The organism is Modestobacter altitudinis, from assembly GCF_005930475.1.
GTDB classification, from domain to species: domain Bacteria; phylum Actinomycetota; class Actinomycetes; order Mycobacteriales; family Geodermatophilaceae; genus Modestobacter; species Modestobacter altitudinis.
Genome location: NZ_SJEW01000044.1, coordinates 1 through 41,874, shown reverse-complemented (window position 1 = coordinate 41,874; position 41,874 = coordinate 1). Strand labels below are relative to the sequence as shown.

Annotated in this window: 40 protein-coding genes; 16 read left to right on the top strand and 24 right to left on the bottom strand. The window is 76.1% G+C overall.

Annotation, left to right across the window (positions count from 1 at the left end; all coding sequences use genetic code 11):
* The coding region (locus FHL79_RS16130) for an ABC transporter permease (RefSeq protein WP_218938490.1) at positions 1-796 on the top strand (796 nt) is incomplete at its 5' end.
* Here the strand turns inward: FHL79_RS16130 and FHL79_RS16125 are convergent.
* From FHL79_RS16125 to FHL79_RS16105, 5 genes are read right to left on the bottom strand one after another with little or no spacing between them, the layout of a single operon-like run.
* Positions 778-4,014, bottom strand: a complete 3,237-nt coding sequence (locus FHL79_RS16125; protein WP_171058190.1) for an AfsR/SARP family transcriptional regulator — start codon at positions 4,012-4,014, stop codon at positions 778-780. The two genes, FHL79_RS16130 and FHL79_RS16125, sit on opposite strands and share 19 nt — an antisense overlap.
* 25 nt (positions 4,015-4,039) lie before the next feature.
* Entirely contained in the window at positions 4,040-4,663 is a 624-nt protein-coding gene (locus tag FHL79_RS16120) for a class I SAM-dependent methyltransferase (RefSeq protein ID WP_138759603.1), read from the bottom strand.
* 32 nt (positions 4,664-4,695) lie between these two features.
* Positions 4,696-6,060 carry a YibE/F family protein gene (locus tag FHL79_RS16115; protein WP_138759602.1) on the bottom strand — a complete coding sequence of 455 codons (1,365 nt, stop codon included), beginning with the start codon at positions 6,058-6,060 and terminating at the stop codon, positions 4,696-4,698.
* A 60-nt stretch (positions 6,061-6,120) separates the two neighbouring features.
* On the bottom strand, positions 6,121-7,371 hold the full coding sequence (locus FHL79_RS16110; protein ID WP_138759601.1) for a M20 metallopeptidase family protein: 1,251 nt from the start codon (positions 7,369-7,371) through the stop codon (positions 6,121-6,123).
* Positions 7,372-7,408: 37 nt separating this feature from the next.
* Entirely contained in the window at positions 7,409-8,536 is a 1,128-nt protein-coding gene (locus FHL79_RS16105; RefSeq protein WP_138759600.1) for an amidohydrolase, read from the bottom strand.
* Positions 8,537-8,588: 52 nt separating this feature from the next.
* Between FHL79_RS16105 and FHL79_RS16100 the strand changes: the two genes are divergently transcribed.
* Complete coding sequence (locus FHL79_RS16100) at positions 8,589-9,476, top strand: oxidoreductase (protein ID WP_138759599.1); 888 nt, start codon at positions 8,589-8,591, stop codon at positions 9,474-9,476.
* 15 nt (positions 9,477-9,491) lie between these two features.
* Here the strand turns inward: FHL79_RS16100 and FHL79_RS16095 are convergent, their stop codons facing one another.
* Positions 9,492-10,637: an MFS transporter gene (locus tag FHL79_RS16095; RefSeq protein WP_246080863.1), complete on the bottom strand. Its 1,146-nt coding sequence runs from the start codon at positions 10,635-10,637 to the stop codon at positions 9,492-9,494.
* Positions 10,638-10,706: 69 nt separating this feature from the next.
* On the opposite strand from FHL79_RS16095, the gene FHL79_RS16090 reads away from it, so the two are divergent.
* Positions 10,707-11,300 (top strand): TetR/AcrR family transcriptional regulator, encoded by a 594-nt coding sequence (locus tag FHL79_RS16090; RefSeq protein WP_138759597.1) that lies wholly within the window; start codon positions 10,707-10,709, stop codon positions 11,298-11,300.
* A 73-nt stretch (positions 11,301-11,373) separates the two neighbouring features.
* Complete coding sequence (locus tag FHL79_RS16085; RefSeq protein WP_138759596.1) at positions 11,374-12,414, top strand: YihY/virulence factor BrkB family protein; 1,041 nt, start codon at positions 11,374-11,376, stop codon at positions 12,412-12,414.
* Here the strand turns inward: FHL79_RS16085 and FHL79_RS16080 are convergent.
* Positions 12,359-13,906: an APC family permease gene (locus FHL79_RS16080; protein ID WP_138759595.1), complete on the bottom strand. Its 1,548-nt coding sequence runs from the start codon at positions 13,904-13,906 to the stop codon at positions 12,359-12,361. The two genes, FHL79_RS16085 and FHL79_RS16080, sit on opposite strands and share 56 nt — an antisense overlap.
* 205 nt (positions 13,907-14,111) lie before the next feature.
* Here FHL79_RS16080 and FHL79_RS16075 point away from each other — a divergent pair, with 205 nt between their 5' ends.
* From FHL79_RS16075 to FHL79_RS16060, 4 genes are all read left to right on the top strand, one after another.
* Complete coding sequence (locus FHL79_RS16075; RefSeq protein ID WP_138759594.1) at positions 14,112-15,506, top strand: type I glutamate--ammonia ligase; 1,395 nt, start codon at positions 14,112-14,114, stop codon at positions 15,504-15,506.
* 150 nt (positions 15,507-15,656) lie between these two features.
* On the top strand, positions 15,657-16,139 hold the full coding sequence (locus FHL79_RS16070; RefSeq protein ID WP_138759593.1) for an Hsp20/alpha crystallin family protein: 483 nt from the start codon (positions 15,657-15,659) through the stop codon (positions 16,137-16,139).
* A gap of 64 nt (positions 16,140-16,203) precedes the next feature.
* Positions 16,204-16,548 (top strand): helix-turn-helix domain-containing protein, encoded by a 345-nt coding sequence (locus FHL79_RS16065; RefSeq protein ID WP_138759592.1) that lies wholly within the window; start codon positions 16,204-16,206, stop codon positions 16,546-16,548.
* Positions 16,549-16,636: 88 nt separating this feature from the next.
* On the top strand, positions 16,637-17,149 hold the full coding sequence (locus FHL79_RS16060) for a hypothetical protein (RefSeq protein WP_138759591.1): 513 nt from the start codon (positions 16,637-16,639) through the stop codon (positions 17,147-17,149).
* A gap of 115 nt (positions 17,150-17,264) precedes the next feature.
* On the opposite strand, the gene FHL79_RS16055 is transcribed toward FHL79_RS16060, so the two are convergent.
* Together FHL79_RS16055 and FHL79_RS16050 are read right to left on the bottom strand one after the other, a co-directional pair.
* Positions 17,265-18,197 (bottom strand): M56 family metallopeptidase, encoded by a 933-nt coding sequence (locus tag FHL79_RS16055; RefSeq protein WP_138759590.1) that lies wholly within the window; start codon positions 18,195-18,197, stop codon positions 17,265-17,267.
* A 22-nt stretch (positions 18,198-18,219) separates the two neighbouring features.
* Entirely contained in the window at positions 18,220-18,585 is a 366-nt protein-coding gene (locus tag FHL79_RS16050) for a BlaI/MecI/CopY family transcriptional regulator (RefSeq protein ID WP_138759589.1), read from the bottom strand.
* 113 nt (positions 18,586-18,698) lie between these two features.
* Here FHL79_RS16050 and FHL79_RS16045 point away from each other — a divergent pair, with 113 nt between their 5' ends.
* Genes FHL79_RS16045 through FHL79_RS16025 form a run of 5 tightly spaced genes read left to right on the top strand, consistent with a single transcriptional unit; the run spans position 18,699 to position 25,895 of the window.
* A complete protein-coding gene (locus FHL79_RS16045; protein WP_138759588.1) occupies positions 18,699-20,249 on the top strand; it encodes a cytochrome ubiquinol oxidase subunit I in 1,551 nt (516 codons plus the stop codon).
* 10 nt (positions 20,250-20,259) lie between these two features.
* Positions 20,260-21,273, top strand: coding sequence for a cytochrome d ubiquinol oxidase subunit II (gene cydB, locus FHL79_RS16040; protein ID WP_138759587.1), 1,014 nt, complete (start codon positions 20,260-20,262; stop codon positions 21,271-21,273).
* The gene (gene cydC, locus FHL79_RS16035; RefSeq protein ID WP_138759586.1) at positions 21,270-24,704 is read left to right on the top strand and encodes a thiol reductant ABC exporter subunit CydC; all 3,435 of its coding nucleotides are present in this window, start codon (positions 21,270-21,272) and stop codon (positions 24,702-24,704) included. Before cydB ends, cydC begins: the two co-directional genes overlap by 4 nt.
* Positions 24,705-24,754: 50 nt before the next feature.
* Complete coding sequence (locus tag FHL79_RS16030) at positions 24,755-25,489, top strand: GAF domain-containing protein (protein ID WP_138759585.1); 735 nt, start codon at positions 24,755-24,757, stop codon at positions 25,487-25,489.
* A 31-nt stretch (positions 25,490-25,520) separates the two neighbouring features.
* Entirely contained in the window at positions 25,521-25,895 is a 375-nt protein-coding gene (locus FHL79_RS16025; RefSeq protein ID WP_138759584.1) for a DUF1801 domain-containing protein, read from the top strand.
* A 7-nt stretch (positions 25,896-25,902) separates the two neighbouring features.
* On the opposite strand, the gene FHL79_RS16020 is transcribed toward FHL79_RS16025, so the two are convergent.
* Positions 25,903-26,574 carry a hypothetical protein gene (locus FHL79_RS16020; protein WP_246080861.1) on the bottom strand — a complete coding sequence of 224 codons (672 nt, stop codon included), beginning with the start codon at positions 26,572-26,574 and terminating at the stop codon, positions 25,903-25,905.
* 19 nt (positions 26,575-26,593) lie between these two features.
* Between FHL79_RS16020 and FHL79_RS16015 the strand changes: the two genes are divergently transcribed.
* Both FHL79_RS16015 and FHL79_RS16010 read left to right on the top strand, forming a co-directional pair.
* Complete coding sequence (locus FHL79_RS16015) at positions 26,594-26,863, top strand: hypothetical protein (RefSeq protein ID WP_014741969.1); 270 nt, start codon at positions 26,594-26,596, stop codon at positions 26,861-26,863.
* Between the two features lie 107 nt (positions 26,864-26,970).
* Positions 26,971-27,363: a nuclear transport factor 2 family protein gene (locus FHL79_RS16010; RefSeq protein ID WP_138759583.1), complete on the top strand. Its 393-nt coding sequence runs from the start codon at positions 26,971-26,973 to the stop codon at positions 27,361-27,363.
* Between the two features lie 3 nt (positions 27,364-27,366).
* Here FHL79_RS16010 and eutC read toward each other — a convergent pair whose 3' ends face one another.
* The 5 genes from eutC to FHL79_RS15985 form a co-directional block, all read right to left on the bottom strand.
* Positions 27,367-28,143 carry an ethanolamine ammonia-lyase subunit EutC gene (gene eutC / locus FHL79_RS16005; RefSeq protein WP_138759582.1) on the bottom strand — a complete coding sequence of 259 codons (777 nt, stop codon included), beginning with the start codon at positions 28,141-28,143 and terminating at the stop codon, positions 27,367-27,369.
* Positions 28,140-29,552 carry an ethanolamine ammonia-lyase subunit EutB gene (locus FHL79_RS16000; protein WP_138759581.1) on the bottom strand — a complete coding sequence of 471 codons (1,413 nt, stop codon included), beginning with the start codon at positions 29,550-29,552 and terminating at the stop codon, positions 28,140-28,142. Before FHL79_RS16000 ends, eutC begins: the two co-directional genes overlap by 4 nt.
* Positions 29,549-31,012, bottom strand: a complete 1,464-nt coding sequence (eat, locus tag FHL79_RS15995) for an ethanolamine permease (protein WP_171058189.1) — start codon at positions 31,010-31,012, stop codon at positions 29,549-29,551. The genes FHL79_RS16000 and eat overlap by 4 nt, the downstream gene beginning before the upstream one ends.
* Before the next feature lie 100 nt (positions 31,013-31,112).
* Entirely contained in the window at positions 31,113-32,063 is a 951-nt protein-coding gene (locus FHL79_RS15990; protein ID WP_138759580.1) for a pyridoxal-phosphate dependent enzyme, read from the bottom strand.
* Between the two features lie 37 nt (positions 32,064-32,100).
* Positions 32,101-33,456, bottom strand: a complete 1,356-nt coding sequence (locus tag FHL79_RS15985) for an MFS transporter (RefSeq protein WP_138759579.1) — start codon at positions 33,454-33,456, stop codon at positions 32,101-32,103.
* A gap of 217 nt (positions 33,457-33,673) precedes the next feature.
* Here FHL79_RS15985 and FHL79_RS15980 point away from each other — a divergent pair, with 217 nt between their 5' ends.
* Positions 33,674-34,633, top strand: a complete 960-nt coding sequence (locus FHL79_RS15980; RefSeq protein WP_138759578.1) for a hypothetical protein — start codon at positions 33,674-33,676, stop codon at positions 34,631-34,633.
* 6 nt (positions 34,634-34,639) lie between these two features.
* Here FHL79_RS15980 and FHL79_RS15975 read toward each other — a convergent pair whose 3' ends face one another.
* The 9 genes from FHL79_RS15975 to FHL79_RS15935 all read right to left on the bottom strand — a co-directional run.
* Positions 34,640-35,242 (bottom strand): TIGR03086 family metal-binding protein, encoded by a 603-nt coding sequence (locus FHL79_RS15975; RefSeq protein WP_138759577.1) that lies wholly within the window; start codon positions 35,240-35,242, stop codon positions 34,640-34,642.
* A gap of 76 nt (positions 35,243-35,318) precedes the next feature.
* Entirely contained in the window at positions 35,319-35,966 is a 648-nt protein-coding gene (locus tag FHL79_RS15970) for a response regulator (RefSeq protein ID WP_138759576.1), read from the bottom strand.
* A complete protein-coding gene (locus FHL79_RS15965; protein WP_171058188.1) occupies positions 35,963-37,195 on the bottom strand; it encodes a sensor histidine kinase in 1,233 nt (410 codons plus the stop codon). Before FHL79_RS15965 ends, FHL79_RS15970 begins: the two co-directional genes overlap by 4 nt.
* 55 nt (positions 37,196-37,250) lie before the next feature.
* Positions 37,251-38,453: a hypothetical protein gene (locus FHL79_RS15960; RefSeq protein WP_138759574.1), complete on the bottom strand. Its 1,203-nt coding sequence runs from the start codon at positions 38,451-38,453 to the stop codon at positions 37,251-37,253.
* A gap of 114 nt (positions 38,454-38,567) precedes the next feature.
* Complete coding sequence (locus FHL79_RS15955) at positions 38,568-38,963, bottom strand: hypothetical protein (RefSeq protein WP_138759573.1); 396 nt, start codon at positions 38,961-38,963, stop codon at positions 38,568-38,570.
* The gene (locus FHL79_RS15950) at positions 38,960-39,115 is read right to left on the bottom strand and encodes a hypothetical protein (protein ID WP_171058186.1); all 156 of its coding nucleotides are present in this window, start codon (positions 39,113-39,115) and stop codon (positions 38,960-38,962) included. The genes FHL79_RS15955 and FHL79_RS15950 overlap by 4 nt, the downstream gene beginning before the upstream one ends.
* 29 nt (positions 39,116-39,144) lie before the next feature.
* Positions 39,145-40,092 (bottom strand): siderophore-interacting protein, encoded by a 948-nt coding sequence (locus tag FHL79_RS15945; protein WP_138759572.1) that lies wholly within the window; start codon positions 40,090-40,092, stop codon positions 39,145-39,147.
* A 63-nt stretch (positions 40,093-40,155) separates the two neighbouring features.
* Positions 40,156-40,641: a very short patch repair endonuclease gene (locus FHL79_RS15940; protein ID WP_218938489.1), complete on the bottom strand. Its 486-nt coding sequence runs from the start codon at positions 40,639-40,641 to the stop codon at positions 40,156-40,158.
* Positions 40,638-41,874 (bottom strand): DEAD/DEAH box helicase (locus tag FHL79_RS15935; protein ID WP_171058187.1); only part of this gene is annotated, 1,237 nt, incomplete at its 5' end. The genes FHL79_RS15940 and FHL79_RS15935, both read right to left, overlap by 4 nt.

The window sequence follows — 41,874 nt, the reverse complement described above, 5'->3', positions numbered from 1 at the left end:
CCCCACCACCACCCCGCGCCCGGCCGGCCGGGCCGCCGGCGCCTCGGCGCTGCAGCAGTCGCTCACGCTGGCCTGGCGCAACGTGGTGAAGATCCGCCACCAGCCCGAGGCGCTGATGGACGTCAGCCTGCAGCCGATCATCTTCACGGTGCTGTTCGTGTTCGTCTTCGGCGGCGCGATCGCCGGCGACTGGCACGACTACCTCACCTACCTGGTGCCGGGCATCCTGGTGCAGACGCTGATGTTCGCCACCGGCGGCATCGGTGTGGCGCTGAACAACGACATCACCAAGGGCGTCTTCGACCGGTTCCGCAGCCTGCCGATCGCCCGGTCGGCGCCGCTGGTGGGCGCGGTGCTCGCCGACGTCGTCCGGTACGTCACCTCGATCGGCGTGCTGCTGGCCTTCGCCGCCGCGCTCGGCTTCCGGACCACGCAGGGGCTGCCGGCGGCCGCCCTGGCCGTGCTGGTGGGCATCGGCTTCGCCATGTGCCTGTCCTGGGTGTTCGTCTGGATCGGGCTCACCGTGCGCTCCGCCGGAGCCGTGCAGGGCGTCGGGTTCCTGGCGACCTTCCCGCTGACCTTCGGCAGCTCCGCGCTCGTGCCGGTCGACACGCTCCCCGGCTGGCTGCAGGCCTTCACCCGGAACAACCCGGTCACCCACCTCATCGACACCATCCGCGGGTTGCTGCTCGGCGGTCCGGTGGCCGAGCCGCTGGCCTGGACGGCGGGCTGGGCGGCGCTGCTGCTGGTGGTCTTCGTGCCGCTGGCGATGCGGGCCTACCGGCGCCGGGTCTGATCCGCGGCGGGCATCGCGGTGGCGGGCCAGCTCCCGGTGACGTCGACCCCCAGACGGCTGAGCACCTCGTCGCGGGGGACGGCCTCACCTGCGTCCCGCAGCCGCTCGAACTCCGCGTCGCCCAGCTCGGCGCGCAGCGCCCGCTCGGTCGCGGTGGCCCCCAGGTCACCGCGGTCACGCCGGCCCCGGACCGCGGCCGACCTGCCCAGCAGGTCGGCCGCCCGTCGCGGGTCGCCCTCCACCCGGGCGAGCGCGGCCATCCCCTGGACGACGGTGGCCGTGACGGGCATGTCACCGGCCAGCTCCCCCGCCTGGTGCAGCGCCTCGTCCAGCAGCCGGCGGGCCTCGCCGAGCAGTCCGGGCGCGGCCTCGGCCTCGGCTCGGGCGGCCAGCACGACCGCCGCCCCGGTCTGCACCATCGCCCCGATCTGCGGCGGTCCCCCGCCGGCGGCCCGGACGCGGTCCAGCGCGCGGCGGTGCCACCGGTCGGCGTCCTCCAGCCGCCCGGCCAGCAGGGCGAACCCGCCGGCCGCCGTCTCGGCCATGGCCACGTGCAGGCCGCCGCCCTCCGGACCCAGCTCGGCGAGCACCGCGGCGACCTCCGCCTCCGCGCGGGGGAGGTCACCGGCCAGCGCGTGGGCCAGCGCCAGGCGGGTCCGCAGCATCGGGGTGTCGTCGGTGGTGCCCAGCTGCTCGGAGAGCTCGATCGCCTCGGTCAGCCACGCGACCGCGCCCGCGGCGTCGCCGTCGGCGGAGCTCAGCTGGCCCAGCGCGGCGGCGGTGAAGGACCGGCCCCAGCGGTCGCCGAGCCGCTCGAACTCCTCGTGCGCCTGCAGCAGACCGGTCCCCAGCCGGTCGAGCTCACCGAGGTTCTCCGCCACCTGCGCCCGGATGCCGTGCGCGGCGGCCACCACCCACGGGTCGGGGTGGTCCTCGAGCAGTGCCAGCCCGGCCACCGACCGGAACCCGCCGATGAAGACCATGGCGATCGCCCAGGCCAGCGCCCCCAGCGGCTCCTCGGACCGGTAGGTGTGCTCGGGCGGGAGGTCCCCGATCCCCCGGAGAGCCGGCAGCGAGGCCTGCCAGTCGCTGACCTCGGCACGGCCCATGGCGCCGAACGCCGAGCACATCGCCCGCATCGCCGGTGAGCCTCCCGGCACGGCGACCGCCTCCCGCAGCCAGCGACCGGCGGCCACCTGCCGCCCGGTGAGCAGCCAGAACCAGGCGAGCCGGGCGCCGAGGTGGACGGCCACGTCGCCGTCCCCCGCTGCGACCGCGCGCTGCAGGACGGCGAGCAGCCCGTCGTGCTCGGCGCTCATCCGCTGCAGCGCCGCCAGCTGGCCCGCGCGGCGGAGCTGGGGGTCCAGCTCGTCGACGAAGGCCAGGCACCAGGCTGCCTGCCGCGCCTCGACCTCGGCCCGCTCCCCCGCGGCGGTGAGCTGCTCGGCGCCGTAGGCCCGGATCGTCTCCAGCATCAGGTACCGCACGCCCTCGGCGTCCTCGACCGCGAGCAGCATCGACTTCTCGACCAGCCCGGTGACCGCGTCCAGCACCTCACCGGCGCTCCAGCCGGGGTCGGCGCAGACCTGCTCGACCGTGTCCAGGGTGGCACCGCCGGCGAACACCGACAGCCGCCGGGCGACCGCCTGCTCGCGGTCGTCGAGGGCCTCCCAGCTCCACTCGACCACCGCGCGCAGCGTCTGGTGGCGGGGCAGGGCCACCCGGCTGCCACCGGTGAGCAGCGAGAACCGGTCGTCGAGCCGGGCGGCGATCTGGCCGATGCCCAGCGAGCGCAGCCGGGCGGCGGCGAGCTCCAGTGCCAGCGGCATGCCGTCCAGCCGGCGGCACACCTCCAGGACGGCGGGGAGCGTGGCGGCGGTGACCGCGAAGTCCGGCCGGACCGCGGCGGCCCGGTCGGCGAACAACCGGACCACCGGCGCGGTGGCTGCGGCCTCGTCGCCGTCCGCGGGCACCGCGAGCGCCCCGACCGGGACCACCGCCTCACCCGGCACGCCCAGCGGCTCCCGGCTGGTGGCGAGCACCTGCAACCCGGGGCAGTGCCCGAGCAGGTCGTCGGTGAGCTCGGCGACCGCCCCGACCAGGTGCTCGCAGTTGTCCAGCACGAGCAGCGCCCGCCGGCCGGTGAAGGTCTCCTGCAGCCGGGCGCTCGCCTCGACCAGGGTGGGGACCCGCTCCAGCGAGGTGCCCTCCCGCTGGCCGACCGCGGCGAGCACCGCCGCGGGCAGCAGCGCGGCGTCGGCGACCGGCGCGAGCTCGACCCACCAGACGCCGTCGGCGACGGCGTCCCGGCGGCGGTGCGCCGCCTCCAGGGCCAGCCGCGTCTTACCGGCCCCGCCGGGGCCCAGCAGGGTGACCAGCCGGCCGCCGTCGAGCAGCCCGGCCACCGCGGTCAGCTCGTCCTCCCGGCCGCGGAAGCTGGTCAGCGGAGTGCGCAACGGGGTCCCGTCGCGAGGCACCGACGGGGCGGAGCTCTCGCCCCGGAGCACCGCCAGGTGCTCGGCCTGCAACGCCGGCGTCGGGTCCAGGCCGAGGGAGTCGGCGAGCTGCTGCCGGCAGCGCTCGTAGGCGGCCAGCGCCTCCGCCGTCCGGCCGAGCCGGGCCATCGCCCGCACCAGCAGCAGGCAGAACGGCTCCCGCAGCGGGTGCTCGGCGACCAGGTCCTCCAGCTCGGCCAGCGCGGCCCCGGCCCGGCCGAGGTCCAGCTCGGCGGCCAGCCGGAGCTCGGCCGCGGTGAGCCGCAGATCGCTCCAGCGGGTGGCCGACGGCGCGGTGAACGCGAGCGTGCGCAGGTCGGCCAGCGCCGGGCCGCGCCAGAGCGCCTCGGCCTCCCGGAGCAGCGCGACCACCCGGCCGGGCTCGCGCTCACCCCGGGCCCGGGCGACCAGCGTCTCGAACCGGTGGACGTCGACGGCGTCGGCCGGGACGTCGAGCAGGTAGCCGTGGGCCTGGGCGCGCAGCGGCGCCTCCGGCAGCGTCCGCCGCAGCCGGGACACCAGCGCCTGCACGGCGTTGCCCGGGGCGGCGGGCGGATCGGCGTCCCAGACCGCCTCGATCAGGGTGTCCAGGCCGACGACCCGGCCCGGCTCGACGGCCAGCCGGGCCAGCAGCGCCCGGGACCGCGGCCCGCCGACGTCGACCTGCCGCCCGTCGCCGTCGACCACGGCGACCGGGCCGAGCAAGCAGATGCGGACGGGCACGGCGACATCGTCCCCCACGCCGGGATCAGGGCGTGGCGCGGCGCAGCAGTCGCAGCGACCCGGTGCCGGGCAGCTCGGTGAACTCCCCCGACGCCAGCACCCGGGAGTACACGCCGAAGGGCGCCTGGCCGCCGTCGGCTGGGTCGGGGAACACGTCGTGGATGGCCAGGGTGCCGCCGACGGCGAGCTTGGCGACCCAGGCGTCCTGGTCGCGGCGGGCGGAGGACTCGGTGTGGCTGCCGTCCAGGAACAGCAGCGCCAGCGGCGTCGACCACAGCGGCGCGAGCACCTCCGACCGGGCGACGACGGCCAGCACCACGTCCTCGGCGCCGGCCGCGGCGATCGTCCGCCGGAACGCCGGCAGGGTGTCAATCCGGTCGACGAGCGGGTCGACCAGCGACGGGTCGTGGTACTCCCAGCCGGGCTGGTGCTCCTCGGAGCCCCGGTGGTGGTCGACGGTCACCACCTGACGACCGGTCTCGCGGGCCGCGGCCGCGAGGTAGAGCGCCGACTTGCCCATCCAGCTGCCGATCTCCAGCAGCGGCCCGGGGACGGCCACGTCGCGTGCCGCCTCGTACAGCGCGCGGCCCTCGTCCGGCGGCATGAAGCCCGGCGCGGCGGCCGCGGCGGCGAGCAGGTCGGTGGTCACCTGAGCAGCATCCCGGTCGGTTCCCGGCGCGGTCACCGCGGGTCCCGCCGCTGCGGCGGCTCGGCGCCGGGACCCGACGCCGCCGCCTGCTGGCGCAGCGCGCGCAGCCGTTCCCGGCGCCGCTGTGCCTCCCGCTCCTCCTCGGTCGGCTCGGGCTCCGGGAGCCCGCCGCGCACCGTCGCAGCGGTGGCGACCAGCGCGCCGATCAGCGTGGTCACCGGCACGGCCAGCACCAGCGCGATCCCGCCCACCAGCGTGCGGACGACCTCCTCCCCCACCTCGGTCCCGGTGAGCACCGTCCAGAACGGCCGCTGGTACAGCTCGAACAGCAGCAGCAGGGGCAGCGCCGCCCCGGCGTAGGCGAAGACGATGGTGTAGATGGTCGAGGCGATGTGGTCCCGGCCGATGGCCATCCCGCGGCGGTACAGCTCGCGCCAGCCGGCCGCCGGCGCGGCCTCGTGCAGCTGCCAGACCGCCGAGGCCTGGGTGATGGTGACGTCGTTGAGGATGCCCAGCCCGGCGACGACCGTGGCGGCGAGCACCAGCCCGGAGAAGTCCAGGGTCGGGTCGAACTGCAGCAGCTGGATGGTGTTCTCGTTGTTGAACCCGGTGAGGTGAGCGGCGGCGACCGCCACCGCACCCAGCAGGGCGCTCAGCCCCAGGCCGAACAGCGTGCCCAGCAGCGCGGTCGTCGTCCGGGCGGAGAAGCCGTGCGCGAGGTACAGGACGACGAACATGATCGCCGAGGAGCCGACCAGGCTGACCCAGACCGGCGACCCGCCGGCCAGCAGCGCGGGCAGCACGAACTCCATCAGGACCACGAACGCGAAGCCGAGGCCGAGCAGCGCGAGCAGGCCGCGCAGCCGGGCCACCGCGCCGACGACCAGGGTGAAGAACAGCGCCAGCACCACGATCGGGGTGCCCCGCGGGAAGTCCTGGAACGAGTACACCGCGTCCCCGCCGTCGGCGCCGGGGTCACGGTTGAGCACCAGCTCGTCGCCCACCTCGACGCCCTCCGCGACGACGTCGGCGGACAGATCGACCTGCACGTAGTCCCCGGCGCCGGCACCGTCCCCGATGACCATCACCGCGGTGGCGCAGGTCTGCGCCGGCGCGCTGCCGGTGGCCTCGGCGCACTGGTAGGGCTCCAGCGAGGCGATCGTCGCCTCCGGGAAGGTGGTCCCCGGCGGCAGGAAGGACTCCGCCGCCTGCTGCGCGGCCGTCTTCCCCCCGCCGGGCCAGAGCACCACCAGCCCGACGAGGGTGGCGAGCCCGATCGGCACCAGCACGTAGAGCATCAGCCGGACGGCGCGACGGCGACGGGCCACGACCGCCGGGTCCGGCGGCTGCGCCTCGATCCCGGTGTCGGGTCCATGAGCGTGGGAGTGGGCCGGCACCCGGTCAGGCTAGGTGCCGGTCCGGCCGGCCCCGGACCGTCGGGCGTGGTGTCGCCCACCTCAGGCCGGGAGCGCCACCGGGCCGAGCAGCTCGGCACCGGCCAGGTAGCCGGCGAGCAGGGCGGCGGCGACCTGGCCGACCACGTCGTCGCCGGGCAGGAAGCGCGGCGAGTGCAGGCCGGGACGCCGCCCGTCGGCGCCCGGCGGGCCACCGTCGACGCCGAGGAAGAGCATCAGCCCGCGGTGACCGGTGCAGAAGTGCGCGAAGTCGTCGGCGCCGAAGGACCGCCAGGCGTCGTCCACGGTCACCTCGCTGCGGGTCAGCCACGGGACGGTCGCGCGGGCCAGCTCCGGGTCGTTGGCGAGCACCGGCTCGTTGTTCTCGCTGTGCACCGTCGCGGTGCAGCCGTAGGCGGTGGCGGTGTGCTCGGCGACGTCGGTGAGCGCCTGCAGCAGCAGCTCGCGGTCCTCCTCGCGCATCACCCGCAGCCCGCCGCGGGCGCAGGCGGTGTCCGGGACGACGTTGAACGACGACCCGGCATCGAGCTGGGTGACCGCCAGCACCGCGCCGACGGTGGGGTCGACCCGGCGGCTGACCAGCTGCTGCAGGTTGACCACGATCGCGGCCAGGGCGAGCACCGGGTCCAGCGTGGTGTGCGGGTACCCGCCGTGGCCGCCGTGGCCGGTGACGGTGATGGTGAACTCGTCGGTGGCCGCGTTGACCGGCCCGGGGGTGGCGTTGACGACGCCGGCGGCCAGCTGCGGCTGCACGTGCGCGGCGACCACCGAGTCGACCCGCTCCTCGACGAGGACGCCGGCGGCCACCACGTCGGCGGCACCGGAGGGCGCCCGCTCCTCGCGCGGCTGCAGCAGCAGGACCAGCGGCGCCGGCCCGCCGACCCGGGCGACGGCGCGGGCGACCGCGACCAGCCCGGCGAGGTGGGCGTCGTGACCGCAGGCGTGCATGACCTCGGTCGTGGAGGTCCACGGGACGCCGGTCCGCTCCTCGACGCCGAGCCCGTCCAGCTCCGCGCGCAGCGCGACCGCCCGGCCGGGGCCGTCCAGGGCCCGCACCAGCCGCCCGGTGTCGGCGACCCGGCGGCCCTCCCCCAGCCCGAGCGCGGTCACCACGGCGTCCGCGGTGTCCTGCTCGTCCCCGGAGATCCGGGGGTCGGCGTGCAGCTGGTGGCGCAGCTCGACCGCGGCCGGCAGCTCCTCGGCCACCGCCGCCGACAGCTGGTCGTACCAGGCCACCAGGGCGGGGTCGGGCTCGCCGACCGGTACGGGGGACGAGACGTCGCTGGCGGTCACACCGCCGATCCTCCCGGAGCCACGTTGCGGGCCGATGTCAGGTGCCCAGCTGGTAGGCCCGCTCGGCGTTCCCGGCACCGATCATCGCGGCGACCCGGGCGGCGTCGGCCGCCGCCCAGGCGTCCTCGGCGACCCCGTCGGCCAGGTACCGGCCCAGGCCGCGGCGGAACAGCACGGTGCCCAGCAGGTACAGCTCGGCCAGGCCGAAGGCGTCGGAGGAGAACAGCACCTTGCCGAACGGTGCCAGCTCGAGCAGCTCGCGGAGCAGCGCAGCGGAGCGGTGGCCGAGGTTGTGGGTGGCCAGGCCGACGTCGACGAACACGTGCCCGAACACCTGGGCCAGGAAGCCGGCGTTGCGGTGGAACGGGTAGTTGTGCAGCAGCATCACCGGCACCCCGGCCGGCTCGGTGGCCCGCAGCAGGTCGGTGAGCAGCAGCGGGTCGCCGCGGTGCAGGTCGACGTCGGCGTCGCCGTAGCCGACGTGGAACTGCACGGGCAGCTGCCGGTCGATGCCGCTCCAGACCAGGAACCGGTGCAGCACCGGGTCGGCGACCCGCGGCGCCCCGCCCTGGCGCAGCAGCCGGTCGGCGGCCGCGGTCACCTCGGCGTCGGTGGGGCGGGCGCCGTCCAGGGCCAGGCCGACCCGGTACGCGGCGACGGACTTCACCCCGACGGCGTCCACGGTCCGGGCGGCCAGCCGGCTGCGGAAGGCCTCCGCGAAGTCCCCGGCCGCGACGCCGCCGGCGAACACCTCCTCGGCGAGGGCCTCGAGCCGGACGACCTCCCGGGCGCGGCCGCCGGTGAGCGCGGCGAGCTCGGAGGGTGAGGTGATCGGCTCGGGCAGGTAGCCGGTGTCGACGAGGAACGTCTGCGTGCCGGCCGCCGCCAGCAGCCGGCGGTTGACCTCGTCCGCGCCGAGCTCGGCGCGGCGGGCCAGGTAGTCCTCGGCCGGGGCGTGCGCGGGCAGGTCCAGCACCGGCGGGCACCAGCGGCGGACGGCGAGGCCGATCTGGGAGTCGAACAGCGAGCCGCCCAGGGTGCTGGGCCCGGCCGACTCGGTCAGCATCGCCTCGAACTCCGCGCGGTCGAGGTCGCGGCGCACCAGGCCGTGGCAGTGGTGGTCGACCAGCGGGAGGTCGGCGAGGGTGGGGTCCAGTTCGCTCACCCGGTCATCCTGCCCCGGCGGGAGCACCGGCGGCCGATCTACATTCGGCTGCATGACCTCGTGGACGACGGCCGACATCCCCGCGCAGACCGGCCGCACCGTGGTGGTGACCGGCGGCAACAGCGGGCTGGGGCTGGAGACCGCCCGAGCGCTCGCCGCGGCCGGGGCGCGCGTCGTCCTGGCGGTGCGGGACACCGCCCGCGGCGAGCAGGCGGCGGCCGGGCTGCCGGGTCAGGTGGAGGTGCGCCGGCTGGACCTCGCCGACCTCACCTCGGTGCGCGCGTTCGCGCAGGCCTGGACCGGCGCGCTGGACGTGCTGGTGGCCAACGCCGGGATCATGGCGGTGCCCGAGGCCCGCACCGCCGACGGCTTCGAGCTGCAGTTCGGCACCAACCACCTCGGGCACTTCGCGCTGACCAACCTGCTGCTGCCGCACGTCACCGACCGGGTGGTCACGATCTCCTCCGGACTGCACGCCTCAGGGCGGATCGTGCTCGACGACCTGAACTGGGAGCGCCGGGCGTACTCGGCGACCGCGGCCTACGCCCAGTCGAAGCTGGCGAACCTGCTGTTCACCCTGGAGCTGCAGCGCCGGCTGACCGCGGCCGGTTCGCCGGTCCGGGCCACGGCGGCCCACCCCGGCTGGGCGGCGACCAACCTGCAGAGCGGGTCGGGCAGCCGGCTCAAGGACGCCGCGATGGCCGTCGGCAACCGGGTGGTCGCGGTCAGCAGCGCGCAGGGTGCGCTGCCGACCCTGTTCGCCGCGGTCGCCGACGTCCCGGGCGGCAGCTACGCCGGACCCTCCGGGACCCTGATGCGCGGCACCCCGACGCTGGCCGGGCGCAGCGCCGAGGCCTCCGACGCCACCCTGGCCCGGGAGCTGTGGACGGCGTCGGCCGCGCTCACCGGCGTGGACTTCCCGGCCTCACTGCCGGCCTGACGGACCCCGTCCCCCTCACCCCTCGCAGGCTCGGGCGAGCCTCTGGACGGGGCGATGGTGTGCCGCCCGCCGGGGCTCGGCCGCGGTGGCAGCGGCGGCGAGCAGGCCGGCCGCCACGACGAAGGACGCGGGCGTGCCGGTGGCGTCGGCCACCGCGCCCAGAACGAGGGCCCCGGCCGCCTGACCGACGGTGAGCCCGATGAAGAGGACGGCGGCGGCCTGGGGCGCCGCGGCCGGGAGCCGGTGCGCGCCCCAGGCGAGCAGCACCCCGCTGAGCACGACGAAGGAGCAGCCGAAGCCGGCCAGTGCGAGGCCCGCGGGGACCGGGCTGCCGGGGGCGGCGGCGAGCACCAGCACGGCGGCCGCGGCGACGGTGGCGGCACCGGCCCACGCCCGACGCAGCCCGACCCGCGCGACGACGTCGCCGCTGAGCCCGCCCGCGAGCCCGGCTGCCCCGAGCACGCACCACAGCAGGCCGGTGGCGCCGTCGGACAGCGCGCCGTCGTCGGTGAGCAGGTCCCGGCCGAACGTCCACACCCCGGCGCAGCCCGCCCCGCCGAGGACCGCGGCGACCAGCGGCCGGGTCAGGGCGCGCAGCGGCGCCCGGGCGGCGTCCCGGCGCCGGGCGGCGGACGGCCAGGCGGTGCGCCGGTCGGCTGCCCGGGTGGCGGCCAGCGCCAGGACGGCGAACCCGGCCCAGGCCCACCGCCACTGCCCGGGCACCGAGAGCACGAGCAGGCCGCCGGCGACCACCCCGGCTCCGGTGCCGCTGTTGACCACCGCCTGGGCACGGGACTCGGCGGCGGGCCGCACCGTCGCGGACACCGCCGCGACCAGCGCCGGGGTCGCGGCGCCCGCGCCGCTGCCGGCGACCAGCACCCCGACCGTGAGGACGGCGGTCGACGGGGCGGACGCGACCGCCGCGGAGCCGGCGGCAGCGGTGCTCCCGGCCAGCCACAGAGCCGCGCGGGCCCGGTCCCGGCCGACCCAGCGCTGGGCCAGCAGCGCGGTCAGGCAGAAGGCGAGGTAGCTGCCGGCGGCGATGCCCCCCGCGGTGCCGGGCGTGATGCCGAACTCGCTGCGCAGCTGCGGCAGGAAGAGGCCGAAGCCATACCGGGCCAGGCCGTACGTGACGGCGATGACCGCCAGCCCGGCGGGCACCAACCCATTTGGGCGCTCGGAAGCGGTCCATAACGATCGTTTCACCATAACGATCGTTACGATAGGCGCATGACTCCCTTCTCCGCGACCCGACCGGCGCGCGAGCGGCTGCTCGCCGCCGCCGGCGAGCTGTTCTACGAGTCCGGCATCGCCGCGACGGGCGTCGACGCGGTGCTCGCCCGGGCCGGCGTCTCCCCCGCCACGATGTACGCCCACTTCGCCGGCAAGGACGGGCTGGTCGCCGCCTACCTGGAGGACCGCCACACCACCTGGCGGCAGACCTGGGACGCCGTGCTGGCCGAGTGCACCGACCCGGTCGACCGGCTGCTGTCGCTGTTCGACGCGGTCGCCCGCTACCGGCAGCACCAGGGCAACCACCGCGGCTGCGCCTTCCTCGCCGCGGCGACCGAGCTGCCGTCGGGGCACCCGGGCCAGCGCTGGCTGGCGGCCGACACGAGGCTGTTGACCGACCGGCTGCGCGAACTGGCGGCCGCCGCCGGTCTGCCCGGTCCCGAGGACGTCGCCGCCACGCTGCTGCTCTGCTACGACGGCGCGCTGAGCGGGTACGCCCGCGCCGCGACGACCCCCGTCCTGCCCGGCGGCGACCCGATCGACCGCGCACGCCGGCTGGCCGCCGACTGGATCGCCGCCCGCACGGCCTGAACCTGGGGCGGCCCGGTCACGATCCGGCGGCACTCCCGTGGTGCGCGACCGATCAGCGTGGTGCAGTGGGTCCGTGCCCGTCGCCGACCGTCTCGACCGCCTCCAGCGCCGGCACAAGGCGGCCGGGTTCCCGATCGCCGTGGTCTACAAGTACGTCGACGACTCGGGGCCGTACCTGGCCGCGCTGATCACCTACTACGCCTTCGTCTCGCTCTTCCCGCTGCTGCTGCTGTTCTCCACGATCCTGGGCCACCTGCTGGCCGGCGACCCAGCACTGCAGGAACGGCTGATCGACTCCGCGCTCAGCCAGTTCCCGGTCGTCGGCGACCAGCTGGGCACCCCCCGCGAGCTGAGCGGTGGCGTCGTGGGCATCGTCATCGGTGTGCTCGGCTCGCTGTACGGCGGGCTCGGCGTGGCCCAGGCCGTGCAACACGCGATGAACACCGCCTGGTCGGTGCCGCGCAACAGCCGGCCCAACCCCTTCCTCGCCCGCGGCCGCAGCCTGCTGCTGCTGGGCACGGCAGGGCTGGCCGTCATCGGGACGACGGCGCTGTCCACCCTCGGCTCGGGCAACGCCGGCTCGATGGGCATGGCCTTGCGGATGGTCGCCCTGGTCGCCTCGGTGGCCGTCAACGCGACCGTCTTCGTCCTCGCCTTCCGGCTGGCCACCGCGCGGCACCTGACCATCCGGCAGGTGGCCCCCGGCGCGCTGCTCGCCGCCGTCCTCTGGCAGTTGCTGCAGACCTTCGGCGTCACCTACGTCAGCCACGTGGTGAGCACGGCCAGCGCCACCAACGGCGTCTTCGCCCTGGTCCTCGGCCTGCTCGCCTTCCTGTACCTGGCCTCCGTGGTGGGCGTGCTCTGCGTGGAGATCAACGTCGTGCGGGTGGACAAGCTGCACCCCCGCGCGCTGCTCACGCCCTTCACCGACGACGTCGACCTCACCGCCGGCGACCGGCGCAGCTACACCGGACTGGCCAAGGCGCAGCGCCAGAAGGGCTTCGAGACGGTGCACGTCACCTTCGACCCGCCCGACCGCGGCGAGCCGGCGGACGCCGTCAGCGCCCCTCCGCCACCTGCTCCTCCCGGCGCGCACCCAGCTCCGCCGCGGTGAGGGCGGCGCCGGCCCGCTGCGCCATCGCCGGGGCGACGACCACCGCGACCAGCCCGACCAGCAGCCAGACCCCGGCGACGATCGGGAACCAGAACGGCGCGCCGTCGTCGTACGCCGGGTAGGGGGCGACGTTGCGGTAGACGGTGTAGCCCAGCACGACCAGGGCGAGCAGCGGGACGACGACCTGCCACATCGGCACCGCCGGCATCCGCCGCTGGACGAACACCAGCCGGATCGCGCCGACCGTGGTCAACAGGTAGGCGACCAGCAGGATCAGCGTGCCGATGGTGCCCGACCACAGGAAGGTGTCGAAGGCCTCGGCGTCGAAGGCGACCGCGCAGACCAGCTGGACCAGCGCCATCACGACGGTGACGACGATCGCCGCGAGCGCCGGGGTGCCCGCCGCGGTGGTCGAGGCCAGGCCGCCGGCACGGGTGGTGTCGCGCCGGGTGTCCCGGGCGAAGGCGTAGGTCAGCCGCGAGGCACCGACCACGCACGCCAGGCAGCAGCCGAACGCGCTGATCGCCGCGCCGAGGGTGATCAGGTCACCGACCCAGCCGGCGATGTAGCTGCTGCCCAGGTCACCCAGCAGCGACGGCGAGGAGGCGAACGCGGCCACCCCCGCCTCGTCGGTGCCGAAGCCCATCATCTCGATCGCGGTGACGACGACGAAGTAGATCCCGCCGAAGACCGCCGTCCCCAGGATCGCCCGCGGGATGTCCTTGCGCGGGTTGCGGGCCTCCTCCCCCAGCGTCGCCGCGGCCTCGAACCCGGCGAAGGACAGGAAGCCGAACACCACCCCGAGGAAGACCGCCGACAGGTCGGTGCCGGGCGCGACGGTGAACACGTCGAGGGTGAACCCGGCGTCCGGCGAGGGCGCGTCGGCCGGCACGTTCCCCGACAGCAGCCGGACGAGCACGATCGCGCTGATCACCAGGATCAGCGCCACGGTGACGCCCTCGACGGTCAGCAGCACCGACGTCCCGCGCCTGGCCGGCACGATGGTCAGCACCAGCGCCCCCAGCAGGGCGACCGCGACGAGCAGGAACGGCGCCCAGGACGGCGGGTCGGGCCAGATGCCGACGGCCTCCAGGAACGCGGTGCCGAAGATGCCGGTCGCGCTGGAGGTGACCACGCCGTAGAAGCAGTAGGTGCCGAGCAGGCCGAACCCGGAGACCAGCCCGGCCCGCGGACCGAGGGTGGCGCCGACGAAGGCATAGACCGAGCCGGCGTGGTGGAAGTACTGGCACAGCCGGACGAAGCCGTAGGCGACCAGCAGGACGCCGACGGCGGCGAGCAGGAACGCCAGCGGCACCGCCCGCCCGACCGTGCCGGCGGTCCCCTGCGGGTTGATGTTGGCCGCCATCGACGGCGCCATCAGCGCGACGGACAACCCGACCGCCTGCCAGACCGACAGCGACCGGGTGAGACCACCGGGCCCCGACCGTTCGGTCGAGGTCGCCCCGTCGGGGCGGGGGGTCGAGACGGCCATCGCGCGCGCTCCTCGGGGTCGCAGTTGCACCCGGCAACGGGTGTGCTGGCGCGAGTGTGCGCGACGCGGTGCACCGTTGGGAATGGCGTCATCCGCACGGAACGAGACCGTTACCCGGGTGCCCGCGCACCTGCGTGACCTGCGCGTCATCCCCGTGGTGCAGCATGCGGCAGGTCGGCGGGGCGAGGAACTGGCGGAGGCACGCATGGAGCTGCACGAGCGGGACGAGCGACGGGCCGCAGCGGAGGCCCGGCTCGGCGGACTCGCCGAGGCGGGGGTGGTCGGCGTCGTCCTGCCCTGGGTCGACACCAGCGGCATCACCCGGATGAAGTCGGTCCCGCTCGCCCGGCTGCCGGCCGCCGCGCAGTGGGGCGTCGGGATGAGCCCGGTGTTCGACGGGTTCCTGGTCGACGACTCGATCGTCGCAGGCAGCTACGCCGGCAGCGCGATCGGCGACCTGCGCCTGCACCCGGACCTCGAGCGGCTGACAGTGCTCGCCGGCCAGCCCGGCTGGGCGTGGGCGCCGGTGGACCGCTACACCCAGGACGGCGTGCCGCACGTGCAGTGCTCCCGCTCGCTGCTGCGCCGGCTGGTGGCCGACTACGCGGCCGAGGGGCTCACCCTCAAGGCCGCGTACGAGATCGAGTGGGTGATCGGCGAGGCCGTGCTCCCCCCGGGCGCCGACCCGGACGCCTTCGTCCCGGCACTGGCCGGGCCCGCGTACAGCATGACCCGGCACATCGAGGTCTCCGACTACGCGCGCGACCTGCTCCAGGCGCTGGCCGACCAGGGCGTCGCCGTCGACCAGTTCCACCCCGAGTACGCCGCCGGCCAGCTGGAGGTCTCGGTCGGCGCCGAGGACCCGGTCGCCGCCGCCGACACCGCGCTGCTGGTGCGCAGCACCATCCGCGCGGTGAGCCTGGAGCACGGCCTGCGCGTCAGCTTCTCACCGAAGGTCACCGCGGACGGCGTCGGCAACGGCGGCCACGTGCACCTGTCGCTGTGGCGCGGGGACGAGAACCTGATGAGCGGCGGCCCGGGCACCTTCGGCCTCACCCGCGACGGCGAGGCCTTCACCGCCGGGCTGCTGCAGCACCTGCCCGGGCTGCTCGCCGTCGGGGCGCCCAGCGTCGCCTCCTACCTCCGGCTGGTCCCGTCGCACTGGGCCGGGGCGTTCGCCGCCTGGGGCCTGGAGAACCGCGAGGCCGCCGTCCGGTTCGTCACCGGTCCCAGCGGCGCGCGGCAGTCCGCGGCCAACGTCGAGGTGAAGAGCTTCGACGCCGCGGCCAACCCCTACCTGCTCCTGAGCGGCCTGCTCGCCGCCGGCCGGGCTGGGCTGCGGTCCGGCGCGACGCTGCCCGACCCGGTCGGCATCGACCCCGGGACGCTCAGCGAGGAGGAACGTCGGGAGGCCGGCATCGCGCCGCTGCCCGCCTCGCTGGAGGAGGCGGTGCGGGCCTTCGAGTCCGACGCGGAGCTGACCGGCTGCTTCGGCGTCGAGCTGGCGACCACGATCGCCGAGGTGCGCCGCGGCGAGATCGCGTTGTTCGACGGGGTCTGCCCGGAGGGGGTCACCAAGGCGGTCCGCTGGCGACACTGACATCTGCAGCAGAGGCTGTAAATTTCTTGTGGTACCCGGGTTTACTCAGGCGGGTGTGCGAGGTAATCTCTAGTTGCCGCTAGAGGTTCTCCTCGGGCAGCGCATCCCTGGACCGTTCGACCACCTGATCTCCGGAGGTACGCAGCCATGATGCTGACTTCCAACGACCCGTTCGCCGCCACGTCCGCTGCGCTCCGCGCGCTGGACCAGCTCACCGGCCGCGGTGGCACCACCACCGCCCGCCCGCTGGCCGGCATGCCGATGGACGCCTACCGGGTCGGCGACAACTTCGTCGCCCACTTCGACCTGCCCGGTGTCGACCCCGGCTCGATCGACCTGCAGGTCGAGGGCACCACGCTCACCATCAGCGCCGAGCGCTCGGTCCCGCAGATCGAGGGGGCGCAGTGGCAGGTCGCCGAGCGCCCGTTCGGCAGCTACACCCGCCAGCTGGTGGTGGGCCGCAGCCTGGACACCGAGCGGCTCGAGGCCAGCTACCACGACGGCGTGCTGACCGTGAGCATCCCGGTGGCCGAGCGGGCCAAGGCCCGCAAGATCACCGTGACCCGGGCGGACGCACCCGCCCAGGTGGAGGCCCGCACGATCGAGGGCGAGCAGCAGTCCGTCGAGAGCTGATCGCACACCACGGGCGAGGGGCGGGGCCGCGCGGCTCCGCCCCTCGCCCGTCTCCGGAGGGACCATGAGCACCGACCCGCTGCAGCCACTGGACGACCCCGACCACCCGGTGCTCACCATGAGCCAGGCGGCGGAGCTGCTCGGCGTCCAGGCGGCCTTCCTGCGCAGCCTGGACTCCGGTGGCGTCCTCCATCCCACCCGCTCCCCCGGCGGCCACCGGCGCTACTCCCGCGCCCAGCTGCGGATCGCGGCCCGGGTGCGCATCCTGCTCGACGACGGCCACCCGCTCTCCTCCGCGCAGGTCATCGTCCAGCTGCAGGACGACCTCGCTGACGCGGTCGCCGACGCGGACGCGGCCCGGGACGAACGGGACGCCGCCCGCCGGGAGCGCGACACCGCCGCTGAGTGATCGGTCGAGTACTCACAGCTGGATGACAGATCAGTCACAGATCTCGCCAAGGCGGGTGGACGACACGCCGGGCGGGTATCCGGCGGTCATGGCAACAAACAGCTCCACCAACTCGACCACCGGCCGCACGGCCCAGCGTGACCGCCGGGCCAACACCACGGGCGCACACGTCGCGACCGCCGGCGTCGTGGTCTTCCTGATCGCCACGTTCCTCTCGTGGGTCTCCACCGAGGGTGCGGACAGCACCTCCGGCTCCGGCTACGAGACCGACACCACCATCCCGCTGGTCGCCTTCCTCGGCGTCGGCCTGGTCGTCGGCCTGCAGTACGCGGCCACCCGCGCCCGCGGCCGTCAGCACCGCGGGCTCTCGCTGACCGCCATGGCCGTCGGCATCGCCGCCGTCCTGCTGTCGCTGAGCTACGTGCTCGACGTGCCCGGCGCCTTCGAGCGGGGTGCTGACCTGGACACCGAGATCGGTGCCTGGATCGGCCTCGTCGGCGGCATCATCTGGTCCGTCGGTGCCGGCCTGCTGGCCAAGGAGCCCGAGGGCGACGACGACTGGAACGACACCCTCGGCACCGAGGCGCACCGCACTCACTGATCCGGACGGCGCGGCCTGAGAGCCGCGCGCACGTCCTCCCGCACGGGCACCCGACCGCCGGCACCACGCCGGCGGACGGGTGCCCGTTCGGCGTCCCGGGGAGCCCGTCGTCGCACTACACGAGGGCGGGCAGCACCAGCAGGAGGGTGGGCACCAGCAGCAGGGCCAGCGCGCAGGCCAGCGCGACCACCCGGGCCGCGACCGGCAGCGGCGCGGCCGGCGCGAGCAGCCGCCGCACCCGGACGGCGACCGCGCCCCCGATGACCGCGAGGGCGCCGTCGGGCAGCTGGCCACCGGCCCCCGCGGCGACCGCGACGATCGCCGCCGCCAGCGTCCGCCGCCGGTCCGGGCCGGTCAGCGAGCCCAGGGCGACGTCGTCGGCGCGCATCTCCACCAGGTCCCGGACGGCGTCGTGCGCCCGGTCGGCGGCCGGCAGCACCGGCAGCGCGGCGCGCCAGGCGACGAAGGGCAGCAGCAGCAGGTGGTGGTGCTCGGTCAGGTGCGCCCGCTCGTGGGCCACCACCGCGTCGACCTGGGCGACGTCCAGCTCGGCGACCATCCCCGACGAGAGCACCAGCAGCGGCCGGGCGCCGGGGATGCAGAACGCCACCGGCGCCGGGTGGTCCAGCAGCCGGGTGTCCTCCCCCGCCGCGGCGGGCTGGACGACCAGCTCCAGCAGCGCCCGGTGCCGCCGCCGGGTGCGGGCGGTGCGCAGCAGCGACAGCAGCAGCACGCCGAGCAGCTCCACTGCGAGGACGGCGGCGAGGGTCTGGGCGACCCAGTGGTCGCCGCGCACCGGCTCCTCGGGGGGCTGCCGGGTGACCCAGTGCCACCAGGCCTCGGGCAGCGAGTGCCCCCACGGCGCCAACCCGTGCGTCAGCAGGGCGCCGATGATCGACAGGCCACCGGCCAGTCCGATCGCCTGCCAGCAGACCAGCGCGGCCAGCGGGTCGCGCTGCGGCCAGGAGGCACGGGACAGCGCCGCCGGCACCGGCCAGGCCAGCAGCGCGGCCAGCAGGCCGAGCGCGAGCGCGGTCGCGGGGAGCACGTCGGGGATCGGGACGGCGCGGTCAGCGCGCCGCGGCGTCGTCCCCGGCGCCGGCCAGCAGCTCGCGCAGCATCCGCACCTCGTCGTCCCCGACGCTGCCGACGAAGCGGGCCAGCGCGGCCTGCCGGTCGCCGGCCTGGCCGAGCACCTCGTGCATCAGCTCGGCGACGTGCTCCTCCCGGCTGCCGCGGGCCCGGAACTGCCGGGGCCGGGCGTCGTCGTGGTCGACGAAGCCCTTCTGCTCCAGGCGGCTCAGCACCGTGTGCACCGTGGTCAGCGCGAGGCCGCGGTCGGCGAAGGAGTCGCGCAGCTGGGTGGCGGAGACCGGCGCACCGACGGCCCACAGGTGCTCCAGCACCGCGCGTTCCAGATCTCCCAGCGTGTTCATCGTTCTCCTGTCGGCCAGCTCACACGGCGCGTCTTCTACGTGTCGTAGAGAAACTCTTCTACTCGGCGTAGAAAGGACGTGTCGATCGTACGTCAGCGGCTGGAGGAACCCCGGTGGACGTGTTGGACATCGCCCGGTGGCAGTTCGGGATCACCACCGTCTACCACTTCCTGATGGTCCCGCTGACCATCGGGCTGGGGATCCTGGTCGCGGTCATGCACACGATGTGGGTGCGCACCGACAAGCCCGAGTGGCTGCGGATGACCCGCTTCTGGGGCCGCATCTACCTGATCAACTTCGTCCTGGGCGTGGCCACCGGCCTGGTCCAGGAGTTCCAGTTCGGGCTGGCCTGGAGCGCGTACAGCCGCTTCGTCGGCGACGTGTTCGGCTCGCTGCTCGCACTCGAGGCGCTGCTCGCGTTCTTCCTCGAGTCCACGTTCCTGGGCCTGTGGATCTTCGGCTGGGGCCGGATCCCGAAGAAGGTGCACCTGGCCACGCTGTGGGCCGCGGTCATCGGCTCGGTGGTCAGCGCGTACTTCATCATCGCGGCCAACAGCTGGATGCAGCACCCGGTCGGCGTCGTCACCGACGACGCCACCGGCCGGCCGGAGCAGGTCGACTTCCTCGCGGTGCTGACCAACAACACCGCCCTGGCCGCGTTCAGCCACACCGTCGTCGCCGCGCTCATGGTCGCGGGCGCCGCACTCGTCGGGATCGGGCTGTGGCACCTGCGCAAGCGGAAGCTGGCGAACGCCCCGGCCACCGACGTGGAGCACAGCGTCTGGCGCCGCTCGGTGCGACTGGGCGGTTACGTCTCGGTCGCCGCGTTCCTGCTCACCGCCGTCACCGGCGACATCCAGGGCAAGCTCATGTACGAGCAGCAGCCGCTGAAGATGTCCTCGGCCGAGGCGCTCTGCGAGACCGAGGCGCCGGCACCCTTCTCGATCTTCGCCGTCGGCAAGCTCGGCTCCAACGAGTGCGACGACGTCCACTCCTGGACCGTCCCCTACCTGCTCTCCTACCTCGCCCACGGCGACTTCTCCACCGCCGTGCCCGGCGTCAACGAGCTGCAGGAGACCTACGCCGCGGCCTACGGCGCCACCTACCCCGACGACCCGTCCTACGGCGACAAGGCCGGCGAGCCGATCGACTACACCCCGCTGCTGGCCGTCACCTACTGGAACTTCCGGCTGATGATCGGCATGGGCTCGGTCTCGGCGGCGGTCGGCGCCTACGCGCTCTGGGCGACCCGCAGGGGGCGGGTGCCGACGAACCCGGTCGCCGTCTACGGCTCGCTGCTGGCGGTCGGCGCCCCGTTCGTCGCCAACGCCTCGGGGTGGATCTTCACCGAGATGGGCCGCCAGCCCTTCGTCGTCTACCCGAACCCCGACGTCCCGCGCGCCGACCAGGTGTACTTCTTCACCGCCCAGGCCGTCTCCCCCGGCGTCAGCGCCGGCGAGGTGCTGACCTCGCTGGTCACCCTCACCGCGCTCTACGGCGCGCTGGCCGTCGTCGAGGCGTGGCTGCTGGTGCGCTTCGTCCGCCGCGGCATCACCACCGGGGACGGCGCCCCCACACCCGGCCACACCCCCGAGGGCACGCCGGACGACGACCTGCCCGGTGGCCGCGACCAGACCGACGACGTCCTGTCGTTCGCCTACTAGGAGACCTGTCATGGACCTGCAGACCGTCTGGTTCGTCGCCGTCGCGGTGCTCTGGACCGGCTTCCTGCTGCTCGAGGGCTTCGACTTCGGCGTCGCCGCACTGCTGCCGGTGCTCGGCCGCCGCACGCAGGACCGGCACCTGATGCTCCGGTCGATCGGGCCGCTGTGGGACGGCAACGAGGTGTGGCTGATCACCGCCGCCGGCGCGGTCTTCGCCGCGTTCCCCGGCTGGTACGCCACCTGGCTGCCCGCCCTGTACCTGCCGTTCGTGCTGGTGCTGGTCGGGCTGATCATCCGGGCGGTCGCCTTCGAGTGGCGGCACTCCCACTCCGCCGCGAGCTGGGACACCACCTGGACCCACGTCATCACCGCCGGCTCGCTCATCGCCTCCCTCGGCATCGGCGCCGCCCTCGGGGCCACCACGCTGGGGCTGCCGATCGACGCCGACGGCAACCGGGTCGGCGGCGCCTTCGCCGGGCTCGGCTGGTCGGCGCTGCTGGGCGCGGTCGCCGTCCTCGGGTTCTCCCTGGTGCACGGCGCGGTGTTCCTGGCCTTGAAGACCGACGGCCCGGTGCGGCTGGCCGCCCGCGCCTTCGCCCGGCGCTGGGCGCCGGTGGCCGCGCTGCCGCTGCTGCTGTGGGCGCTGCTGGTCCAGCTGCGCTCGGGCACGGTCGCCACCGCGGTGCTGCTGCTGGTCGCCGCGCTGGCCGTGCTCGTCGCATGGGCGCGGATCCGGGTCGACCGGGAGGGCCAGGCCTTCGCCGCCTGGGCGGTGGTGCTGCTCGGCTCGGCGGCCACGATCTTCGGTGCGGCCTACCCGGTCGTCGTCCCCTCGACGATCGACCCCGCCTTCGACGTGACCATCTCCGACGCCTCGGTCAGCGACTACACGCTCACCGTGATGACCTGGGCGGCCGGCGTCGGGCTCCCCGTCGTGCTCGGCTACCAGGCCTGGACCTACTGGGTGTTCCGCAAGCGCCTGTCCGCCGAGCCGGCGACGGCGCCGGAGCCGGTGACCGCATGAACCGTCGTCCTGGGGATCGCCGAAGTGGCCACAATGGCGAGCCGGCGGGCGCGGGGCGCGGGCCGCTGGGGGCGCTCGCCGGGGTGCCGGGGCTGACCGGCGCGCTGGCCCGGGCCGCGGCCCTGGCGCTGGTCCAGACCGCGGGCGTGGTGCTGCTCGCCGCCGGGCTGGCCCGGGCGGTGGCCGACGTCGCCGGCGGGACGACGCCCGGCACGGCCCTGCTGGTCGCCCTGGCCGGGGCGGCCGTCCGGGCGGCGGGGTCCGGGCTGGGCCAGGTGCTGGCCGCGCGGGACGCCCGCCGGGCCGAGGACGCCCTGCGCCGCCGGCTGCTCACCCGGCTGCTGGACGGCGAGGGCGAGGCCGCCTCGGCGGCCGGCGGCACCGGACCGGCCGCCGTGCTGGCCACCACCCGACTGCACGACCTCGGCCCCGCGCTCGCCACCTACCTGCCCGCGCTGGCCCAGACCGCCGTCGTCCCGCCGGTGCTGCTCGTCGTCCTCGGCGTCACCGACCGGCTGTCCGCCCTGCTGGTCGCGGTCACCCTGCCGCTGGTGCCGCTGTTCATGGCGCTGGTCGGGCTGCACACCCGGGACGAGACGGCCGAGGCCGCCCGCGCGCTGGACCGGATCGCCGGGCACGTCGCCGAGCTGGTCCGCGGGCTGCCGGTGCTGGTCGGCCTGGGCCGCGCCGCCGACCAGCTCGCCGCGCTGGCCGAGCTCGGCGAGACCCACCGCCGCCGGACGTTGGCCACGCTGCGCACCGCGTTCCTGTCCGCGCTGGTGCTCGAGGTGCTGGCCACGCTGTCGGTCGCGCTGGTCGCGGTCACCGTCGGCGTCCGGCTGACGCACGGCTCGATGGACCTGGACGTCGCCCTGCTCGCCCTGCTGCTGGCGCCGGAGGCGTTCGCCCCGCTGCGCGCGCTGGGCTCGGCGCACCACGCCTCCGAGGACGCCGCCGAGGCCGCGGCCGCCGCCCGCGCGGTGCTCGCCACCCCGGCGCCGCGGCCCGTCGTGGGCGAGCTCCCGGCCGGCCGGCCGCGCGGCCTCACCGTCGACGACCTGACCGTCACCTTCCCCGGCCGGGGCGGTCCCGCGGTGGACGGCGCGTCGTTCACCGTCGACCCCGGTGAGCTGGTCGCGCTGCGCGGGCCGAGCGGCTCGGGCAAGTCGACCGTCCTCGCCGTCCTCGCCGGGCAGCTGCTCGACGGAGCGAGCGCCCGGGTCAGCGGCACGGTGCTGCGGCCGGCCGACGTCGCCGTCGTCCCGCAGGCCCCGACCACGGTCGCCGGCACCGTCGTCGACGAGCTGCGCCGGCACGCCGGGGACGTGGAGGCCGGCCGCGCCACCGACCTGGCCGACACCGCGCTGGACTGGGTGCAGGGCACCCACCTGCGCGAGCGGGCCTGCCGCACCCTCTCCCCCGGCGAGCTGCAGCGGGTCGCCCTGGCCCGGGCGCTGGTCCGGGTGCAGCGCGGCGCCCGGGTGCTGCTGCTGGACGAGCCGACCGCGTCGCTGGACGCGGACTCCACCGCCGCCGTCGCCGAGCTGCTGCTCCGGCTGCGCGGCTCGCTGTGCACCGTGCTGGTCACCCACGAGCCGGCCCTCGCCGCCCTGGCCGACCGCACCGTCGAGCTCCCCGGCGTCCCGGCCCTGCCCCCGTCGGCCCCCCTCCTTGCGCCCCACCGCGCCTTTGTGGCCACAAAGGCGATCGAGCCGTTGGCCGTCGTGGCCGATGTGGCCACGAAGGCAGGACCCGGCCGGGACGCGGGGTTGTCGTGGCCGCGGCGGGCGGTGGTCCGGGCGGTCGCCGCGGGCGCCGCCTCCAGCGCCTTCGGCATCGCGCTCACCGCGGTCTCCGGCTGGCTGATCGTGCGCGCCGCCGAGCAGCCGCCGATCCTCACCCTGATGGTGGCGATCGTCGCCGTGCGCGCCTCGGGCCTGGGCCGGGCGGTGCTGCGCTGGCTGGAGCGGCTGGCCACCCACGACGCCGCCTTCCGGCTGGCCTCGGCCACCCGGCTGCGGCTGTGGAGCGCGCTGGTCGCCCAGGGACCCGCGGCCGACCGGACGCCGGGCCGGGCGCTGGCCCGCCTGGTCGGGGACGTCGGGCTGCTCCAGGACCTCTCGGTGCGGGTGGTCGCCCCGCAGTGGGTCGCGGGCGTCGTGCTCACCGGGACGACGGCGGTGCTCGCGGTCCTCGACCCGCGGGGCGGCGCGCTGGTCGCCGCGGTGGTCGGCGCCGCGGTGCTGGTCACGGTCGGCGTGCACCGCTGGGCGGACCGCGGCGTCGCCCGGTCCGCAGCCGAGCTGCAGACGGTGACCCTCCGCGAGACCACCGCCACCCTCGAGGCGGCGGCCGACCTCCGCGCCCACGGGCTGGCACCGGCCGCGGCCGACCGGCTCGACGAGCTGGGCCGCCGGCAGGGCCGGGCCGCCCAGGCCGGTGCCGCGGCCGCCGCGCTCGGCGACGCGGTCGCGGTGCTCGCCACCGGCTCGGCCGCCGTGCTGGCGCTCTGGGCCGGCGCTGCCGCGGTGCAGGCCGGCCGGCTGGACGCCCCGGTCGCCGCCGTCCTCGCCCTCGCCCCGCTCGCCCTGCTCGAACCGCTCACCGCGATCGGGTCGACCCGGCGGAACCGGACGGCCTGGCGGGACGCGCGGTCCCGGGTGGAGGCCGTGCTCGCCGAGCCGGTCGCGGCCGACCCGGCACCCGAGGACCGGGTCGCCGCCCCGGCGCCGGTGCGCGAGCTCGCCACCGAGCGGCTCACCGCCGGCTGGCCGGGCCGCCCCGCCGTCCTCGCCGACCTGGACCTGGTCGCGACGGCCGGCTCCGGCTGGCTGGTGGTCACCGGGCCGTCCGGCTCGGGCAAGTCGACGCTCCTGTCGGTGCTGATGGCCTCGCTGCGGCCGGCCTCGGGCGAGTACGTGCTCGGCGACGGCCGCCGGCCCGTGCCGACCGACCGGCTGACCCGCGCCGACGTGCAAGCCGCGATCGCCTGGTGCCCGCAGGACGCGCACGTCTTCGACGCCTCGGTGCGCGCCAACCTGGCACTGGCCCGCCCGCGGGGCGAGCTGGCCGGTCCGGACGGCGAGCAGGCGATGCGGACGGCGCTGACCGCCGCCGGGCTGGGCGCGCTGCTGGCCGACCTGCCCGCGGGCCTGGACACCCCGGTCGGCGCGGGCGGCACCGCACTGTCCGGCGGCGAGCGCCGCCGGCTGGCCGTCGCCCGGGCGCTGCTGGCCGACCGGGACGTCGTCCTGCTCGACGAGCCCACCGCGCACCTGGACCCGCCGACCGCCGCCGCGCTGGTGACCGACCTGCGCCGGGCGCTGGCCGGGCGGCTGGTCGTCTGCGTCACCCACGACCCCGCGGTCGCCGGTGAGCAGGACAGCGTGCTGACACTCGCTCCGCACGCACCGGCACCGGCGCGCCGCTGAGCGGAGCCCCTCACCGTGCGCCGAGCCCGCCGGAGGAGGAATGTGGACCGGTGGACCTCATCGCGCGCTTCACGGCGACCCTCGCCGCCGACGCGGGGGCGGGGGACGACGGGCACCTGCTGCCCGGCCGGCTCGCCCGGGCCGCCGCCGAGGCGCTCGGTGTCGACGGCGCGGGGCTGAGCCTGCTGGCCGCGGAGACCGGCCGCTCACCGCTGGGCGCGAGCTCGGCGGACGCCGCCCGGGCCGAACGGCTGGAGTTCACCGTGGGCACCGGCCCGTGCCTGCTCGCCCACGAGACCGGGCAGCCGGTGTTCGTCGTCGAGGAGGACATCCGCCGGCGCTGGCCCGCCTACGCCGACCTCCTGGTGGACGAGACCCCGTTCCGCGGCATCGCCTCCTTGCCGCTGCGCTCGCCCCTGACCCGGGTCGGCGCGATGAACCTCTTCTTCGCCGACGCCGCCGACGTGCCACGGCTGGACGTGTTCGCGGCGCTCACCGTCGCCGACCTGGTCACCTCCGCGCTCACCGATGCTCTCGTCTGGTCGTCCTGGACGGTGGAGAGCGGTCCGGAGTGGCTGCACAGCCCCCCGGCCCGGCGGCGGGCGGTGGTGTGGACGGCGGTGGACCGGACCTGCGTCGCCCTCGACGTCGACGCCCCGGCGGCCCTCGCGCTGCTCCGGGCCTACTCCTACTCCGCCGGCCGGTCGGTGGACTCCGTCGCGGCGGACCTGGTCAGCGGCCGGGTCCGGCCTGCCGACGTGCTGTGCCGGCCCGGCGGGGACTGAACCGTCGGGGGTCTTTGGCAGGCTGGGCGGCATGGCCCAGCCCACCGTCGAGGAGTTCCTCGCCGACCTGCAGCACCCCCGCGCCGACGACGTCCGCCGGCTCCGCGCCGCGATCATGGCCTCCAACGACGAGCTCACCGAGCACGTGAAGTGGAAGGCCCCGAGCTTCTGTCACCGCGGCGTCGACCGGGTCACCTTCCGGCTCTTCCCCGCCGACCACCTGCAGCTGGTGTTCCACCGCGGTGCCAAGCCGCAGGACACCGAGGGCTTCGAGTTCGGCGACGACGCCGGGCTGCTGCGCTGGGTGGCCGCTGACCGCGCGGTGCTCACCCTCGGCGACCCGGCGGAGGTCGCCGCGCAGCAAGAGGCGATCGTCGCGCTGGTCAACCGCTGGGTCGCGGTCTGAACCGGCGCTACCCGCACTCCGGGCCGGCCGGGACGTCGACCCGGATCTCCCGGCCCAGCTCGGCGTCGACGAGCGGGAGGTCGTCGCCGGACCAGAAGCTGCCCGGGTCGTAGGCGTTCAGCGGCCGGTTCGCGGCCAGCAGGCCCATCGCGGTGTAGGTGGTCGCTGCCAGCTCCGCGCAGAAGATGGTGTCGTTGCTCAGGCGCCGGCGCACCTTCCCGGTCAGCCAGCCGCGCGCCAGGTGCCGGGTGGTCGGGAACGGCTTGCCGTCGAGCCGGGCGATGGTGCGCAGGACGGCGTCCTCCATCTCCCGGGTCACCCCGCCGTCCTCGGCCGGGCCGACCAGCTGCCGCAGCCAGGCCTGCTGGCCGTACCGCTTCTTCCACACGCAGACGGCGTCGGAGAGGTCGTGCAGCTGGACGCCCCGCTGGTGCCGGCCGGACCACACGTCGGCCAGCGAGTGCCCGAGCTCGGCGTGCCACAGCAGCGGCGGCAGGTCGTCGAGCACGACGGCGACGCCGACGTGGTTGACCGGGGCGTTGGTGACCGTCTGGACGGCACGGTCGGCGAGGGACCCGCCGCGGAAGACCCACACGTCGCCGGTACGGGTCAGCTCGACCGCCTCCGGAAGCGACAGGGAGCCGGGCGACGTACGCGACACGACACGGGAGTGAGCCACCTCACTAACATAACGGCTCATGCGCCTGTCGAAGCTGTTCGGAGTCGCCGGGATCGTCGGCGTAGCGGCGACCGGTGCGGTCCTCGTCCGCCATGAACGCCACCGCCGCGCCTACAGCGCCGAGGAGGTGCGGGCCCGGTTGCAGGGCCGGGTCGTCGAGGCCGCCACCGCGCCGGCCGACCCGGACATGGTGCCGGACTGGCCGGCCGAGGTGCAGCGCCCGCAGCGGCACCCGATGGAGGTCCTGCTCAGCGCGGTGATGCGGATCGGTCCGCTGCGCCGGTTCTGATCCCTGAGCTCCGGCTCACACGCCACCGCGTGCGCGGGGCGGTTCTGCCCGCTCGCCCGGGAGAGGACACTGCGGGGCGCGGGGGGACGGACCGGGAGGAGCACGTCATGTCCGAGCACCCCCACGCCACCCTCGTCCGGGAGGCCTACGACGCCTTCGCCAAGGGCGACCTCGCGGCCCTCGACGAGGTCTTCGCCGAGGACGTCCGCTGGCACCTGCCCGGCCGCAACCAGCTGTCGGGCAGCTATGTGGGCCGGGCTGCGGTCTACGAGATGTTCGGCCGGCTGATGGCGGTGACCGAGGGGTCCTTCCGGATCGAGGTCCGCACCGTGCTCGCCGACGACGAGCACGTCCTCGCCCTGGTGGACGTCTCCGCGCGCAGCGGCGAGCGGTCCTTCGCGATCACCGACGTGCACGTGTGCCGGATGGAGCGCGGCAGGATCGCGGAGTTCTGGGACACCACCGGCGACCAGTACGCCGCGGACGCCGTCTTCGGCTGAGGCTCAGCCGACACCCGGGGGCAGGGCGGCGCCCTCGTCCTTGAGGACGACGCCCGACGCCCCCAGCTGCCGGGCGGCCTGCAGCAGCGCCACCAGGGTGTCCGCCGCCTGCGCGTAGGACAGCCCGTGCGGCGGACGGACGTTGGAGATGCAGTTGCGCTCCGAGTCCGCCCGCCCGGGCCGCGGGTCGTGGGTCAGGTAGAGCCCGAGGCTGTCCGCGGAGCTCAGGCCCGGCCGCTCGCCCACGAGCACGACGACGATCCGGGCCCCCAGCGCCTCCCCGACCGGGTCACCGAGGGCGACCCGCGCCTGGTGCGCCAGCACCAGCGGTGCCACCGACCAGCCGGGGAGCCGCTCGAGCACCGCGGTCACCGTGCCGGCGGCGTGCTCGTGCACCGCCCGCGGACTCAGACCGTCGGCGAGCACCAGCGCCAGGTCGGCGTCGCCGGCGGGCAGCTGCGTGCCGTCCGCCAGCCGGCGGCCGAGGTCCGGCCGCTGCAGGTAGGTCGTCCGGTCCGGCGCCTGGCTGTGCACCTCGACCAGCGGCAGGCCGACCCCGGCGTCGGCGAGCGCGGCCCGCACCCGGTCGGCGTCCAGCGGGGTGTGCACGGCGTCCCGGGCGACCGCGTGCGCGGCCCGGAACTCCAGTTCCCGTGCCGTGGGCAGCCCGTCCCCGGCCCGGCCCAGCGCCACCCGCGCGCGGGTGGCGTTCCGCAGCAGCGACCACGGGTCGTTCGCCGGGGCAGGGGTGGCCACTCCTGCCCCGTCGGGGGCGGTCATCCGGCGGCCGCCAGGAGCGCCCGGACGGTGGGGGTGTCGGCGGCGAGCTCGCGGACCCGGCCGGCGTCGTCGAGCAGGTCCATCCGGGCCAGCCAGGCCTCGAACTCCGGCGCCGGGCGCAGGTCCAGCACCGCGCGCGCGGTCAGCACGTCCTGGAACGACAGCGACTGGTAGTGCAGCATCACGTCGTCCGACCCGGGGACGGCGATGACGAACGAGCAGCCCGCCGCCCCGAGCAGCAGGGTCAGGGTGTCGGTGTCGTCGCCGTCGACGTCGGTGTGGTTGGTGTAGCAGACGTCCACGCCCATCGGCAGGCCGAGCAGCTTGCCGCAGAAGTGGTCCTCCAGCCCGGCGCGGACCACCTGCTTGCCGTCGTAGAGGTACTCCGGGCCGATGAAGCCGACGACGGTGTTCACCAGCAGCGGCTCGAAGTGCCGGGCCACCCCGTACGCGCGGCACTCCAGCGTCTGCTGGTCGACCGCCCGGCCGTCGACGCCGTGGTGGGCGTCGGCCGACAGCGCCGACCCCTGCCCGGTCTCGAAGTAGGTGACGTTGCGCCCGACGGTGCCGCGGCCCAGCTCCAGGGCGGCGGTCCGCGCCTCGGCGAGCAGGTCCAGGGTGACGCCGAAGCCCCGGTTGCCGGCCTGGGTGCCGGAGACGGACTGGAAGACCAGGTCGACCGGGGCGCCGGCCTCCAGCGCCCGCAGCGTGGTGGTCACGTGCGCCAGCACGCAGGACTGGGTGGGGATCTCGTAGCGGCTGATCACCGCGTCGACCAGCTCCAGCAGCGCGATCGTCTGCGCCGGCGAGTCGGTGGCCGGGTTGATGCCGATGACGGCGTCCCCGCTGCCGTGCAGCAGACCGTCGAGGATGGAGGCGGTCACCCCGACCGCGTCGTCGGTGGGGTGGTTGGGCTGCAGCCGGGAAGCCAGCCGCCCGGGCAGCCCGAGCGTGCTGCGCAGCCCGGTGACCACCCGGGTCCGCCGGGCGACGGCCACCAGGTCGGCGTTGCGCATCAGCTTGGAGACCGCGGCGACCATCTCCGGCGTCAGCCCGCGGGCCAGCCCGGAGATCGCCGCCTCGTCGCGCTCCGCGGCCCGGGCCAGCAGCCACTCGCGGAACCCGCCCACGGTCAGCGAGGCCACCGGCGCGAAGGCCGCGGCGTCGTGGGTGTCGAGGATCAGCCGGGTGACGTCGTCCTCGTCGTAGCCGACCACCTGCTCGGTGAGGAACGTGGCCAGCGGGACGTCGGCGAGGGCGTACTGCGCGGCCACCCGCTGCGCCTGCGACTCGGCCGCCACCCCGGCGAGCACGTCGCCGGAGCGGGCCGGGGTGGCCTTGGCCAGCAGGTCCGACAGCGAGGCGAACTCGTGGGTGTGCCCGCCCAGCGTGCTCCGGCGGACCGTCACCGGAGCTCCTCGTCGGCGGCCGCCAGCGCGGCGAACTCCTCCTCGGGCGCCGAGGCCACCAGGTGGTGCCGGCTGTAGAGGGCGAAGTAGGCCAGGAAGACGGCGTAGGCGCCCAGCGTCCACAGCGCGGCCTCGACGTCGACGAGGAAGGTGGCCACCACCGCCGCCGCGGCGAGCACCAGGGCGACACCGGTGGTCGCCACCCCGCCCGGGGTCCGGTAGGGCCGCGGCAGCTCCGGCTCGCGGCGGCGCAGCACGATGTGGCTGAGCATCATCAGCACGTAGGAGACCGTCGCGCCGAAGACGGCCATGTTGAGCAGCATCGCGCCCTGCCCGGTCAGCGACAGCACGAAGCCGATCGCGCCGGGCACGAGCAGCGCCAGCACCGGCGCCTTGCGGGCGTTGGTGACCGACAGGGCGCGGGGCAGGTAGCCGGCCCGGGACAGCGCGAAGGTCTGCCGGGAGTAGGCGTAGATGATCGAGAAGAAGCTGGCCACCAGGCCGAACAGGCCGGCGTAGTTGACCACCCGGGTCAGCCCGTCCGACGCCCCCGCGGCGGCCAACGCGTCGACCGGTGGGTTGCCGGACTCCGCCATCGCCGCCGAGCCGCCGGCGCCCGGGGTGAACACCAGCATCAGGACGGCGAGGGCGACCAGCACCGCCATCGCCGCGATGATCCCGCGCGGCATGGCGCGGGCGGGGTCGCGGGCCTCCTCCGCGGCCAACGGCACGCTCTCCACGGCCAGGAAGAACCAGATCGCGAACGGGAACGCCGCCCAGATGCCGATCAGGCCGTAGGGCAGGAAGTCCGAGGCGCCGGCGGCGTCGGTGGGCGCGATGTCGAGCAGGTTGGCGGAGTCGAACTGCGGGATGGCGCCGACCAGGAACACCAGCAGGCCGGCCAGTGCGATGACGGTGACGACGAACATCGCCTTGAGCGCCTCGCCGACGCCGAGCAGGTGGACGCCGATGAACAGCGCGTAGACCGCCAGGTACACCCACCAGCCGTCGGTGATGCCGAACAGGCCGAGGGACTCGACGTAGGCGCCGATGAACGTGGCGATCGCCGCCGGTGCGATGGCGTACTCGATGAGCACCGCGATGCCGGTGGCGTAGCCGCCCCACGGGCCCAGCGCCCGCCGGGCGAAGGTGTAGCCGCCGCCCGCGGTCGGCAGCGCCGAGCCGAGCTCGGCCAGGCCGAACACCATGGCGGTGTACATGACCGCCATCAGGACGACGGCGATCAGCAGCCCGCCGAAGCCGCCCTCGGCCAGCCCGAAGTTCCAGCCGGCGTAGTCGCCGGAGATGACCGCGGAGACGCCCAGCCCGGCCAGCAGCAGCCACCCCGCCGTCCCGGAGCGCAGTTCACGCTTCTGCAGGTAGCCGGCGTCGACCGCCTCGGCCTCGACTCCCCGCCCGGGTCCGTGCGGTGCTGAGGCGGCTGCGGGTTCGGCGGTCATCGGGGCCCTCCGGCTGGGCGCCCGCCGGTTCGGGCGCGCGGCCAGCGTGTCCCCCTCGCCCGCGACGGTCAACGGGGTGCGACGCTCCGGAACACGTTGTTCACGCGCGGCCGAGCAGCTCCCCGGCCAGCTGCGCGGCGTACGGGTGGCCGAACAGGCCGGGCAGGCCGCCGGTGTGCAGGAAGACCGTGCGCCCGCCGGGCTGGACCGAGCCGTCGGCGACCGCGGCGGCCAGGCCGGCCAGTGCCTTGCCGGTGTAGACCGGGTCCAGCACCAGCCCCTGGGTGCGCGCCGCGGTGGTCATCGCGGCGGCCGCGGCGTCGGTGAGCAGCCCGTAGCCCTCCCCCACCTGGTCCCGGCGCAGCCGGAGCCCGCCGACCGTCGCCCCCAGCGCGGTCGCCAGGGCGGCGACCCGGACGTCGGGGTCGGCGACCGCGCCGGTGTCCACCCCGAGCACCCGCTCGGCGCCGAGCCCGGCGACCAGGCCGGCCATCGTGCCGCCCGAGCCGACCGCCACGACGACGGTGTGCAGGTCGGGCAGCTGCTCGGCGAGCTCGGCGGCGCAGGCCAGGTAGCCCCGGGCGCCGGTCGGGGTCGAGCCGCCCAGCGGCAGCACGGCGGGCACCTCACCCTGGCCGCGCAGCTCGCCGGCCACCTCGGCGACCCGCGCGTCGACGTCCTCCTCCGGTCCGACGACGACCACCCGGGCGCCGAACAGCTCCTCCAGCGCGAGGTTGCCGGCCCGGGCGGCGTCCGCCTCGCCGGAGAGCACGAGGACGGCGCGCAGGCCCCGCACCGCCGCGGCGGCCGCGGTCATCCGGGCGTGGTTGCTCTGCACCCCGCCGCTGGTGACCAGCACGGTGGCGCCGCCGGCCTCGGCCTCGCCGACCAGGTGCTCGAGCTTGCGGACCTTGTTGCCGCCGGCGAAGGACGTCAGGTCGTCGCGCTTGACCCACAGGTCGTCCGGCTGGAGACCGAGAGCGGCGGCGAGCCGCGGTGCGGGGTCCAGCGGGGTCGGCCAGGGAGAGAGGCGCACGGGTGCGGTCGTCACCGGCCCAGCCTGCCCGAGTGCCGATCCGGCCGGCGGATCAGCCCACCTCGAGCAGCCGCAGGTCGCGGACGTAGCTGCCGGTGCCCCGGCGCACCCTCGTCGCGGTCGGCTGCAGCGCGTCCCCGACCGGGCGCAGGACCACCGCGACCGGCCAGCGGCCGAACAGGACCGGCTGCGCCCAGCCGGCCCGCGGCAGGGACGGACGGCGCAGCGCCGGGCCCTCGATGCCGAGCACCAGCACGGCGGCGAGCACCGCCATCAGCGCGACCGTGCCGAGCGCGGTGGGCAGCCCGGCGTGCTCGGCGAGGAACCCGATCACCGGCGGGCCGCCGAGCAGGCCGGTGTAGCCGACGGTCGTGGCGAGTGCGACGCCCGAGGGCCCGCCCAGGACACCGGCCCGGGCGATAACCAGCGGGAAGACGTTGGCCAGGCCGAGCCCGACCAGCACGAACCCGGCCAGGGCCACCGGCAGGGACGTGGTGAGCACCGCGGTGAGCGCGCCGACGGCGGCCACCAGCGCCCCGCCGACCAGCAGCCGGCGCTCCCCGAGCGCGCCCACCAGCCGGCCGCCGGCCAGCCGGCCGACCGCCATCGCCGAGGAGAAGCCTGCGTAACCGGCCGCGGCGAGCGCCGGCCCGGCGTGCAGCTGCTCGCGCAGGTGCAGCCCGCCCCAGTCCGACAGCGCGCCCTCGCCGTAGGCGGTGGCGCCCGCGACGGCGCCCAGCACGACCAGGACGGCGGTCGGCCGGGGACCGGCGTCCGCCGCGGTCCCGGGGGCGACCTGCTCGGCGGCCCGGGTGACGGCGTCGGCGCCGGCCAGCAGCGGCCCGGCCCACGCCATGACGGCCAGGCCGAGGACGGTGACGGCCAGCAGGTGCGGCAGCACGCCGACCAGCGCCGACGCGACTCCGCCGAGGAGCGCGCCGAGCAGCCCGCCGGCGCTGAACGCGGCGTGCAGCCCGGACAGCAGCGGGCGGCCGGCCCGGGCCTCGACCTGCACGCCGACGCTGTTGGCGGCGACGTTCACCGCGCCGGTGGCGGCGCCGAACACCAGCAGCCCGGCGCAGAGCGAGGGGATGCCGGTGGCGAACCCGGGCAGCACGGCGCAGGCGCTGGCGGCGATGCCGGCCACCGCGGCGGTCAGGCCGGTGCCCAGCCGGGCGCAGAGCGCGCCGGTGAGCTGCATGCAGGCGAGCGCGCCCAGGGACAGGCAGAGCAGGGCGACACCGAGCGCGGTGTGACCGGCGCCGGTCGCGGCGCTCACGTCGGGGACCCGGGCGGCCCAGCTGCCGAAGACGAACCCGTCGAGGGCGAAGAGGACGGCGACGGCCGCCCGCAGCCGGGACGGCGAGGGGTCGGGGGTGGAGGCACGGGTGAGGACAGATCGGAGCATGGGAGACCTTCACGGGGTGTTCGCGCGGCACCGCAGTGCGACGGGCGGGGGTCGGAGAGCACACGACCTCGGGCGCTGACTCCACGGTGCCATGCACACGTGAGCGGCGTGTGTCAACACCGTGTCCAGCAGGCGTGAGTGTCCCCACGTCGCTGTCCCGTTGGTCACACCGGCGCCTCCGGTTGCCCCAGCTCCCCGCTGCCCCGAGGGTCAGGGGATGACCGGGACCTTCTCGCGCGGACTGATCGCCGGCGCTGCCGGCACCGTCGCGCTGCACGCCGCCACGTACCTCGACATGGCCGTCCGCGGCCGCCCGGCCAGCACCGTCCCGCAGGAGCTGGTGGACGCCGTCGCCGGCGCCGCCGGCACCGCGGTCCCCGGCCGCGGCGCCGCCCGGGACGCCCGCCGCCGGGGCCTGGGCGAGCTCGCCGGCATCGCCAACGGCGTGGGCCTCGGGGTGGTCTTCAGCCTGGTCCGCTCGGCGGGGGTGCGGATGCCGTTCCCGGTGGGCGCGGTGGTCAAGGGCGCCGCCGCGCTGGCCGCCACCGACGTCCCGGTCGCCGTCCTCGGTGTCAGCGACCCGCGGCAGTGGTCGCGCGAGGACTGGATCGCCGACGCCCTGCCGCACCTGGCCTACGGCGCGGTCGCGCAGGCGGTGGTGGCCGGGCTGCCGACGCCGGAGGAGCGGGTGCTCCCCCGCCAGGCCGCGTCGGCCGGGCTGGTCGGCCGGTCGCTGCTGCTGGGGGTGGCCACCGGCGGCCGCAGCTCGCTGGGCGTGGCCGCGCCGATGCTCACCGCGGCCGACAGCGGCGCGGTCAAGAAGCTGTCCAACCTCGCCGCGGTCGCCGGGGAGCTCTACGCCGACAAGCAGCCGGGCACGCCGGACCGCACCAGCGCCGGCGCGCTGCCCGCCCGGCTGGCCAGCGGCGCGGCGGGAGCCGGCATGCTGGCCAAGCGGCAGGGGGCGAACGCCGCGCTGCCGCTGCTGGCCGGGATCGCCGGCTCCGCGGCCGGGTCCTACGGCGGGCTGGCCTGGCGGACGTGGGCCGGCGGGCGGATGCCCGCCCTGCAGGCCGCGCTCGTCGAGGACGGCGTCGCGCTGCTGCTCGCGCTGGCCGCCTGCCTGCCCGGCCGGCGTCGCTCCACCCGGCTGACCCTGGTGTCGACGCCGGCCTGAGGCTGCTCAGCCGCGCCAGGCGGGGTCGCGGCCGGTGAGCCCCAGGGCCCGGTCGAAGGCCGGGGCGTCGGCGGGCACGGGCACCTCGGGTCCGTACCAGCCGCCGTCCCGGCCCATCTGCGCGACCGGCTGCACCGCGGCGAGGGTGGCCTCGCCCAGCTCGGCCGGGACGTCGTAGGGCACCCCGATCGCCCGGGCGAGGTCCCAGCCGTGCAGCACGAACTCGGCCAGCATCAGCGGGCCGACGACCCCGGCGGGCATCGGTGTCGTGCCCATCAGCGTCTCGCCCTCCCACGCCGCCGGGTCGGCCCAGGCGTCGGCTGCGGTGTCCAGCTCGGCCGGGACCGCCGCCGCCCACTGCTCCACCGGGACCCCGTCGAGGAACGGTGCCGGGGTGGGGCTGCTCCAGTCGTGCTCGAGCGGGGTGCGGGTGGCCGCCCGCTGGGACAGCACCGCACCCCAGGCCAGGTGGTCGACCAGGGTGCGCACGTCGTAGTCGCCGCACGGGGTGGCCGTGGTCAGTCGGTCGGCGGGAACCGCGCGGAGGGGGCCGGCGGCCAGCTCGGCGGCGGCCCGCACGGCGGAGGTCGGCGTCAGGGTCTCGGTCATGCCGCCAGCCTGCACCCGGCGCCGCCCCGGGTCTTGTACTTCCCCGACAGGCAACCGGGGCGGGCCAGCCGGCGGGTCAGCCGGCGACGAACCCGGAGCGGTAGGCCAGCACGACGGCCTGGGTGCGGTCCCGCGCCCCGGTCTTGGCCAGCACGGCGGCGACGTGGCTGCGGACCGTCTCCACACCCACCACGAGCTGCTCGGCGATCTCCGCGTTGCTCAGCCCCTCGGCCATCGACCGCAGCACCTCCTGCTCCCGGGCGGTGAGCCGCAGCAGCCCCGGGCCCAGCACCGGGTCGGGAGCCCGGACGTGGCGTCGGGCGAGCTCCCGCACCGCGTCGGGGAACAGCAGCGACTCCCCGCGGGCCACCGTGCGGATGCCGTGCAGCACCTCCTCGGGGCTGGACCGCTTGAGCAGGAAACCGTCGGCCCCGGCGGCGAGGGCCTCGAACACGTGGTCGTCGTTGGCGAAGGTGGTCAGGACCAGCACCCGCGCCCGGGAGCCGGCCCGGACGAGGGCCCGGGTGGCGGCGATGCCGTCCACCCGGGGCATCCGGACGTCCATCAGCACGACGTCGGGCGCGCTCCGGCCGACCAGGTCCAGCACCTCCGCGCCGTCCCCGGCCTCGCCGACCACGAGCAGGTCGTCCTCGCTGCTCAGCACCGCGGCCAGCCCGCTGCGGATGAGCGGCTCGTCGTCGACCAGGGCCACCCGGATGGTCACCGCGCCGCTCCCCGCGCGTGCACGGGCAGCCGGACGGCGAGCTGCCACCGGCCGTCCGGATCGGCGCCGACGTGGACCTGCCCGCGCAGTGCCTGCACCCGTTCCCCGACCCCGCGCAGGCCGCGGCCGCCACCGGGCCCGCCCGCGAGCGCACCCGCCGTCGCGTTGACCAGCCGCAGCTCCAGGTCGTCCCCCGACGCGTCGACGACGACCCGGCAGGCCGCACCCGGGGCGTGCCGGAGCACGTTGGTCAGCCCCTCCTGCACGATCCGGTAGGCCTCCCGGGAGACGACCGCCGGCAGTCCGGCGACGGCGCCGGTGACCGCGACGTCGACCTCGGCCCCCGCCGCGCGGGCGGTGGCGGTCAACCCGTCGAGGTCCCGCAGGTCCGGGGACGGGACCACGTCGCCCGGCGTGCCCTCCTCCTCCCGGAGCAGACCCAGCACGTGGTCGAGGTCCACGAGCGCCCGACGGGTGGCGTCCTCGGTCGCCCGGATCGCCTGCTCGGCCGCGGCTGGGTCGCGCAGCAGCAACCGGCGGGCGGCGCCGGCCTGGACGCTGGCCAGGCTCAGCGCGTGCCCGACGCTGTCGTGCAGCTCGCGGGCCAGCCGGTCCCGGCCGGTGAGCACCGACACCGACGCCTCGGCGGCGGCGAGCCGCTCGGCGGCCGGGCCGGCCAGCAGCCGGGGCGCCAGCGCGGCCAGGCCCCGGCCGAGCAGCTCACCGCCGACGACGGTGAGCCCGACCAGTCCGAGGGCGAGCAGCAGCCGGGCCGGCCAGGCCGCGGGCACAGCGACGCCGAAGACGTCCTCGCCGCCACCGGTGTCCAGTCCGATCACCACGGCCGCCGGGAGGCCGACGATGAGCAGCGCACCGGCGACCGTGCCGGCCAGCACGTGCAGCGCGAGGAGCAGCGAGGTGCGTCCCCGCTGGCGCCAGGTGGCGGCCGGGCCGGGCCGGTCGGGAAACCCGGGGGCCAGCAGCCCGCCGACGGCGACCGCCTCGACCGGCCGGACCTCCCCCAGGGTCCCGACGGCGAGCACTGGCGTCCCGACCAGCAGCAGCACGAGCAGCCCGGCGAGAACCGGCGGGAGGCCCGCGGTGGCGATCGCCTCGGCGGGCCAGGCGAGGACGATGCCGACCGCGACCCCGATCGCCCCGCCGATCAGCAGGTACAGCCAGCGCAGCAGCGACCGGCGGACCGCCGGCCCCCGCGCCGCGTGTGCCACCGGACCATCCTGGCCGTCGGCGTCCGGTCCGGGAAGCCCGGACCGGACGGCGACGTCAGGCACGTACCGACCGGCCCGGCTCGCCCTGTCCGCAGGTGCGGCACGCGCCCCGGCGGCGGAGGGCGTAGGCGGTCACGGCGGCGCCCAAGGCCAGGCCCCAGGGCAGGGTCGGGAAGAGCAGCAGCATCAGCCAGCCCATCGGGTTGCCGTCCGCGATCTCCTCGACGGCGAGGGCGACCATGCCGGGGGTGGAGGCCAGCAGCACGAGGGCGACCAGGCCACCGGCCAGCACCGGCACCACGACGGGCACCGGGCGGCCGCGCAGCACCGGCACCCAGGAGGGCCAGGTCTCTCCCCACGGACGGAGGAGGCCGGCGGTCAGCACGGCCCCACCCAGGGCGGCGAACCCGAGCCCCAGCCCGAACAGCCGCATGGCCGGCTCCAGGTCTCCGCCCTCCGGCATCCCCAGCGGCCAGGGGGTCAGCCAGGTCATCCGGACCAGCGCGTAGGGCAGCGGGCAGGCGACGGCGATCCAGGTGGCGACCCGGCCCCAGCGGAGCGCGGCGGCCGGCTCGGTCCACCGGGCGGCGGGCCGGCCGCACACCCGGCAGCGCCCGGTGGCCGCCCGGCGCAGCAGGACCGCGACGGTGCCGAACAGCGCGGCGCCGACGAGCACCAGCCCCAGGTGCGCCGGCGGGCTGGCGTGCTCGGCGAAACCGTCCGACAGCTGCCCCGCCAGCCGGCTGATCGTGGCCGGCCGCAGCACCCCGGAGACCACCCCGGCGGCGACCAGGGCGCCCACGCCGAGCAGCCAGGGGCGGACGCGCCGGTCCCGCACCGCCCCGACGGCGAAGACGACCAGGAACGCGGCCGGGCCGACGATGGCGCACAGGTAGCCCAACAGCGTCAGCACGCCGACGTCGGCGGCGACGCCCAGCAGCAGCCCGGCCTGGACGGCCAGCGCAGCAGCCACCGCCCGGGACGACGGACGCCACCGCGCGAGGAGGGCCAGCAGCAGTCCGGTCGCGGCCAGGCCGATCACCAGCCAGGCGGACGGGATGCGGTGCAGCGCGGCCAGCAGGCCGACGCGGCCCTCGTCGTCGAAGCCGGGCCAGCTGTCCGGGTCGACGATCCAGCGCACCCCGAGCAGCAGCTGCAGCAGGCTCCATCCGGCCGCGCCGAGCAGCAGTCGCTGCACGGTCCGGGTCGGGGGTGCGGCGCTGCGAGGTGGTGCGTCCTGCGTGTGGGCGACGGTCACGGGAGACCTCCGGGAGTGCGGCCCGGGCCTGTCCCGGGAGCACGTCCAGCCTGGAGAGCGCGGCCGCGCACGGGCTCCCCCGCGCGGGGGAGCCGTCTCCGCCGAGCGGGTGGACTACCCGGCCGCGCGGTCCGCGGCGGTGAGCAGCCAGCCGGGCCCGGTGACCCGGGCGGTGAGCGGCAGCCGCTCGCGCAGACCGCGGTCGGCGGTGACCACGAGCAGGTCGCCGTCGGCGAGCTCGGCGGCAACGGCGGCCAGCGCGTCGTCGCCGCTGCCGGCAGCACGCACCACCCGCACCCCGGCCGGTGCCACGACGTCCCGGGCCCGGCCCTCGACGACCGCGACGAGCGCGACCACCGGCAGCGGTGCGCCGTCCGGGCCGGGCGGCGCCGTGCCGGGCAGTGCCGCCAGCCGGTCGAGCAGCCGTGCGGTGGCGCCGGCGCGGTCGCGCCACCAGCCGTCGGGGCGCGCGCCGACGGTGTTGGCGACGTCGACGAGCAGGACGGTCACCGGCGGCGGGAGGTGCCGATCGCCGCTGTGCCCGCGGCGACCAGCAGGCCCACCACGGCCAGCCAGAACAGTCCCTTGACGATGAAGCCGATGACGGTCATCGCGATCCAGATCGCGAACAGCACCAGGACGAGGAGCAGAAAGGGGCGCACGCTCCGACCGTAGGCCCTGCGGGCGCCGCTCAGCTGCCCTCGGACGCGCCCGTCCGCCAGTAGCCCATGAACGCCACCGACGTGCGCGGGACGCCGAGGTCCCGGACCAGGCGGCGGCGCAGCGCCTTGACCATCCCGGCCTCGCCGGCCAGCCACGCGTAGCAGCCGTCGGCACCGGCCCCCGGCACCTCCCAGAGGATGCCGCCGGTGAGGTCGACGTCCTCCGGCTCGACCCCGGCCGCCGGCGCGGCGATGCCGAGCTCGCACAGCGCGGCGTGCACCGCAGGACCGAGGGCCTCACCGCGGGCCCGGCCGCCGCGGATGAGCCAGCGGGCCTCGACGCCCGGCGGGACGGCGAGGGACAGGACGTCGCCGGCCTCGGGGACCTCGAGGACGGCGACCGCCCGGCGGCCGGCGGGGAGCGCCTCGACGATGGCGCTGATCGCCGGGACAGCGGTCTCGTCGCCGGCCAGGAAGAGAGTGCTCTCGGGAGGCGGCGCCCACTCGACGCCCCACGCCCGGCCGGTGCCGGACCGGTCGGGGCCCAGCACGACGACCGGGTCGCCGGCGACCGCGGCGGCCGCCCAGCTCGCGGCGGGACCGGGGTGGCCGTCCTCGACGCCGTGCAGCACGAGGTCGACGTCGAGCTCGCCGAGCTGCGGCCGGGCCGCCCGCACGGTGTAGGTGCGCAGGAACGGGCGCACGTGGTCGGGCAGCGCGCAGTACTCCTGGTACCAGCCGGGGCCGTCGGAGAGCAGCTGCCGGACCGGCCCGCCGTCGCGGGAGAGCACCAGCTTGATCCGCTGGTCGGCACCGCCCACGCCGAAGCCGGTGAGGTCAGGACCGGCGAAGGTCAGCCGCAGGAAACTGGGGCTCAGCCGCTGGACGCGGCTGACCCGGGCGGAGAAGAAGCGGTACGACGGCGCGGCAGGCTCGGCCCACAGAGGCGCGGGCCGTTCGGTGGTGGCCGTCGTCATCGCAGGTCTCCCGGGATCGTCGTGCCGGCGCGATCACCGGATGTTGGTGAGGCTAACCTGACCTCATCGCCCAGGGAATGGCGGACCCGGACGTCGCGGGCTCCGACCGAGAGCCACGCAGATCGCGTCGGCCACCGCGTCGGGGTCCTCGTGCTCCCAGAACCGCAGCACCCGCCAGCCGAGGCCGGTGAGCAGGCTGTCGGTGCGCCGGTCGCGGGCGACGTTGGCGGACAGCTTCTCTGCCCACCAGGAGGAGTTGGCCGTCGGCTGATGGCCACACGTCGGACACGCGTGCCAGAAACAGCCGTCGATGAAGACGATGAGCTTGCGTCGTTTCCACACGAGGTCACCGCGGGCGCGGGTCTCCCGGCAGGGGCGGACGTCCACCCGGTACCGCACGCCCCGGGCGTGCAGCCGCCGGCGCACCGCCAGCTCCGGCACCGTGTCGCGGCGCCCCTGCGTGCGGAACCGTGCCCGGACCACCGCGGAGGACGCCGGCGGAGCGACGCGGAGGTCGACCGGCGCCGTGGGACCGCCGGCCGGGGTCACCTGCCCGCGGGTGCCAACGTGGGCTGGGTCGCCGTCTCGACCAGCCGGCACAGGCCGTTGACCAGGCGCAGCTGCTCGGGCGTCTGCACCGGTGAGGTGAGCAGCGCAGGGCTGCCGACCAGGTAGGCGACCGTCTTGGCCCGGGACAGCGCGACGTTGAGCCGGTGCCGGTCGAGCAGGAAGTCCAGCCGGCGGGGCACGTGCGCACCGCTGGAGGCGGCGAGTGAGAAGACCGCGACCGCGGCCTCCCGGCCCTGGAACTTGTCCACCGTGCCGACCTCGACCGCGCCGAGACCCACCGCGGCCAGCGCACCGCGCACCTGGTTGACCTGCGCGTTGTACGGCGTCACCACCAGCACGTCCGCCGGGCCCATGACCCGGTCCACCCCGCCGCCGTGCCAGGAGCAGCCCATCAGGTCACCCACCAGCGCAGCGACCACGGCCGCCTCCTCCGCAGAGGCCGCACCGTTGCCCTCGTGCTCCACCGCGACCCAGCCGATGCCCGCCGGTGCCGCCCAGCGCGCCGGTGCGTCGATCCGGTTCCCCGCGGTGACCGGCGCCGGCTGCAGCTCGCCCCGGTAGGAGAGCGCGGAGACCACCCGGCACAACGCCGGGGCCATTCGCCAGCTGCGGTCCAGGAAGACGCCGCGGTCGGCGCCCAGCACCTCGTCGTCGCCCAGCACGTGCTGCAACGCCGAGACGTCGGCCCCGTCGGGGTGGATGCCCCGGCCGGGTTGCCGCAGCTGCTGCGGGTCACCGAGCAGCACCAGGTTGGTCGCGGCTCGGCTCACCGCGAGGGTGTTGGCCAACGACAGCTGCCCGGCCTCGTCGATGACCAGCACGTCGAGCCGGCCGGCCAGCTCGGGTCGGGCGAACAGCCAGGAGGTGCCGGCGACCAGGTCGACCTCGCCGGCGTCGAGCGCGTCGACGACCTGCCCGTTGCTGCCCACGCACTGCACGTCGGCGTCGGCGCAGCGCTGCAGGTCGTCGGCCTTCTGCAGGGCACGGACCGGCACGCCCGCCTCACGGGCGGCGGCCATCACGGCATCGAGCAGGTTGCCGATCACCTTGTGGCTGGAGGCGGTCAGCCCGACCCGCTTCCCGGCGCGCACCAGGTCCACGACCGCCCGCGCCCCGGTGTAGGTCTTCCCGGCGCCGGGCGGGCCCTGCACCGCCAGCACCCCGCCGTCGAGCAGCCCGGCGAGCCGGCGGACCGCGCCCGCCGCACCCTCC

Bases quoted from the DNA above. Each gene is read 5' to 3' on its own strand.
- FHL79_RS16100 (WP_138759599.1), top strand. From the start codon at position 8,589: ATGACCTCGTGGACGACGGCCGACATCCCCGCGCAGACCGGCCGCACC.
- FHL79_RS16090 (WP_138759597.1), top strand. From the start codon at position 10,707: ATGACTCCCTTCTCCGCGACCCGACCGGCGCGCGAGCGGCTGCTCGCC.
- FHL79_RS16080 (WP_138759595.1), bottom strand. From the start codon at position 13,906: ATGGCCGTCTCGACCCCCCGCCCCGACGGGGCGACCTCGACCGAACGG.
- FHL79_RS16075 (WP_138759594.1), top strand. From the start codon at position 14,112: ATGGAGCTGCACGAGCGGGACGAGCGACGGGCCGCAGCGGAGGCCCGG.
- FHL79_RS16070 (WP_138759593.1), top strand. From the start codon at position 15,657: ATGCTGACTTCCAACGACCCGTTCGCCGCCACGTCCGCTGCGCTCCGC.
- FHL79_RS16065 (WP_138759592.1), top strand. From the start codon at position 16,204: ATGAGCACCGACCCGCTGCAGCCACTGGACGACCCCGACCACCCGGTG.
- FHL79_RS16060 (WP_138759591.1), top strand. From the start codon at position 16,637: ATGGCAACAAACAGCTCCACCAACTCGACCACCGGCCGCACGGCCCAG.
- FHL79_RS16050 (WP_138759589.1), bottom strand. From the start codon at position 18,585: ATGAACACGCTGGGAGATCTGGAACGCGCGGTGCTGGAGCACCTGTGG.
- cydB (WP_138759587.1), top strand. From the start codon at position 20,260: ATGGACCTGCAGACCGTCTGGTTCGTCGCCGTCGCGGTGCTCTGGACC.
- cydC (WP_138759586.1), top strand. From the start codon at position 21,270: ATGAACCGTCGTCCTGGGGATCGCCGAAGTGGCCACAATGGCGAGCCG.
- FHL79_RS16025 (WP_138759584.1), top strand. From the start codon at position 25,521: ATGGCCCAGCCCACCGTCGAGGAGTTCCTCGCCGACCTGCAGCACCCC.
- FHL79_RS16015 (WP_014741969.1), top strand. From the start codon at position 26,594: ATGCGCCTGTCGAAGCTGTTCGGAGTCGCCGGGATCGTCGGCGTAGCG.
- FHL79_RS16010 (WP_138759583.1), top strand. From the start codon at position 26,971: ATGTCCGAGCACCCCCACGCCACCCTCGTCCGGGAGGCCTACGACGCC.
- eutC (WP_138759582.1), bottom strand. From the start codon at position 28,143: ATGACCGCCCCCGACGGGGCAGGAGTGGCCACCCCTGCCCCGGCGAAC.
- eat (WP_171058189.1), bottom strand. From the start codon at position 31,012: ATGACCGCCGAACCCGCAGCCGCCTCAGCACCGCACGGACCCGGGCGG.
- FHL79_RS15985 (WP_138759579.1), bottom strand. From the start codon at position 33,456: ATGCTCCGATCTGTCCTCACCCGTGCCTCCACCCCCGACCCCTCGCCG.
- FHL79_RS15980 (WP_138759578.1), top strand. From the start codon at position 33,674: ATGACCGGGACCTTCTCGCGCGGACTGATCGCCGGCGCTGCCGGCACC.
- FHL79_RS15975 (WP_138759577.1), bottom strand. From the start codon at position 35,242: ATGACCGAGACCCTGACGCCGACCTCCGCCGTGCGGGCCGCCGCCGAG.
- FHL79_RS15945 (WP_138759572.1), bottom strand. From the start codon at position 40,092: ATGACGACGGCCACCACCGAACGGCCCGCGCCTCTGTGGGCCGAGCCT.